This is a genomic window from Streptomyces sp. NPDC051940, assembly GCF_040680895.1.
GTDB lineage: Bacteria > Actinomycetota > Actinomycetes > Streptomycetales > Streptomycetaceae > Streptomyces.
In genome coordinates this window covers 1-57671 of the sequence record NZ_JBFAXR010000022.1, presented here as the reverse complement: position 1 = coordinate 57671, position 57671 = coordinate 1, and the positions used below count along the sequence as shown (strand labels likewise).

The following is a 57671-nucleotide window of genomic DNA, read 5'->3' as shown; positions in this document are numbered from 1 at the left end:
GGTACCGGCGGCGAAGGGGGCCTCCCTGCGTCCGGTGGTGCTGGCCTTCGCGCCCGACAACCGGTGGTCGACGGGGTGGTTCATGCGGGCGGGCCAGGCGGTGCCGCAGGCGCTGCCCTTCGCGGGGTGGATGCTCCTCGCCCGGCCCGACCGGCCGGAGCAGCAGGTCGAGGCGTCGTTCCTCTGCCACGGCCGGGCGTGTTCACTGAGCGAACTGCAGTCGCTCGGTTTCGCGTTCCGCGGCCACAGCTGAGGGCCGCCACGTCACAGCCGCCCAGCGGCTGTCCCTTACGCCGGCACAGCCTCCGCTTTCCCGTGGGATTCCCGCGAACCGGCTGCTTCGGGGTCGGAAGCCGGGAGGGCGTCCCGCGGCGCGTCGAATAAGGGAAGACATGACCGAGTATTCGTTACACCCATCACTGCCCGCGTATGCGCCGGTCATCGCGCCGCCGGCGGTCCCGGGAACGGCCCGGGGGCCGGTCGCGGGGCGGGCGGCCCGACGGCGGTCGCACAGCAGGATCCGCGTGGCGCCGTTCGCGGTGCTGCTGGTCGTCGCCTACACGTTCCTCTTCGCGATCCCGCGGGCCGGCGCGTGGCACGCGTGCGGCGCCAGCCCCTTCCAGGCGCTGGTTCTGGCGGGCGGCTTCGAGTCCCCGAGCCTCACGGAGTGCGCGGCGCTCAAGTGGGGCATAGAGCGCTGACGGGGGACCTCGACCAACGACGTACGGACCGTACGGGACGTACGAACCAGGGACCCGGACCCGTCCCGGAAGCGCCGGCAGCGCTGGCCGACCGGACAGAACCTGGGAGATCCTCCGCAGACCAGCGCCCCGACGGAGCCCCTAGGAGGCCCACGATCAACGTAGCGGGTGGCGGTATTGGAGTGAATGCCACCGGCCCGTTCGGATGAAATTGGCATACCCGCCTTGCAATCCCGGCCGGTGCTCGGCTATCGCCCACCGGCCGGGAAAGGGGGTCACGCGCGGTCACGCGGGGGTACGCGCGGTCACACGCGGTCACGCCTCGTCGTCGTCGCCCTTGTCGTCGTCGGAGCGGTCGACCTCGGCGGTCAGGCCCAGGGTCTCGACGAGCCAGTTGTCGAACTCGACCGAGGCCCGCACCCAGCTCACCGTCGACTGCACGAAGTGCTCCAGGCTGACGCCCGTGCCGATCAGCATCTGGGCCTCGCCGATCAGGCGGACGGTGCCGTCGTCGTGGGTGTGGGTGTAGACCTTCGGCCACAGAGTGCGGCGGTTCCAGTCGTCGATGGACTCCAGGAGCGCCGGCTTGTTCTCGATCGCGTGCTCGCGGTCGTAGAAGGTCCGGACCGAGAAGACCTGCTGCTCCTTCTCGCCGCGGAACATGAAGTACGTGCGGAACTGCTCCCACGGCGCGGCGAGGTCGCCTTCGTCGTCGACGACGTACTTCAGCTCCATCTGCTCGAGAAGCTGCTTGACCAGGTCCTGGTCCGGGACGACCGGCCCCTGCGGGGCGGCCGGCTGCTGCTGGGGCTGGCCCCCGAAATTCGGAATCGAGGACGGGTCGATACTCACCGTGGATTTCCCTTCATAGCTTGCCGCCATCCTCCCCCATCCCGCCCGGTCCGTGGCAACCGGTACCGCTGCGCCCGCAGCGGAATCCCTGGCAGATCCCCTTGCGGGAAGTGGTGCCGGTCGCGCCGACCGGGTGTTCACGTGGCTGGTCGGCGTCGGCCTGAGGGCCGTCGACTTCGATCCGTTCGGGGACACCAGTGCGCCCATCGGCTGCGCTGAGGCCCTGGAGTGGGCGGACGCCCGGCTGCCGGCGAGTGCGTACGACGAGGACTGCGCCGAGTCCGGCGTGCTGGACACCGACCGGAGCGGAAGCTTCCGGATGGACCGGGACGAGGTGGAGACCTGGCTCCACCGGGAGCTCGGCGAGCTGATCCCGTGGGACTCGTGCCCCGCCGTGCCGACCGGCCACGGGGCCGCCGAGCCCGACCTCTGCCGGGCCGTCGACCCCGATACGGAGGCACCGTACGGGACCGACGGACCGCATTACGTCGAGGTCGCGGTGGTGGACGAGGACGCCGACACCGCCCTCGTCCGGTTCACCGCCTTCACCGTCTGACCCGCCGCTAGGCCGCGCGGCCCACCAGCAGGCCCTCCCCCGCGAGGTCGACGCGGACCGTGTCGCCGTCGCGGACCTCCCCCGAGAGGATCTCGCGGGCGAGCTGGTCGCCGATCGACGTCTGGACCAGGCGGCGCAGGGGGCGGGCGCCGTAGGCGAGGTCCGGGGAGTCGCCGGACGGCCGGCCGAGACGGGCCAGCCAGTCGAGCGCCTCGTCGCTGACCTGGAGGGTGAGGCGGCGCTCCGCGAGGCGGCGCTGGAGGTGGTCGATCTGGATCTGCGCGATACGGCGCAGCTCCGGACCGCCCAGGGCGTGGAAGACGACCTGGTCGTCGAGCCGGTTCAGGAACTCCGGGCGGAAGGAGCCGCGGACCGTCTCCAGGACGCGCTGCCTGCGCTGCTCGTCCGTCAGCGCCGGATCCACGAGGAACGTCGAGCCGAGGTTCGACGTCAGGATCAGGATCGTGTTGCGGAAGTCCACCGTGCGGCCCTGGCCGTCCGTGAGCCGCCCGTCGTCCAGGACCTGCAGCAGGATGTCGAAGACCTCGTGATGGGCCTTCTCCACCTCGTCCAGCAGCACCACCGTGTACGGCCGGCGCCGCACCGCCTCGGTGAGCTGGCCGCCCTCCTCGTAGCCGACGTAACCGGGAGGCGCGCCCACCAGCCGCGCCACCGAGTGCTTCTCGCTGTACTCCGACATGTCGATGCGGACCATGGCCCGCTCGTCGTCGAACAGGAAGTCGGCGAGGGCCTTCGCGAGCTCGGTCTTGCCGACGCCCGTCGGGCCGAGGAAGAGGAAGGAGCCCGTGGGGCGGTCGGGGTCGGAGATGCCCGCCCGGGAGCGCCGCACCGCGTCGGAGACGGCCCGTACGGCCTCGGTCTGGCCGATGAGTCGCTTGCCGAGCTCCTCCTCCATCCGCAGCAGCTTCTGCGTCTCGCCCTCCAGCAGCCGCCCGGCGGGGATGCCGGTCCAGGCGGCGACGACGTCCGCGATGTCGTCGGGCCCGACCTCCTCCTTGACCATGGTGTCCTTCTGGGCCTCCTGCTCGGCCTCGGACGCCTCCGCCAGCTCGCGCTCGAGCGTGGGGATCTCCCCGTACAGCAGCTTCGACGCCGTACCGAAGTCGCCGTCGCGCTGGGCGCGCTCCGCCAGGCCGCGCAGGTCGTCGAGGCGCTCCTTGAGCTCGCCGACACGGTTCAGGCCCTGCTTCTCCTTCTCCCAGCGGGCGGTCAGGCCCCGCAGCTCCTCCTCGCGGTCGGCGAGGTCCTTGCGCAGCTTCGCGAGGCGATCCCTGGAGGCGGCGTCGCTCTCGTTGGCCAGCGCCAGCTCCTCCATCTTCAGCCGGTCGACGGAGCGCTGGAGCTCGTCGATCTCGGTCGGGGAGGAGTCGATCTCCATCCGCAGCCGGGAGGCCGCCTCGTCGACGAGGTCGATTGCCTTGTCGGGGAGGAAGCGGGAGGTGATGTACCGGTCCGAGAGCGTGGCCGCGGCCACCAGCGCGGAGTCGGCGATCTGGACCTTGTGGTGCGCCTCGTACCGGCCCTTCAGGCCGCGCAGGATCGCGATGGAGTCCTCCACGGACGGCTCGGCCACCAGCACCTGCTGGAACCGCCGCTCCAGCGCCGGGTCCTTCTCGATCCGCTCGCGGTACTCGTCGAGCGTCGTCGCGCCGACCATGCGCAGCTCGCCGCGGGCGAGCATGGGCTTGAGCATGTTGCCGGCGTCCATCGCCGAGTCGCCGCCGGCGCCCGCGCCGACGACGGTGTGCAGCTCGTCGATGAACGTGATGATCTGGCCGTCGCTGTCCTTGATCTCGGCCAGCACGGTCTTCAGCCGCTCCTCGAACTCACCGCGGTACTTGGCCCCGGCGACCATGGCGCCGAGGTCCAGCGAGACGAGCCGCTTGTTCCGCAGGCTCTCCGGTACGTCGCCCTTGACGATGCGCTGGGCGAGCCCCTCCACGACGGCGGTCTTGCCGACACCCGGCTCGCCGATCAGCACGGGGTTGTTCTTCGTACGCCGGGACAGCACCTGGACCACGCGCCGGATCTCCGCGTCGCGGCCGATGACCGGGTCGAGCCTGCCCTCGCGGGCGGCCTCGGTGAAGTCCGTGCCGAACTTCTCCAGCGCCTTGTACGTGCCCTCGGGGTCCTGGCTGGTGACGCGCCGCCCGCCGCGGGCCTTGTCGAACGCCTCCTGCAGCTGCTTCGCGCCCGCGCCCTGCTTCTGCAGCAGCTCGGCGGTCTGCCCGCCCTTCGCGGCGGTCGCGATCAGCAGGTGCTCGGTCGACACGTACTGGTCGCCGAGCTCCCTCGCCCGCTTGGCGGCGTCCGCGATCACGGCGAGCAGATCCCGGCTGGCCTGCGGCGGGGACACGGTGGAGCCCTGCACGCTGGGCAGCCCGCCGAGGATGCGCTCGGCGCCGGAGCGCAGCGCGGCCTGGTCGGCGTCGACGGCGGCCAGGAGGTCCTGGATGTTCTCGTTGTCCTGGCCCTCGAGCAGAGCGAGCAGCAGATGCGCGGGCGTGATGTCGGGATGCCCCCCGTCCACGGCGCGGGTATTCGCCCCGCTGATCGCTTCCTTGCTCTTGTTGGTCAGCTCCGCGTCCACCGCTCCTCGCTTTCGCTCGTCCTGCGCTGTGTGTGCTGCTGCGCTGTCGTGCCACTGCGCTGCTCAACCTTAACTAACTTGAGCGTATTCCACTCAACCTTAGCGGATGGCGGAGGGTGGGGGATTCGTGGCCGGTTCTCGGTGCGGATCGCAGTGATTCTGCGGCCCCAAGGGGCCTTGCCGGGCGGAGCGGGAGGGGACGGCGCCATGGCGCCGCCCAGCGGTCGGCTCCGCTGGCGCTGCGCCGGTGCGAAGCGGGGCGGCTCCGCTGCGCTCCGCCGGGGTGTGTCGTCCGGTGGGCCGGTGGGGCTGCACCGGCTCCGCTGCGCTGCGCCGGCTGATGCGTAGCGAGCGGCTCCGCTGGCGCTCCGCCGAGGGGTGCCTACGACGACCGGTTGTCAGTGGACCGGCTCCGCTGCGCTTCGCCGGCAAAAGCGCACCTGCCGGCGCGACCGGCACCGCTCCAGCCCGTCCGGCGTTTGAGGACGAGGCGCGCAGCGCCGACCGCGTCAGCCGACGCAAGGCGACCCCCAAGCCCGTCCGGCGTCTGAGGACGAGGCGCGCAGCGCCGACCGCGTCAGCCGACGCAAGGCGACCTTCAGCCCGTCCGGCGTTTGAGGACGAGCGCCGCCAGGCGCGATCGGGGGGCCGGGGGCGGAGCCCCCGCAGCGGGACGGGACACGGACGCGGACGGCGCGCGGAGCGCCGTACGCTACGCCCCGTGGCGATCGACGTACGCAACCCCGACCCGGCCTACCGAGCCTTCTGGCAGGAGTGGCACCTGAGCACCCTCACAACGCACCGCGAGGACCGCACACCCCACGTGGTCCCCGTAGGGGTGACATACGACCCGGAGGCCGGCCTCGCCCGGATCATCACGAACAAGACCAGCCGCAAGATCGCGAACATCCTGGCCGCAGGGCCAGAGGGCGCGAGGGTCGCCGTCTGCCAGGTCGACAGAGGCCGCTGGGCGACCCTGGAGGGCATCGCGAGGGTGACGGCCGACCCGGCCGCCGTGGCGGAGGCGGTGCGCCGCTACGAGGAGCGCTACGGCCGCCGACCGTCCCCCAACCCGAACCGGGTGGCCGTCGAGATCACCCTGACGAAGGCGATGGGCCGGGCATAGGCCCGAAACCCGGACCCCGGAAGCAGGGCCCCGGAAACGCCTCTTCCCCTGGCACCGGGGGAACGCCAGGGGAAGGGCAACGGCGGTGCCATCGCTGACTGCAGCAGCGATGGCACCGCCGGCGTAGCGCCCAGGGCGACGGTGTCCGGGGGGAATCGCCCGTCAGGCGCAGTGGGGGGTGGAGGTGTGGGTCGGCAGGTCGGCCTCGGCGGCTTCGACCGACTGGGGCACCTCCTCGGTGAGGTTCACGAAGATCACGCCACACCGGATGACGCATCGGGCGGATCGTCCGGACCCACGGTGGTGGGCTCGTACATCACCGTCCTCGTCTCTGGTGATGGTGACCAGCCATCCGGAGATGACGACAGTCATGGAGTCGCCGGGGGTGGGGATCGCGGTGTCCAGGTCGACCGAGTGCCATCCCGATCGATCAGTCATCGTCGCCTCGTCCCTCTCCGACAACCTTCACGTTCCGATCACGGTTTTGGCGGCGCCGGCCCCCAGCCTGTATCCGCAAGGAACTCGTGTGACGGCTGGGACACGACTCCGCTCCCGACCACCACAAACGCTCCGAGGGCGAAGGCCAATGCAGCGAGCAAGGCCCCAGCCCTACGTACCGTCCTACTCACGGCCGATCTCACCTCGCTTGCTATGTCCCGGTCCCGCATATGAAAGATGACTCACGACACCGTGCACGCGCCACCGCAGCAGGGCATCATGTTCTTGCATTTCATAAGCCTGAGGGGGTGCAAATGGCTGCCAGTGGGGACATATCCGGGCATCCTCATGCGGCCGTCGAGTTGTGCCGAGCGGGCAGAACCGCGTATGCCGAAGCGCTCAGCACGGGAAGGATCGCCAGGTCCGCCACCGTCGACGCCCCCTGCCTCGTCGATCTCGACCTGCTCCACCCCGATCCCGCCGACGAGCAGTGGCTCATCCCCATGCCGCCGTCCGCCGCACTCGCCCAACTCCTCATCCCCATAGAGCGGGAGATACAGGAGCGGCGACGGCTCACCGTGGACCTCGCCGACACGTTCGAGCCCTTTCTGGCCATCACCGCGCGCGAGCAGCCCACCACGCACGTCATCAACGTCCTCGAGGGGTACGAACGCATCAACGCCGTGCTCGACCGCACGGTCGCCGCCTGCACGGAGGAAGTGCTGACCGTACAGCCGGGAAGCGGCCGCCAGCCGAGCACGTTCGACGCGGCACTGCGCCGGGACCGGCCGCTGCTCGACCGGGGGGTGCGCATGCGGACGCTCTATCAGCACACGGCCCGGCACACCCCGTCGACACTCGCCTACCTCGAGCTGGTGGGAAGCGAACGCATGGAGGTCCGAACCCTCGAGGAGATCATCGACAGGCTCATCATCATCGATCGGAAGGTCGCCTTCGTCCCGGCTCGCAGCGACCGCCAGATCGCCCTCGAGCTGCACCACCCGGGGCTCGTCGCCTATCTCGTGGGCGTCTTCGAGCAGTTCTGGCGGATAGCCGTCCCCTTCGGCGAGGAGATCCACTACGAGGCCAAGCGCGAGGGCATCACCGGCGTTCAGGTGAGCATCGCCAAGCTTCTGGTGGACGGTCTCGTCGACGAGGCCATAGCCCGCCGGCTGGGGATGAACGTCCGGACCTGCCGCTCCCACATAGCCAAACTCTCCGCCGCGCTCGGCAGTACGAGCCGTGCGCAGCTCGGCTATCTGATCGCGCGTTCAGGCATTCTCGACGAAAGCGTGTAGACCGTGCGGCAAGTCCTCGTCCAGGATCCTCGATTGGGCGATGAGGAAGCCCAACTGCGCGCGGTTGGCGCTGCCGAGCGCTCGGGAGAGCCGGGCGATGTGCCCCCGCACCGTCCGTACGTTCACTCCGAGACGGTCGGCGATGGCCGCGTCGGCGAGGCCGCCGGCCAGCATTCTGGCGATGTACCGCTGGACCGGCGACACCTGCTCGCCTCGCGCCCCGTACTCGACCGGTTCCCACAGGGGAGTGCCCAGGCGCCACAACACCTCGAAGCAGGCGCGCAGGACCTGGATGAACGGCGGATACCGGATCTCCAGCGCCTCCGAACGGTCGGTGGTCGCCGGAATGAAGGCGACGGCGTCGTCCACCACGATCATCCGCTCGATCACCGCGGGCATCGTGCGCACCTGCACCGCATAGCCCCGGATGCGCTCCTGGTAGGCCATCACCGAGGGGTTGAACCGCACGGCGTGCACATACAGCGTGCGCATGGACACGCCGCGCTCGAGGAGCTCGGTGTCACGGCTGAAGGCGCGTTCGAGAGCCGCGGGCGAAGCGCCCTTCGCGGTCGGCTGCATCGTCAGCATCTCCCGTGTGCACTCCGCCGCCGCGGCGTCGAGCCTCGCGTTGATCGGGCCGCTTCCCACGATCCGGCCCATCGGGAAACCGTCCGGTTCGCGCGGTCCCGAGTCGGCGAGGTCCTGCAGCTGAGCCTGGAGCCGGCTCATGCGCTCACGTCTGGCCCTGCCCTCCCGGGTCAGCAGCGTCACCAGTCCCACGACCGGCGGCATGGGCCTGGCAAGCCCCGGGTCGACGGCGTCCGGCTGCAGCAGGCCCGACGACCGCAGGCACGAGACCGGTTCGGCGGTCTCCCGGGAGACCGCCCCCTCCGTCAGTGCGCGAACGTAGAGAAGCCAGCCTTCGGGGCAGACTTCCGTTCCCGGATGCGAGTGCGGGCGTTGGGGGACAGCCACGGTCTCACTCCTCGTTATCGCCGGGAGCATGACATAGTCGCACCTTCAACTGCCACCATTTCCGTGAACCGACCACCACGCACTGTAGGCCCGACGGCCTGGCCGAGCCCGAACTACCCGACAAGAGACCGGAGTTCCAAGCAGTTGCCGCATTGAGTGCGGGTTTTACGCCGACAGAAGAGAATGCGCATGACCGCTGACGGATCCCACGAACCGCATCCCTGGCAGGACCTCTGCCGGCCGGGCAGGAACCTGTACGCCCAGGCCCTCGCCAAGAACGGCGTACGTCGGGAGGCGGCCCTCGCCGCACCCTGCGCGCTGGAGGCGCATCTGCTCGTCCCCGACGACCAGGACGGCGAACTGCTCCGCCCCGTCCCGCCCGGAGAGGCCCTGGAGCTCCTGATGAGCCGCAGCGAACGCGCTTATCTGCAGTACGCCGCGGACCTCGTGGGAGAGTTCCAGGCACTTCTGGGCCGGACGACACGCGTCCCGTCCGGCCTGCCGATCTTCACCGTCGCCGGCGTCGACCAGATCAACGAGCGACTCGACCACCTGGTGACGGAGGCCACCCACGAGCTGCTCACCATGCAGCCGGGCAGCCGCCGCCCGGCGGCGGTGCTCAGCACCGCCGTCGACCGGACGGTTCCGGCGCTGGAGCGCGGCGTCGTCATGCGCACCCTCTACGTGCACGCCGTACGCAACTCGCCCACCGTGCTCGCGTACCGGCAGCGCCTGGCCTCCTACCCCGTGCAGATCCGCACCGTCTACGAGGTCTTCGGGCGGATGTTCGTGGTGGACGACGAGGTCGCGATGCTCAGCGCGGCCGAGGACGACTCCGCGGCCCTGGAGATCCGGCACCCGCCCATCGTCAAGTTCCTGCGCCGCACGTTCGACGTGCTCTGGGAGCACGGCAAGCCCCTGGGCGGCCCCTTGGAGCGCGCCGCCGCGCGGGACGGGATCTCCCCCGTACAACTGCACATCGCCCGGCTCATGGTCGCCGGCAACGACGACCAGGAGATCGCCGCCCGCCTCGGCATCAACATCCGCACGGTCCGCGGGCACGTCGCCAAGCTCTCGGCCGCCCTCGGCAGCAACGGCCGGACCCAACTCGGCTATCTGCTGGCCGGCGCGGGTCTTCTCGACGGCGACGATCAGCTCCCCTGAGCCGCCGTCACCGCTTCGGCTTCGGCTTCCACACCACCAGCGCGCTGGTGGCCTGCACCTGGCGGTACGGCACCAGGTCCCGCCGGTACTGCGCCCGGACCTGGTCCTCGCGCTGCTGCATGACGTCCGCGACGCCGTCCAGCGTGGCCTCCAGCTCCGCCACGCGGGACTGCAGGGCGGCGACCTGGTTCTCCAGTTCGATGATGCGCTTGATGCCGGCCAGGTTGATGCCCTCGTCCTGGGAGAGGGCCTGGACCTGGCGCAGCAGGTCGATGTCGCGGGCCGAGTAGCGGCGGCCCCGGCCGGCCGTGCGGTCCGGGGAGACCAGGCCGAGGCGGTCGTACTGGCGCAGGGTCTGCGGGTGCAGGCCGGAGAGCTGGGCCGCGATGGAGATGACGTAGACGGGGGTGTCGTCGTTCAGCTCGTAGGGGTTGCGGCCCCGGCCGCCGCCCCCTGGCCTTCCTGGCGTCGTCATCTCATGCTCCCTTCGCGGCCTTGAACAGCTCAGCGCGCGGATCCTCGTCCTCGGTGGCCTTCTGGTAGGCCTCCAAGGTCTGCTGGGCCTTGTCGCCCAGCTCGGTCGGGACCGTGACCTCGACGGTCACCAGCAGGTCGCCGCGGGTGCCGTCCTTGCGCACCGCGCCCTTGCCGCGGGCGCGCATGGTGCGCCCGTTGGGCGTGCCCGGCGGCAGCTTCAGCTTCACCGGGGGGCCGCCGAGGGTGGGTACGGAGATCTCGCCGCCGAGCGCCGCCTCGGGGAAGGTCACCGGGACCGTCACCGTGAGGTTGTCGCCCTTGCGGCCGAAGACGGGGTGCTTGTCGACGTTCACCACGACGTACAGGTCCCCCGCGGGACCGCCGCGCTCACCCGGGCCGCCCTTGCCGCGCAGCCGGATCCGCTGGCCGTCGGCGACGCCGGCGGGGATGCGGACCTGCATGGTGCGCGAGGACTTGGCCCGGCCGGAGCCCTTGCAGACGTCGCAGGGGGTCTCGGCGATCAGGCCGCGGCCCTTGCAGTCCACGCACGGGTCGGTGAGGGAGAACCCGCCGCCCCCGCCCCGGGACACCTGGCCGGTGCCCAGGCAGGTGGGGCAGACGCGCGGGGTGCCGTTCTTGTCGCCCGTGCCGGCGCACGCCTTGCACGCGGCGGAGGACGACATCCGCAGCGGGACCGTGGCCCCCTCGACGGCCTCGTTGAACGACAGGGTGACCTCGGACTCGATGTCCTGGCCGCGCCGCGGCTGGGTACGGGTGCCCGTGCCGCCCCGGTTGAACAGGCCGCCGAACACGTCGCCCAGCCCGCCGCCGAAGCCGCCGGTGCCCCCGGCGCCGCCCGGCTGCCCGCCGAACAGGTCGCCGAGGTCGAAGTTGAAGTTGCCCGTGCCCCCCGCGCCACCGGGGCGGAAGCCCCCGTTGCCGAAGAGGGCGCGCGCCTCGTCGTACTCCTTGCGCTTCTTCGGGTCGCCGAGGACGTCGTTCGCCTCGGAGATCTCCTTGAAGCGCTCCTCGGCCTTGGCGTCGCCCTTGTTGGCGTCGGGGTGGTACTCCCGGGCCAGCTTGCGGTACGCCTTCTTGATCTCGGCCTCGGTCGCGTCCTTGGGGACGCCGAGGACCTTGTAGTAGTCCTTCTCGATGAAGTCCTTGGTGCTCATCCCCGGCGTCCCTCCTCCCGTACGCGCCGTCTGTTCACGTCAGCCCTCGTCCGGGCCACCGCTCTCCTCGTCCTTCGACGCCGGCTCGTCCTTCTTGTCCTCGGCCGGCTGCTCGGCCTTGGCGGTCGACTGCGAGACGCCCGGCTGCGGTTCGGCGACCGCCACCCGCGCCGGACGGATCGTGCGCTCGCCGATCCGATACCCCGGCTGCAGGATCTGCACGCAGGTCGTCTCCTCGACGTCCGGGGAGTACGAGTGCATCAGCGCCTCGTGCACCAGCGGGTCGAAGGGCTCGCCCTCCTTGCCGAACTGCATCAGGCCCATCTTCGCGACGACCGTCTCCAGCGACTCGGCGACCGACTTGAAGCCGCCGACCAGCTCACCGTGGTCCCGGGCCCGGCCGACGTCGTCGAGCACGGGGAGGAGCTCGGTGAGGAGGTTCGCCACCGCGACCTCCTTGACCGCGATGCGGTCGCGCTCCACCCGGCGGCGGTAGTTCTGGTACTCCGCCTGGAGGCGCTGCAGGTCCCGGGTGCGCTCGTCGAGCGCCTTGGTCACCTGGTCCATCCGGGCCGTCGCGGCAGGCGTGGCGCCCGCGTCCCCGGCCGGGGCCGCCTCCTCGGAGGCAGCCCCGGCGGCAGCTGCCGCTTCCTGAGAGGCGGCATCGGCGTCGGTGGGGACGTCGGACTTCTCGCTCTCGCTGAAGCCCTGGGTCTCCTCCGTCACGCGGCACCGTCCCGCTTGTCGTCGTCGACGATCTCGGCGTCGACGACATCGTCGTCGGCGGAGGCCTGGGCACCCGCGGCACCGGCGTCGGCACCGCCGGCGGCCGCGCCGGACGCCTGGGCGTCGGCGTACAGGGCCTGGCCCAGCTTCTGGCTGACCGTGGCGACCTTCTCGGTGGCCTCGCGGATGAGCGCGACGTCCTCGCCCTTCAGCTTCTCCTTGAGGTCCTCCACTGCGGCCTCGACCTCGGTCTTCACGTCACCGGGAACCTTCTCCTCGTTGTCCTTGAGGAACTTCTCGGTGGTGTAGACGAGCTGCTCGGCCTGGTTGCGGGTCTCGGCGGCCTCGCGGCGCTTGTGGTCCTCCTCCGCGTACTGCTCGGCCTCGCGCATCATGCGGTCGATGTCGTCCTTCGGCAGCGCGGAGCCGCCGGTGACGGTCATCTTCTGCTCCTTGCCGGTGCCGAGGTCCTTGGCGCCGACGTGCATGATGCCGTTCGCGTCGATGTCGAAGGTGACCTCGATCTGCGGGACGCCGCGCGGCGCCGGGGGCAGACCGGTCAGCTCGAACATGCCCAGCTTCTTGTTGTACGCCGCGATCTCGCGCTCGCCCTGGTAGACCTGGATCTGCACGGACGGCTGGTTGTCCTCGGCGGTGGTGAAGATCTCGGACCGCTTGGTCGGGATCGTCGTGTTCCGCTCGATCAGCTTGGTCATGATGCCGCCCTTGGTCTCGATACCGAGGGACAGCGGGGTGACGTCGAGCAGCAGGACGTCCTTGACCTCGCCCTTCAGGACACCGGCCTGCAGGGCGGCGCCGATGGCGACGACCTCGTCCGGGTTGACGCCCTTGTTGGCCTCCTTGCCGCCGGTCAGCTCACGGACCAGGTCGGCGACGGCGGGCATACGGGTCGAGCCGCCGACGAGCACCACGTGGTCGATGTCGCCGAGCGCGATGCCGGCGTCCTTGATCACGTTGTGGAAGGGGGTCTTGCAGCGCTCCAGGAGGTCCTGGGTGAGCTGCTGGAACTGCGCCCGGGTCAGCTTCTCGTCGAGGTGCAGGGGGCCCTCGGCGGAGGCGGTGATGTAGGGCAGGTTGATCGTGGTCTCGGTGGAGCTCGAGAGCTCGATCTTGGCCTTCTCGGCGGCCTCACGCAGGCGCTGGAGCGCCATCTTGTCCTTGCCGAGGTCCACGCCGTGGCCGTTGGCGAACTGCTTCACCAGGTAGTCGACGACGCGCTGGTCCCAGTCGTCACCACCGAGGTGGTTGTCGCCGTTGGTGGCCTTGACCTCCACGACGCCGTCGCCGATCTCGAGCAGCGAGACGTCGAAGGTGCCGCCGCCGAGGTCGAAGACGAGAATGGTCTGGTCGTCCTTGTCGAGGCCGTAGGCGAGGGCGGCCGCCGTCGGCTCGTTGACGATACGCAGGACGTTCAGACCCGCGATCTCGCCGGCCTCCTTGGTGGCCTGACGCTCGGAGTCGTTGAAGTACGCCGGGACGGTGATGACCGCGTCGGCCACCTTCTCGCCCAGGTACGCCTCCGCGTCCCGCTTCAGCTTCTGCAGGATGAAGGCGCTGATCTGCTGGGGGGTGAAGTCCTTGCCGTCGATGGACTGCTTCCAGTCCGTGCCCATGTGACGCTTCACGGAGCGGATGGTCCGGTCCACGTTCGTCACAGCCTGGCGCTTGGCGACCTCGCCGACGAGCACCTCACCGTTCTTCGCGAAGGCGACGACGGACGGCGTGGTCCTGGCGCCCTCGGCGTTGGTGATGACGGTGGGCTCACCGCCTTCGAGAACACTGACGACAGAGTTTGTCGTACCCAGGTCGATGCCGACCGCACGTGCCATTTCGCTATCCTCCGGATGCATTGCCCTTGAGCCTTGGTGGCTCAAGGGTGCCATGCGGGTTCTGTGGGGTCAAATGATGTGAGTTGACTCGGCTCATGTTTGTTGCGTTTTTGCAGGTGGGTGGCGGTTTCGCCGGCTGGCGCGGTCGGCGCTTCGCGCCTCGTCCTCAAGCGCCGGACGGGCTGGGATCGGTGCCGGTCGCGCTGCGAGCGTTCGGTCGTGCTGGCGCCTGCGGCGCGGTTCGGCGCTTCGCGCCTCAGTCCTCAAACGCCGGACGGGCTGGAATCGTGCCGGTCCCCGTCGGCCGACAGGTGCGGGCGCCGGCGCCACCCGCCCACCCGCCGACCCGCCAACCCGCCAACCCGCCAACCCGCCAACCCGCCAACCCGCCAACCGCCGGAACGCAACCGCCCGCCCCGTTCCGTTCCTGCCTGTGGTCGCTGGGGGGCTTACCAGGCCCCCAGGCCCCCCGTGGCCGAAGGGACGCAGATCACCGGCCTCGATGCTTCAGGCGGTCCTGAAAGGCGGGTAATCTCAAGCGGAAAACGAGATAAGTTACCGCTTAGTAGTCAGCGCCACGCTCCGGACGCCCCTCGCAAGGAGCCCCACCATGCAACTAGCCGCCATCGTCGTCTCGCTGGTCATCACAGCGATCGGCGTCGCGCTGCTCGGCCGCGCCGCCGCGCAGATCTACCGCTTCGTCAGGCTCGGCCAGCCCGTCCCCGCGGGCAGCCGTACGGACGACCCCGTCGCCCGTACGGTCACTCTCGCGCGCGAGTTCCTGGGGCACACCCGGATGAACCGCTGGGGGATCGTCGGCTTCGCCCACTGGTTCGTGGCGATCGGCTTCCTCACCCTCGTACCGACGCTCGTGCAGGCGATCGGCCAGCTCTTCCAGGCCGACTGGCTGCTGCCGGTCATCGGCGACTGGACGCCGTTCGAGGTGTTCACGGAGTTCATCGGCGCGATGACGGTGGTCGGCATCCTCGTCCTGATCGTGATCCGGCTGCTCAGCCTGCCCTCGAAGGCCGGCCGCAAGTCCCGGTTCGCGGGCTCCACCTCGTGGCAGGCGTACTTCGTCGAGTACGTGATCCTCACCATCGGCATCGCCATCCTCGCGCTGCGCGGTCTCGAGGGCGCGCTGCACCACGTCGAGGGTTACGAGGCCGCGTACTTCGTCTCGTACCCGCTGGTGAAGGCGTTCGACGGGCTGAGCGTCGGCACGCTGCAGAACCTGGTCTACCTGGTCGCGATGATCAAGGTCAGCGTCTCCTTCATCTGGGCCACGGTCATCGGCCTGAACACCACGATGGGCGTCGCCTGGCACCGCTTCCTGGCGTTCCCGAACATCTGGTTCAAGCGCAACGCCGCGGGCGCGACCGCGCTGGGCGCGCTGCAGCCCATGACGAGCGCCGGCAAGGCGATCGACTTCGAGGACCCGGGCGAGGACGACCAGTTCGGCGTCTCCCAGGTCGAGCACTTCTCCTGGAAGGGGCTGCTCGACTTCTCCACCTGCACCGAGTGCGGCCGCTGCCAGTCGCAGTGCCCCGCCTGGAACACCGGCAAGCCGCTCTCCCCCAAGCTGCTGATCATGTCGCTGCGCGAGCACGCCGCCGCCAAGGCCCCGTACCTGCTCGCCGGCGGCGGCAAGACCATGGAGGGCGAGGAGAAGGCGACCGCGGAGCAGCTCAAGGACGTTCCGGCGGCCGCCCTCGCCGAGGCCGAGCGCCCCCTGATCGGCACCGCCGAGGAGGGCGGCGTCATCGACCCGGACGTGCTGTGGTCCTGCACCACCTGCGGTGCCTGCGTCGAGCAGTGCCCCGTCGACATCGAGCACATCGACCACATCGTCGACATGCGCCGCTACCAGGTGATGATCGAGAGCGCGTTCCCGTCCGAGGCGGGCACGATGCTCAAGAACCTGGAGAAGAAGGGCAACCCCTGGGGGCTGGCCAAGAAGCAGCGTCTCGCCTGGACGCAGGAGGTCGACTTCGAGGTCCCGGTCGTCGGCAAGGATGTCGAGGACCTGACCGAGGTCGACTACCTGTACTGGGTCGGCTGCGCCGGTGCCCTGGAGGACCGGGCCAAGAAGACCACCAAGGCGTTCGCCGAGCTGCTGCACATCGCGGGTGTCAACTTCGCGATCATGGGCGGCGAGGAGGCGTGCACCGGTGACAGCGCCCGCCGGCTCGGCAACGAGTTCCTCTTCCAGCAGCTCGGCCAGCAGAACGTCGAGATGCTGAACACGGCCTTCGGCGAGGACGCCGAGGAGGGCGTGGTCGTCGAGCAGGCCAAGAAGAAGATCGTCGCGACCTGCCCGCACTGCTTCAACACCCTCGCCAACGAGTACCCGCAGCTGGGCGGCCACTACGAGGTCATCCACCACACCCAGCTGCTGCAGCACCTCATCGACGAGGGCCGGCTGATCCCCGTCACCCCGGTCGAGGGTCTGATCACCTACCACGACCCCTGCTACCTGGGCCGCCACAACAAGGTCTACACGCCCCCGCGCGAGATCATGGACAAGGTCCCCGGCCTGCGCCAGCAGGAGATGCACCGCCACAAGGAGCGCGGTTTCTGCTGCGGCGCCGGCGGCGCCCGGATGTGGATGGAGGAGCGGATCGGCAAGCGCATCAACACCGAGCGCGTCGACGAGGCCCTCTCCCTGAACCCGGACATCGTCTCGACGGCCTGCCCGTTCTGCCTGGTGATGCTCTCCGACTCCTTGAACGGCAAGAAGAACGAGGGCAAGGCGAAGGAGTCCCTCCAGGTCGTGGACGTGGCGCAGCTGCTCCTCGACTCGGTGAAGACCCCGGCCGACCCGTCGGGCGCGGCGGAGGCGGCCGAGGAGCCGGAGCCCGAGCCGGCGAAGTAGCCCGGCGGCCCCACCGCCTCGCGAGACGGCCGCACCGCCCGGCGGGACCGAGCGGTCGCGCCACCGCCGTAACGCACCACCCGAGTCCCCCGCGCCTCCCCGGCACGGGGGACTCGCCGTTACGGGCCGAGCTGACCGCTATACGTCAGGTCGCAATGTCGCCACCCGTAACGCCTTGCCCGCCCAACCCCCCGTCGATCAAGCTCCGTTGGCACGCACCCGTCACCCCCGACCGACGGAGGCACTTCGCCCATGCCCGGATCCCGCCGCCTGCCCGTCCTGGGCATCGCGACCGTCCTCGCACTCGCCGCACTCCAGGCGCCCGGCGCCGCCGAATCGCCGCCCACCGGGCAGGAGCCGGACGCCGTACAGCAGCCGGACGGCGCGCCCACCGAGCACCGGATCACCCTGGTCACGGGTGACGTGGTGAGCCTGACCGAATGGCCCGACGGACGCCGCGGGGCGATGCTCGTCCCCGACGAGAGCGGTGGCGCGATACGTCACAACGCGTTCGTCCGGGAGACGGACGAGGGGCTGTTCGTCATCCCCGAGCAGGCGCAGGACCTGCTGGACTCCGGGGTGCTGGACGTGGGGCTCTTCAACGTCACGAGCCTCCTCGCGCAGGGTTACGACGACGCCCGCTCCGCCGAGCTGCCGCTGATCGTCGCGTACGACGACGCCACCCCGGCCGCCCGCGCCCAGGCTCCGGCCGGCGCGACCCGCACGCGCACCCTCACCAGCGTCAACGCCAACGCGCTGCGCACGCCGAAGAAGCAGGCGGGCCGGCTGTGGAAGGACCTGGTCCGGCCGGGCGCGGGCAACCGGCGCGCCCGCCTCGACGGCGGGGTGGAGCACGTCTGGCTCGACGCCCGGATGCGGGCGGACCTCGACCGCAGCACGGCGCAGATCGGCGCCCCGGCCGCCTGGCAGGCCGGTTACGACGGGAAGGGCGTCAAGGTCGCCGTACTGGACAGCGGCATCGATCTGACGCACCCGGACCTCGCGGGCAAGGTCGTCGACTCCCGCAACTTCACCACCGAGGCGTCCGTCACCGACCTCAACGGCCACGGCACCCATGTGGCGTCGACGATCGCCGGCTCCGGTGCCGCCTCCGACGGCCGCTACCGGGGCGTCGCCCCCGGCGCCGGCCTGATCGTCGGCAAGGTCCTCGACCGGACCGGCCAGGGCACCACCTCCGCGGTGATGGCCGCCATGGAGTGGGCCGCCCGTGACGGGGCCGACGTGATCAGCATGAGCCTGGGCAGCGGGCCGAGCAACGGCGACGACCCGGCGAGCCTCGCCGTGAACGCGCTGACCGAGGAGACGGGCGCGCTGTTCGTCATCGCCGCCGGCAACACCGGCCCGACCCCGGCGAGCGTGTCGAGCCCCTCGACGGCCGCCGCGGCGCTGTCCGTCGCCGCCGTCGACCGCAACGACGCCACCGCCTCGTTCTCCAGCCGCGGTCCCACCCCGAACGGCACCCTGAAGCCCGACATCTCCGCGCCCGGCGTCGGGATCGTCGCCGCCCGCGCCGCCGGCACCTCGCCGGGCACGACGGTGAACGACTACTACGCGGCGCTCAGCGGCACCTCGATGGCCACCCCGCACGTCTCCGGAGCGGCCGCCATCCTCGCCCAGGAGCACCCGGACTTCTCGCCGCGGCAGCTGAAGGACGCGCTGATGAGCACGTCGAAGCAGATCGCCGCGGCCTCCGGCTTCGACCAGGGCGCGGGCCGGACGGACCTCGCCCGGGCCACGTCGCAGGCGCTGACCGCGACCGGTTCGGTGAGCTACGGCTTCTTCAAGTACGGCGTGGCGACCGACCCCGTACAGCGGACCGTCGGCTACCGCAACGACGGCGACACCCCACTCACCCTCGACCTCACCGTCCGCGGCGCCACGAGCCTCGGCGAGGCGCTGCCCGCAGGCGTGGTCACCCCGTCGCAGGACTCCGTGACCGTGCCCGCGCACGGCACCGCGGAGGTCACGCTCACCGCGGATACCGGCCAGGGTCCGTCCGGGCGGATCACCGGCGAACTGACCGCCGTGGCCCGCGAGGACGCCGCCACGGCCGTGCACACGGAGTTCGGGCTGGTCAAGGAGGACCAGGTCGTCCAGGTGACCGTCAAGGGGATCAACCACGCCGGGAAGCCCGCGTACCGCAACAGCGACGCGAGCCTGTACAACCTGGAGACCGGCGCGACCTCGACCGTCCCGCTCAACTCCCTCGGCCAGGCGGTCTTCCGGGTCAAGCCCGGCACGTACAGCCTGATGGGCTATCTCGCGAGCCACGACGAGTCGGGGACCCAGGTCGTCGACTTCACCCTCGCCGGGGATCCCGAGGTCACCGTCAGCGGGGACATGACGCTCACCCTGGACGGCAGCAAGGCCCGGGAGATCGCGGTCCGTACGCCCAAGCCCGCCGAGCACCGCGGGGTGATCCTCGGCTACGAACGGACCAGCGGCTCGCGCATGCTGTCCCAGATCGCCCAGCTCGACCAGTACGTCGACCACATCTACGCGCTGCCCACCGACCGGACGGACCGCGAGCGGTTCACGGTCTTCTCGCAGTGGGTGATGACCTCCCCCGAACTCACCGTCACCACCGCGGGCGGTCAGCCGGTCCCGACGCCGGAGTACGTCGTGGGCTCCCCGAAGCTGGACGGCACCAGCGTGCTCAGGGCCGTGCCCGCCGGCACCGCGACCGGCGCGGAGCTGGCCGGCCGGGACCTCGCCGGCGGTCTGGCGCTGATCCGCGCGGACGCCGCCGTACCGCTCACCGAGCAGGTCGCGAACGCCGCGAAGGCCGGCGCCTCCGCCGCCCTGGTGTACGCCACCGCACCCGGCCGCTTCCTCGCCTCGGGCACCACGGCGATCCCCGCGATGACCCTGGACGCGGGCCCCGGCGCGGCGCTCGCGGAGCAGGCGGCGGGCGGCGACCTGAAGCTGAAGGTCGTCGCGGACGCCCGCAGCAGGTACGCGTACGACCTGCTCTTCCCGTGGAACCAGCAGATCCCCGAGGACACGTCGGTCACGGTCGACGACACCACCACGGCCCGCATCGAGGCCGACTACCACTCGCCGCTCGCGGGCGGCACCGGCCGCGATCTGCGCTGGGCGTTCCGCCCCGGCGCGATCCAGGCCACGGTGTGGACCACACCGCGTCCGCTGCCGTCGCCGATCCACCGCACCGAGTGGGTGTCGACGGCCGGCGTGGAGTGGGAGCACTTCGCGTACCTCAACGGCGAGTACGACAGCGTGGTCAAGGGGGACCGCACCGGCTACCGGCCCGGCCAGGTGGTGGAGGAGTCCTGGCACAAGGGCGTGCTGCGCCCGGCGATCCCGGAGGGCCGCGGGGAGTTCTACCCGCTGCGCGGGGCGACGCAGCTGAACCTGGGCGTCCAGCCCTGGACGGACGGCTCCAACGTCCACGAGGGCGTGTACGGGTTCAAGACCGACAAGTCCACCACCCAGCTCTTCGCCCACGGCCAGCTGATCGTCAAGCGCACCACGGCCGTCGGCTCGTTCCCGGCCCCGTACGCGGAGCCGACCGAGTACACGCTGACCATGGACACCGAGCGCACCGCCTCCTGGTGGCCGCTGTCCACGCGGACCCACTCGGAGTGGACGTTCACCTCCGCCAGGCCGACCTCGGGCACGGCTCCCGTACCGCTGCTGCAGCTGTACTACGACCTGCCGCTCGACCTGCAGAACCGGGCCCCGTCCGGGGCGCCGTACACCTTCCAGGTGCACACCGCCGAGCCCGGCGTCACGGACGCGGCGGCGGTCGGCGCGCTGACGGCGGAGGTGTCGTACGACGACGGCGCCACGTGGCAGCGGTCGGAGGCCGCCGGTCTCGGCGGGGGCCGCTTCTCGGTGACGGCCCGGCACCCGGCCGGACCCGGCTACGTGTCGCTGCGGTTCGCGGCGTCCGACGCGGACGGCAACTCGGTGACGCAGACGGTGATCAGGGCGTACGCCCTGCGCTGATCCGGCACGAAAGGACCGTTTCGTCCCCCACCCTCCGGCCGCTCCGGCCGGAGGGTGGTCGTGTGCCGGCCAACGGCGTCTTGATTGAGACAAACGCTGCAGTGACACCGACCGGACCATCGGTGAGACTTGAGCCCATGCAGTCCGATCTTGGAACACCCGCCCCACAAGGCCCGGAAGGGGAGGAGTCGGGCACCGGCCCGTCCGCCCCGATGCCGATGGCGGCGCTGCGCCCAGCGCTCGGGAGGCTTCAGGAGGATCTGCGGCAGGCCGAGTCCGCCGTGAGCGGTCTGCTCGCCGCCTGGCGGCTCGGGGAGCTGCCGGACACCGGCCTGGACTTCGTCGAGTTCGTGGACGGGCGCGAGGCGCAGGCGCGCCGGGTGCGCGAGCTGGAGACCGGGGCGCACACGTCGATGGCGGCGTTCCAGACCGGCGCGAACACCGTGGCGCCTGTGCCGTCGACCTTCTTCGAGGACGCGGCGCAGGCCGAGGAGCGGGCGGGCATCCACTACCGGGTGCTCGTCGACCGCGAGTTCCTCGCCGAGCCGGCGGCCATCGGCGCGCTCGACGAGCGGCTGGCGGCCGGGCACGAGGTACGGATCGTGGACCAGCCGCTGATCAAGCTGGCCATCGCCGACGACGAGGTGGCGATGGTCCAGGTCAGCCCGGAGCGTTCGCTGCTGCTGCGGCGGCCGCTGGTGATGCTGGCCACCGAGCTGTTCGAGGCGAACTGGCGGCGCTCCCGCCCGTACATGCGCGAGGGCGGCGATCTCAGCCCGACGGACCGCAGGATCCTGCAGCTGATGCTGTCCGGGCTGACCGACGCGGCGACCGCGCACCAGCTGGGCGCCTCCCCGCGTACGGTGCAGCGCCGGGTGCGGGCGCTGATGGACGCGGCGGCGGTCAGCTCGCGGGTGCAGCTGGGGTGGTACGCCATGCGCAACAACTGGGTGTGAGAGGTGTCGGCTGGGTGTGAGAGGCGCCGGCGTGCCTCTCACACCCAGGTCATGGGTGGCGCGGGGCGGTCACATGAGGGACTTGTAGTCCTCCAGCGTCCGCCCGTTCACCTTCGTCGCCGGCGCGGTGTAGTGGTCGGCGGTCGTGTTCTGCCGCAGGTAGTTGTTCGCCACCCAGGCCAGGTCCCGCTCGTCCACCGTCCCGTCGTGGTCGATGTCCGCCGCGCGCAGGTCCGTGCCCCGCGCCTCGTACACCGCGGCGGCGTCCCGCACGTCGATCACGTCGTCCCCGTTGACGTCGCCGGCGACCAGCGCCGGGGCGGAGGCGACGGACGTGCCGGCGCCCGCGTCCGACACGTCGATGTCCTCGTACCAGGTGAAGTGGCCCGGGACACGGACCTCCAGCCGGTACGGCTCGTCCGTGACCGGCACCGTGGCGGAGGTGCGCGCCTGCGCGTCGACGGTCAGCTGCCGGCGGGTGCCGTCCGGCGCGGTGAGGACCGCGTCGAAGCCGTCGGCGCTGTAGTCGCGCGTGGTGTCGTAGGCGTAACCCGGCGTCAGCAGCGCCTCGGCGGCCGGCCGGGCGCTGACGAACGAGGTGGCGTTGAGCTTGCGGACGCTGCCGTAGTACTGGGTGTTCAGCGAGACCTTCGTCCCGTCGGTCCGGTTCGCGTAGGTGGTGCCGGTGGAGAGTCCGGCGGCGGCCGTCCAGGCGCCGTCCAGCACCTCGTACGTCACCTTCAGCAGCGGCACGTCGCCGCTGACGCCCTCGGCGGCGGAGACGTCGAAGGACGCGCTGACGGACGACGAGGCCCCGGCCGGGGTGTCGGTGAGCCGGACCTCCGACGGGCCGTACGCCCGCAGCGCCTCGGTCGGCTCGACCGACACGATCCGCAGGTTGCGGTTGTCGTAGCGGATCTGGCTGGTGAAGGACTTCCACTGCTGCGCGTTGTGCGCGGTCAGCGTGTACGACACGGTGTCACCGGCCCGCGCGGAGGCGGCGGACGCTGCGCCGACGACGTACGGCAGCCCCTCCTTGATCAGGCTGACCAGGCGTACGCCGCCGAGGTTGCCCGCCGCGTCCATGGGCCACATCTTCACGAAGCCGGTCGGCGGGAGGGGCGAGATCGTCGCGCCGCCGTCGACGACCCCCTGGGCGTCGGCCTTGATGCTCCCGTCGGGGATGTTGAGGCTGTACGTGGAGTAGGCGACCCGGTTGGCGTCCTGCCCGATGTCGATGCCGGCCGCGCGGATCGCGTCCACCTGGCCGTCGGTCAGCGTGCCGCGGATGTCGAACCGGGTGGCGTCCGCGGCCCGTTCCACGACGGTGGGCCGGGACGGGTCCCAGGCGCCGTGGGTGTCGGAGTACTCCGGCGCCCTGGAGTCGAGGTAGATGTCGCGGACCTCGGGGTAGCGGGTGCCCTCGCCGTCCACGCCGACGATCCGCAGCTTGTAGTGGCCGTCGGGGGCGTACCGGCCGCGCGGGTCGACGGGCACGTCCTTGTCGCCGGTCAGCGGGTAGTACCAGCCGCGGATGTCCGCCGGGCCGTAGCGCACGCCCTCGGTGAGGCCGGTGGTGTTGATGGCGCCGATGTAGCCGAGGTCCTCGCCGTTCTCGTCGGCGAGGAACAGCTCGACGGAGCGCAGCTGCCCCGCCATCGCCAGGTCGAACTTCACCGCGCCGTCGACGGCCTGCCCGACGCCCGTGCCCTGGCTGGTGGAGCCGACGGGCTTGGTCATCCAGATCTGCTCGAAGCCGGTCTTCGCCAGCCGCGTACCGAACGGAACGCGCAGCACCTGCCCGCCGCCCTGCGGGGTGAAGGTGACGGTGCCCTCGTACGTCCCGGCCGGGGTGCCCTCCGGCACCGACAGCGCGGCCTGCGCGTACGCCTTGCCGTGCGCGCCGACGGTGACCCGGTCGGTCACGGTCAGCCGCACACCCGCCACACCCTCGACGCCCACCGTGTACGTCACGGGCCGGTCGGTGTCGTTGACCAGCTGCAGCCGGGTGGTGCGCTCGAGCGCGGAGCCCAGCGGCAGGGTGCCGAAGTCCAGCGCGCCCGTACGGTACGGCAGCTGGGACTCGGTCCCGTCCGCGGCCGGGTACGGCGTGGTGTCCAGCGCCGCCACCGTCGTACCGGTGTGCACGGCGGCGTACGGGTCGATCCGCCCGGCGCCCCGGTCGAAGACGGAGGTGGTGCCGGCCAGCGGGCGGGCGGTGTTCATCAGCGCGGTCTTCACGCCGTCCGGGGTGAGCCCGGCGTCGTGCTGCAGCAGCAGCGCCGCGGCGCCCGCCACGTACGGGGTGGCCATCGACGTGCCGCTGAGGCGGGCGTAGGCGTAGGTGTAGTCCCCGGTGACCGGGTCGGCGATGTACGACGGCACGGACGACAGGACGCTCACGCCCGGCGCGGTGACCTCCGGCTTGACGGCGCTGGTGCCGTACACCGGGCCGCGGGAGCTGAACGAGGCGATGCGGCCGCCGCCGAGCCGGAAGTCGCCGGCGCGGGTGAGGGCCACCTGGCCGGTGAGCGCGGCGCCGTCGGCGGCGGTGACGGAGAACGCGGGAACGAACCCGGAGCTTTCGCCGAGGTAGTTCGGGATGTGCCCCTCGGCGGCGTTGTCGTTGACGAGCAGCACGGCGGCGGCGCCCTTGGACTTCGCGCGCCGGACCTTCTCGTCGAGGCTGATCCCCCCGCGCCGCACCACGACCGCCTTGCCGGTGACGTCCTTGCCGGTGTAGCCGGCGTTGGTGCCGGTGCCCACGTCGACGAGGTCGTACGGGTGCTCCGTGAGCGGGGTGAGGGCGTCGCCGTACGGCTGGGCCAGCAGCCGCGCCTCGGCCTGGCCGGCGCTCGTGGCGGCGGTGAAGGACGGCAGGGTCAGCGTGGTGTCGTTGGCGCCGACGGTCAGCGGCAGCGCGGCGGCGCCGGGGGTGCCGAGGGTGCCGGCGCCGGGGCCGGAGTTGCCCGCCGCGATGACGGTGGTGACGCCGGCGAGCACCAGGTTGTCGGCGGCGATGGCCTGCGGCGACACCGGGTCGTTGACGGAGGCGCCCAGGGACATGTTGACGACGTCCATGCCGTCCTTCAGCGCCTTGTCCATCGCGGCCATGATCGCGCTGGTGCTGCCGCTGCCGTACGGGCCGAGCGCCCGGTACGCGTAGACGCTCGCGTCCGGCGCCACACCGTGCGCGGCGAGCGCGTCGGCGGCGGCGCCGCGGCCGGCGACGATGCCGGCGACGTGGGTGCCGTGCTCGGTGTAGTAGGCCGAGCCGCCGTTGGTCTCGGGGCTGCCGGACGCCTTCCAGTCGGCGTAGGTCGTCTCCATCGGGTCGGCGTCGTCGTCGACGAAGTCGTAGCCGCCGGCGAAGACGTCCTTCAGGTCCGGGTGGTTGTAGTCGATGCCGGTGTCGATGACGCCGACCTTGACGCCCTTGCCGGTGACGCCCTCGGCGTGCAGGCGGTCGAGGCCGGCGGATATCGCGTCGCCGTCGGAGTCGGTGTCGGCGGGGGCGTCCGTGGCGGTGGTGGCGGTGGCGGACAGGGCCTTGACGGTGGTGTCGGGCCACACGCCCGCCACGCCGTCGATCGCTAGGAGTTCCCGCACCCGGTCGCCGGGCAGAGTCAGGGCGGCGCCCGCGAAGCCCTCGCTGTAGCGGCGGTGCACGTTGTAGACGGCCTTGCCGTCGGCCTGGGCCGGGAGGGCCTTCCTGAGCGCGGCGGTGAACGCGTCCTGCGCGTCGGCGACCTCCCGGCGCGCCTCCGCGGCGGAGAGGGTGCGACCCTGCTTGGCGGCGAACAGCGGGGCGGTGCGGGCGGGCGCCTGCTCGAAGCGGACGATCACGTCGACCGGCTCGGCGGAGGCGAGCGCCTTACCGTCGCTGAAGTGCAGCCCGTCCACGTCGATCCGGGCGAGCCGGTCGAGCGCCTCCCGCTGCGCGGGGTCGAGGGACTCGAGCAGCTCCTCGGCACTCGGGGTCCCGGCCGGGGACCCGGCGGCGAGGGCGAGGGGCTGCGGCGCCAGCAGTGCGGTCGCGAGCAGCGCTGCCAGGGGGAGGCCCCGGCGGGGTGGGATTCGGTTCATGACGCGTCGTTTCGTTGCGGTACGAGCCGCACCCCCTGGCGGAGGGACGGGGTGTTCCGCCCGACCATGCGCCCGGCGCGCCGCGCCCGGGAAGGGGCGCCGGGTGGCGACCTTGCGACGTGTCGTCATCTCGCCAGGCTTGCCGCCGGCCGCCTCCTCGTACGGGAACCGCCCGTCAGCCGAGGATCAACGGGATCCGCGCCGCGAGTTCGCCCAGGTCCTCCGCCCCGGTCGGCGCGCGGCGCCCCGTGCCGACGAGGAGCGCGTCCGTGTCGGAGAGCGACCCGGGGAAGGGGGCGCCGGCGATCCGCTCCAGAAGCGCGCGTGCCGCCGCGAGGGTCTCCGCGGGCGGCGGTTCGGGGGCCGACGGCAGATGGGCGGTCAGGTCGAGGTGGTGCAGCGTCCATTCCAGGACGTACGCACCGAGATAGTCGCCGGCGGTCAGCACCTTGCCCTGGGTGCTGACACGGGCGCCCGGATCCGCGAGCCGCGCGGCGCGCCCGGCCGCGGAACCGACGTCGTCGAGGTGGAACTTCAGCCATCGCGGTTCGCCGTACGCCGCGGCGAGCCGGGGGATCAGCGCGTCCAGCGGGTCGTCGCCGGACGGCGGTTCGTCCAGGAGGCTCCAGTACCCGGCCGCGTCCACGGTGGGCGCGGTGTCGGCGGGCGTGACGAGCGTGATCAGCACGTCCTGCGCGTCGATCACCAGATGGCAGACGAGATCCCGCACGCTCCAGCCCGTACAGCCCGACGGCCGCTCGAAGTCCTCGTCCGCGAGCCCGGCGACCGCGTCGAGCAGGGCGTTCCAGGAGCGGGAGAAGTGATCCATCCGGTCACGCTACCGGGCGGAGAAGGGGGTGGGGGCGGGTGCCGCGGACCGGTGCGGGAGCCGGGCGGCCGCGCTCCGGCACCGGCTCAGCCGGCGGTGTCCGTCTCGTAGTAGCGCAGTCGCTCGTCCGACCGCACATGGCGCAGGCCCGCCTTCTCCAGCACCCGCTGCGAGCCCGCGTTCTCGTGCGTGGTGTCGGCGACCGCCCGGCGCACGCGCCCGCTGTCGAACGCGAACCGCAGCAGCGCGCGCACCGCCTCGGTGGCGTAGCCGCGGCCCTCGGTCTCCTTGGCCACGCCGTAGCCGAACTCGACGGTTCCGTCGTCGCCGGGCGGGCCGAAGAACCCGATCCCGCCGACGACCAGCCCGGTGGCGCGGTCCACGATCTGCAGCGGCCCGAACCAGGGCTCGCCACCCGGCCGGCCGAGGAACATCCGGGCGACGTCCTGGTCGTCCCCGCGCGGATAGCCCTCCGCCCACGGCTGCCCGTCCCGGTCGCCGGCGACGACCGCGTCGGCCTGCCCGGGGGTCAGCGGGCGCAGCGCGAGCCGTTCGGTCTCGATCACGGCCGACCCGCCCGCGGACGGCTCACCCACCACTGGCTCACCCATCCCACACCCCATCCCCGGCCGCCGTACCAGCCAATGAGCACAGCATCCCCACCTGCCTCCACCTCACAGTACGGGCCCACCCGCCCGGCCCACGGTCGCCCCCACGATCCCGTCCCCGCCCTGGCTGATCAACGCCCAATACGAGTACGGGCGATAACCAGCCGGTTATCGTCACCCGCCGGCCGAACGGGCCCGGCGGCGCGCACCCCGGCAGCATCCGCACGACGGGCTCCGCGGAGCCGGACGGTTCGGCAAGCCCCCCGGGTCGCTGGGTATGGTCTCCCGACAGCTCCTCGGACAGAGGCGTGCGGACGGACACGAGGACACGCGCATGAGCCACGACCACCACGAACCGCGCGGCTGCTGCGCGCCCGCCCGCGACGGCGGCCCGGCGCTGCTGCGGCTCACGGCGCCCGGACCGCGTACGGGCGGCGCCGCGCCGGCCGACGGGGCGGTGGCCCTGCCCGGCGGCGGGTTCCTGATGGGCACGGACGGCGCCGAGGGCTTCCCGGCGGACGGTGAGGGGCCGGTGCGGACGGTCACGGTACGGCCGTTCCGGGTCTCGCCGTACGCGGTGACGAACGGCGAGTTCGCCCGCTTCGTCGCGGAGACCGGGTACGTGACCGAGGCGGAACGTTTCGGCTGGTCGTACGTCTTCGCGTCCTTCCTGCCCGGCGCCCTGCGCAAGGTGAGCGAGCGCCCGGCGGAGACGCCGTGGTGGTGCGGGGTGCACGGGGCCCACTGGGCGGCGCCGGAGGGCCCCGGCAGCACGACGGAGGGCCGCGAGCGGCATCCGGTGGTGCACGTGTCGTGGCACGACGCGGACGCGTACTGCCGGTGGGCGGGCGGCCGGCTGCCGACGGAGGCGGAGTGGGAGTACGCCGCCCGCGGCGGCCTCGAGCAGGCCCGCTACCCGTGGGGCGACGACCTCACCCCGGACGGTGAGCACCGCTGCAACATCTGGCAGGGCCGCTTCCCCACGAAGAACCTCGCCGAGGACGGCTATCGCGGGACGGCGCCGGTCGACACGTACGAGCCGAACGGCTTCGGTCTGTACAACATGGCCGGCAACGTCTGGGAGTGGTGCGCGGACTGGTGGTCCACGGACCACGGCCCCGCGCCGCGGACGGACCCCGCCGGCCCGCCCTCGGGCACGGCGAAGGTGATCCGCGGCGGGTCGTACCTGTGCCACCTCTCGTACTGCAACCGCTACCGGGTGGCGGCCCGCACCTCCAACACCCCGGACAGTACGACGGGGCACATGGGCTTTCGCTGCGTGTACGACGCGTGAGGGGGGCGCGTTCGCCGCGCCCCCCTCACGGTGGAGGGCGGGTCCCCCGCGCCCCCGCCCGTTACTTCCGCTCGCTACTTGGCGAAGCCGTAGTCCAGCAGCTTCTTGGCGTCGTTCGCCCGGTCGGTCGCGCTGGCCGAGGCGAGCACGGCCCCGATGATCGTCTTGCCGTTCCGGGTGGCCGCGAAGACGAGGCAGTACTTGGCCGACGCGCCCGAGCCGGTCTTCACGCCGATCGCGCCGCTGTACGTGCTCAGCAGCTTGTTCGTGTTGGTCCAGTACATGTACCGGTAGCCACCGCTGCTCGTGGTCACCTTCTGCGTCGTGGACTTGAGCTTGACGATGTAGCGGAACGAGGAGTTGTTCATCGCGCTCCGCGCGATCAGCGTGAGGTCCTTCGCGCTCGAGAAGTTGTTGCCGTTGCTGATCCCGTCGAAGGAGTCGAACCAGGTGTTCTTCAGGCCCATGTTCTTGGCCTCGGAGTTCATCTTCCCGATGAACGACTTGACGCGGGCCGCCCGCGTGGTGCCCGTACCGAACTTGTCGGCCAGCGCGTAGGCCGCGTCGCACCCCGACGGCAGCATCATGGCGAAGAGCAGCTGGCGGACGGTCACCTTGTCCCCGACGACGAGCCGGGCCGACGAGCCGCCCTTGGCGACGACGTAGTCGCTGTACGCCTTCTGGATCGTGACCTTGGCGTCGAGGTTGAGGTTGGACTGCTTCAGCACCACCTTCGCCGTCATGATCTTCGTCGTGGACCCGGTCAGCCGGCGGGTGTCGGCGCCCTTCCAGTACAGCGTGGTGCCCGTGCCGCTGTTCTTGACGTAACCGCTGAGCGCGGTGATCGACGGGGTGGTCAGCGCCTGCGCCGGAGCGGCCACGAGGCCACCGGCCACCACGGCCGCGGCCGTGGCGGTGACGATCACAGCGCTGCGCAGGCCGCGTGTCCGAAATCTCAAAGTCTTCCCACCCTATTCAGAGGTCGCTACCGCAGGACCGACAAGGTCCCGGCGCAGAGAAGACGCACGAGAGGCCCCCATGGATGTACGGCCGGGAGTGTCGTCTTCCCCACACCGTGATGACGCCCCGGGACGTGCCCCGCGTTACATCCGCATCCGGAACCGCAGCCGGCACAGCACCGCGTCCGCGCCGCGGCGCGCCGCGTGCGCGACCACGGCGCCGCGCCGGTTGTGCAGCAGCCGCTGCCACACGTGCGGGGGGGCTCGGCCTCGGGGATCACGACCGTGATCCGGCTGTCGGGGTGGCCTACGGCCGGCTCGCGGACGTACGCGGCCAGCGGCCGGGCGTGCGACTCGAGCTCCGCCGGCTCCACCCCGGGGCGCCGCAACTCCCAGTCCCAGCGCAGCGCGTCCGCCGCGGGCTCTGCGGCACCCGCCCCAGCTGCAGCTGGTCGCCGATCCGCTCGTACGCCGTCCGCACCCGGGTGAACATCCACACCAGCAGCGGCAGCGCGACGAGCACCAGCCAGGCGCCGTCGGCCAGTTCGGTGGCCGTCACCACGACGGCGACCACGCCGGTGAGCGGCACGCCCGAGACGACGGCCAGGGCGAGGACGCCCTGGCGGTGCATGTGGCGGTCGGCCTTGAGCGCGAACACGTGCGGCAGATGGTTGTCCCGGGCGAGCAGGCCGAGCAGGACCGGCAGCCCGCCTAACGACGCGTTCGCGGCCGGCGCCAGCAGCCGAGTGGCCCCCCGGCGTGGATTGCCGGGCGCGGTCACGGGATGGCGAGCGCCGCCGCGGCGATGAAGACCAGCTGCAGCGCGGTGCGCGGGCCGATCGGGTCGCCCTGCGCCACGTTGCGCCGGGCCGCGGAGACATTCGCCGGGAACATCGCGATCATCAGCGCGATCAGGCAGGCCGCGGCCAGGGATGCGGTCGCCGGGATGAGGACGCCGACGGCTCCGGCGGCTTCCAGGACCCCGGTGAGCGTGACCAGGAGGTCCGGGCGCGGAAGCGCCGGCGGGACCATGGCGACAAGGTCCGCGCGCAACCTGGGAAAGAAGTGTGCGAACGCGGTGAGCAGGAACATCAGCGCGAGCCCGACCCGCAGCGCGGGCTGCCACCCGTCCACTGCGTCGACGCCGGCGAGTCCCGCCAGCCGGGCGCCACCGAAGCCGACTGTCAGAGCGATGAGCGGTTCCACGGGTCCCCCAGTTGGTCGTCCGGCATCTGCCCCTCCCGCAAGTTTCCATTGGCAACATACGCTTGCCCTCGTAATGTTGTCAATGGTAATATCCGGATCGTGAACCATCGGCCGTACCACCACGGAGACCTGCGCCGGACCGCACTCGAGGCGACCGCCGAGGCCATCAAGGAGGGCGGCGGGCTCGCCGCACTGAGCCTGCGGGACGTGGCACGCCGCGCGGGCGTCTCGCACGCGGCGTTCAAGAACCACTTCGGCACCAAACCCGGCCTGCTCACCGCGCTCGCGGCCGAGGGCTACGACCTGCTGGCCGACGCCGTCAACGCCGCAGGTGACGACCTGGTCGAGGCCGGGACGGCCTATGTGCGTTTCGCGGTCGCACACCCGGCGCACTTCGAGGTGATGTTCCGGCCCGGCCTGTACCACGCCGACGACCCGCAGCTGACCGCCGCACAGGAACGCGCCAACCAGGCGCTCACCTCAGCACTCTCGACATCGGCCGGCGAGACCAACGCACTGGCCGCCTGGTCGATCGTCCACGGCTTCGCCAACCTCTGGCTGAGCGACGCCCTGCCGCCCGGACTCGACGCCGACCCCGGCACCGCCGCGCGACCGGTCATCAGTCTGCTGTCCTTCATCCCCTGACCTGGTGAGCTCGACCTCGGGGCCGCCGCCGAGGCCGGTCAGAACGCGCGCACGGACGGGGGCAGCCCGGGGAAGTCCGCCGACTCGCTCACCGGCGCCCACTTCTCGACGTCGTCGAGCGCTCGCCGGTAGACCCGGGTCAAGTTGCGCACGGCCTCGGCGCCGAGCGGCAGCCGCAGCGGTGCGTCCGGGTGGTCGAGCATGTCGCGGATCGCGATCGCGGCCCGCTCCGGGTCGCCTTCCTGGACGCCGTCGGCCTCCGCCATGTTCGCGCGGACCGCGCCGATCACCGTGTCGTACGTCGCGTTCTGCTCCGCCCTGTTGAGCACGTCGGCGGTGTTGAACTCGGTACGGAACCGGCTCGGCTCCACGATCAGCACGCGGATCCCGAACGGCGCGACCTCACCCGCGAGGGCCTCGGACCAGCCCTCCAACGCGAACTTGCCCGCCGAATAGCTGCCGACGGCCGGGAACGACATCCGCCCGCCCTGGCTGCTCATCTGCACGATCGCACCGGACCCCTGCGCGCGCAGGTGAGGGAGCACCGCACGCACATAGGCGGCCGGCCCGAACAGATGCTGGTCCAGCATGTCGCGCAGCGCCGCATCCGTGACCTCCTCCGCGGCCCCGACCTGCCCGGCCCCGGCGTTGTTGACGAGCACGTCGATCCGCCCGAAGGCGTCCAGGGCACGCCGTACGACGCCGGCGGCCCCCGCCGTATCGCGTACGTCATGCTCGACGCCGAGCACCCGGCCCCCGTAGCGAGCGGCGAGCTCCTCGAACCGCTCGGCCCGCCGCGCCGTACCGACCACGCGCTCCCCGGCCTCAAGGGCCGCCTCAGCCAGCGCAAGCCCAAGGCCCGCGCTGGCACCGGTGATGATCCATACCTTGCTGTCGTTGCTGGTCGTCATGCCCTCGACGGTAGGGATTCGAGCGCGCTCGAAGGCAAATGCGCGGGCCGACGCGGGCCGGAAATCCGGCGCACTGGCCCCTGTTGTTACAGTGCGCGCCATGTCGAATCGCGCAAAGCGCACCCTGACGTCGGCCGTCAGAGGGGCCGTGGTGGTCTCCGCACTCGTCGTGCTGTGGACAAGCCGAGGTACCGCCCTGGTGGACGTAGTCCCATGGGCAGGCGGTTTTGCTGCGACCTTCGCCGCGCTCACTTGGTACACGTGGTGGTTCTACGGCGACTCCCCCAGGGCGCTCACCCTGCAGGCGAAGGCGGCGGCGCAGAAGGCCGAGCGCCTCGGCCACTGATCGACACCAGAGGCGTTCAGCGCCTCGCCCGGGTCGTGAAACTCGCCGACTCGCACGGCGCCACGCGGCCGTCGAAGTCCCGCTGTTGACCCACGTCCGCCGCTCCATCTGGCACGGCTGCAGTACGCGCCTCCAGCCGCGGTACAGGCGCAACTGCGGAGTGGGCAGACCGTCTGGATCCTCACGGTCCACGAGTCTTCTGGCTCTGTGTCAGGTTCCTCCGGAAGCGATCCGGGAAGTCTGCCACCCGAGTGAACACCCCGGTCCGCGGCGCTTGCCGAGCTGTTCCAACGCCCCCGCGCTGACCGCTGGCCCAGCCCGCGCGGCACTTTCGGCTCGCCGTACCGCGGCTTCGTACTCGCGGTCGTCGTCCCAGTCGCTGTCCCTCACGTCACCCGCCGCCTGGCCGCGCGATGGGCTGGATCCCGTCAGGGGACCTCGATGAGGGCTTGCGTGAGGGGCTTCTCGGTGCCGATCAGGCCGGCGTGGTCCTCTGAGCTGCCGGTCCAGGCCCGGATCGCTCGACACCTCCGCCCGCCACCCCCCGGCAAACCCGAGGGGGTCCGCGCAGAGGACGCCGCCGACGACCATCCCCCGCCTGCCGTGTGAGCCACCTCACCGCCCGTACGAGTCGGAGCGGAGCGCTCCGCTCCGTTAGAGTGGCTGACGCCGTCGGGTTCCGGCTCGTGTCGCGTCGATGTGATGTCACCTGGACCGCCCACCCCCGCCACCACGCCGGCATCCGGACGGGCGCCGCCCGTCCGTCCCGCGGATCGCCCCGCTCGCCGGCGGCCGTGATGCCGCCACGCCAACCCGATACGGAGGAGTCGTCGGTGGACGACATCAGAAGCCATCGCCGCGCCAAGGCCGTACACCGGCCGAACGCGGTGCTCGCCGCGCTGCTCACCGCGGTGGCCGCGTTCTCGATGATGCAGACCATGGTCATTCCGGCCCTGCCGGTGCTCGCGCACCGCCTGCAGACCGACACCGGCACGGTGGGCTGGCTGGTGACCGCCTTCCTGCTGGGCGCCGCCGTCCTCACCCCGGTGCTGAGCCTGCTCGGCGACCGGTACGGCCACAAGCGACTCCTCGTGATCGTCCTGGGCGTGTTCCTCGTGAGCACCGTGGGCGCCGCGCTCGCTCCCGGCATCGGCTGCCTCATCGCCATGCGCGCCGTACAGGGCGCGTCCATGGCCTCGCTCCCGCTGGCCCTGGCCATCGTCCGGGAGGCCATGCCCAAGGACCGTATCGCCGCCAGTTTCGGCATCACCACCGCCATGATCGGCGGTGGCGCCGGCGCCGGGCTCTTGCTGGGCGCGCTGATCATCCAGCACACCTCATGGCGCTGGATGTTCGGCGTCGAAGCCGCACTGACCGCGCTCGCCGTCGCCATGATCATCGCCTGGGTACCGGAGAGCCCCGAGCGCCACAGCAAGCGCATCGACCTGCCCGGGGCCTTCCTGCTGGCCGTCGCCGTCGTCGCGCTGCTGCTGGGCATCACCGAAGGCGCGAGGTGGGGCTGGCTCTCCGCCGGAGTGCAGCTGTTCTTCGTGACCGCGGTCCTGTTCTTCGCCGCGCTCGGCGTCTCGTCCGCACGCCGCGCCGACCCGATCCTCGACCTCCGGCACATCACGCACCCGCCCATGCTGCTCACCAACCTCGCGGCGCTGCTGATCGGCGCGGTGCCGTTCTTCTTCTACGTCCTGATCCCGCAGCTGCTGCAGCTGCCCGGCGGCCTGCCGCCCGCCCTGCGCCCGGCGGCCTCCTACGGCGCCGGCCTGTCCGTCATCCAGTCCGCGCTGCTGCTGCTCCCCGGCTCGGCCTGCGTCGTCCTCGCCGGGCGCAGCGCGCACTGGCTGCGCGGACGGCTCGGCGCCAAGGCCCCGCTGGCCGCGTGCATGATCCTGCTGACGGTCGGTGCCGTGCTCACCGCGCTCTTCCACGGCTCCGCGGCGCAGCTCGCCGTGTGGTTCTGCCTGGTCGGCCTCGGCGCGGGTTACGGGTACGCCGCGCTCGCCGACCTGGTCGCGGCCATCGTGCCGCGCCGCGAGATCGCGGCCGGAAACGGCCTGAACACCGTCGTACGAACGGTGGGCAGCGCGGTGGGCGGCCAGCTGTCCGTGGTGTTCCTGCAGACGTTCACCGTCCACGGCACGCCTGTCCCCAGCCAGCAGGCGTTCACGACGGGTTTCTGGGTCGCCGCCGCGCTCGGCGCCGTCGGCGTACTGCTCGCTGTGGCGCTGCGTATCCGCCCGTACCACCAGGACTCCGCGCCCGCACCGCGCGTGATACCACTGGCTTCGAGCCGCGTCGGGTCGTAACGACCCGAGTGGACGCCGCCTCGCGTGGCAGGGCGGCGTCCACTGCCGTACCGAAGGAGCACCACACATGCGCGCCGACCGCACCGGACCGCCCCGCGGACGCCAGAAGGAAGCCGACCGCAACGACGAGCGGGTCCTGCGCGCGGCTCGCGAGGTCTTCGCCGAACTCGGCTGGAACGCCCCCGTCTCGGAGATCGCCCGCCGCGCCGGCGTGGGCATGGGCAGCCTCTACCGGCGCTACCCCGCCAAGGAGGACCTGGCCCAGGCACTGCGAGTCGAGAGCATGAACGAGCTGACCGACCTGGCCCGCACCGCCATGGCCGACCACGCCGATCCCTGGACCGCCCTCACCGCCTTCCTCCGGGCAGCGATGTCGACGCCCATCACCAGCTCCCTCCTCGCCCTCATCGGCGGCCGCCTGCCCGCCACCGACGAGGTCGACGCCGCCGACGACCGCCTCCGACGCGCCCTCGACGACCTGGTGCAGGCCGCCCACCGCAGCGGCAAGCTGCGCCCCGACTTCAGCTCCGCGGACATCCCGTTGCTGCTCAACCACCTGAACGTCCGCCTGCCCACGAGCAGCGAACGCGCGATCGAACTCAAGCTGCGCTACCTCGATCTCCTCGTCGCGGGCCTCCACACCCCCGCCCAACCGGACGAGCAGCCCACCCGAGCCCCGGACTGGACCGAACTCCGGACCATGTGGAACGCCCCCTGACGCGAGCTGGGAGGGGTCCGGGCAACACACCAGCCCCGGGGCCGCCCTTCGACGAGTGGCCGGGGCCGGCGCCTGCCTCCACCATCGGCGCGGAGCCGGGCCTTCACGCCGGGATGACCAACCACACGGGCTCTCGGTTGCTTTCGGCCGTCCAGCGCTCGCGGGAGGATCGTTTCGGGGCGCGTGTGGTCGGTATGGGCAGAATCCCCATCTGGTGCTTGCCAGTTATACCGAACGGCTCGTCGGTAGTCGGTATGAAGCTTCTGGCGAGCCGGACCAGGATCCGAGCCCATCGGGCGCGCGGTGCTGCGATGCGGTCCGGGCAGCAAAAGAGCCCCGGGCCGGTGGCCTGGGGCTTCTTCGTGGAGCGGGTGACGAGAATCGAACTCGCGCTCTGAGCTTGGGAAGCTCATGTTCTACCATTAAACTACACCCGCGCTGGGAGGCCCTGAGGCCTCTCGTTGCTTCCACACTGTACCCCATGCGTCCGTGAGGCCGAAGTCTCGTTACGGCGGATGGGGTTTTTGTCTGTCCTGGTGGAGGGCGACGGCGCGCCGGGATGTCCGTGCGGTGGGCGGGAGTTGGCGCGTAGGGTGTGTGCGGTGCGGCGGATGGGGAGAGTCGCGATCATCCCGTAATGTGGCTTTTGTCGAAGCTACGTGGGGAAGGAACGCGGAGTCCATGGAGTCCACTGTCGTCCGTTGCGCCGAGGGGCATGTCTTCAGCACCAGCTCGCTGCCGATGCAGAATCTCGGCGCCGGGCGGATCGGGCCCGGGCGGCTCGTGCGGTGTCCCAGGTGCGGGCGGCTGCGGCAGGTCGTTCCCGTCGCCCGGCGGGAGGGGTAGCTACCCCTGGCGGGACGGGTGGCGACCCCCCGGCGGCAAAGGCACCACCCCCCACCAGGAACCGCGGCAGGGCGCGCCGCCCGCAAGACCTCGCCGTAAGCCCGCGGTGGCGCTGCCGGGAGGCCGACCGCCACCACGTATCCTCGTGGGGTGCTGCTCTCAGACAAGGACATCCGGACCGAGATCGACGCCGGGCGCGTGCGGATCGACCCCTACGACGCGGGGATGATCCAGCCGTCCAGCATCGATGTGCGGCTCGACCGTTTCTTCCGGGTGTTCGAGAACCACCGCTATCCGCACATCGACCCGGCCGTCGAACAGCCGGATCTGACGCGGCTGGTGGAGCCCGAGGGCGACGAGGCGTTCATCCTGCACCCGGGCGAGTTCGTGCTGGCCTCGACGTACGAGGTCATCAGCCTCCCCGAGGACATCGCCTCGCGGCTCGAGGGCAAGTCGAGCCTGGGGCGGCTCGGCCTGCTCACGCACTCCACGGCCGGCTTCATCGACCCCGGCTTCAGCGGGCACGTGACGCTGGAGCTGTCGAACGTCGCGACGCTGCCGATCAAGCTCTGGCCGGGGATGAAGATCGGCCAGCTGTGCCTGTTCCGGCTCAGCTCCCCCGCCGAGCACCCCTACGGCTCCGCCAAGTACGGCTCCCGCTACCAGGGCCAGCGCGGACCGACCCCGTCGCGGTCCTTCATGAACTTCCACCGCACCCAGGTCTGACCCCCCAGGACCTCGGCGGCCCGCAGTGGCCACAGGCGTTTTCGGCCGTTCCTCGGTCGGCATGTCCATGGCCATTCACATCTGCGCTACGTGTGAGTACAACTCCCCGGTAACCGTTGAGCCGCTGAGGGGAGTCCTCGAATGGTGCGCAGGAAACGGATGGCCGTCGCCGCGGCTGGGGCGCTGCTGGTGATCACGAGCGGGGCCGGGATCGCCCGGGCCGAGGGGGAGGCGGGCGCTCCGCTCCGGCCGGGGCTGGAGGCCGTGCGGGCCTCGCAGGCCGTCGAGCTGTACGGCGAGCAGGGCGTCCTGCCGCTGGACGAGCGGCCCACCTCCCTCATCTCCCTCGGCGACAGCGAGATCAGCGGCGAGGGCGTCGGCACGTACGAACCCGGCACCGACGGGCCCGACAACTGGTGCCACCGCTCCCCCGACGCCGCGATCCACCGCACCGGGATCCCCGCCGACGTGACGTACAACGTCGCCTGCTCCGGCGCCTCCACCGCCAACATCCGGATCGGCGGCACCAAGCAGTACGCCGACGAGCTGGTGCAGAGCGACAGCCTCGCGATCGTCGCCCGCAACACCCGGGTCAAGCTGGTCCTGCTCGTGGCCGGCGCCAACGACGATCTGCAGTTCGGGCCCGTGATCACCGACTGCGTCACCCGGTGGTTCCTGCTGCAGGGGCCCTGTGAGCCCAAGTACGGCCCCGGGTGGCAGGCGCGCGTCGACGCGCTGGTGCCCAAGGTCGAGTCCACCGTCAACGATCTGCGGACCGTGATGCGCGGCGCCGGATACGCCGACACCGACTACAAGCTCGTCGTCATGGGCTACCCCGGGCCGCTCGGCCCCGACGTCGAGGACAACCCGGCCTACCCCGGCAAGCTCGCCGGCGGCTGCACCGGCTACACCTCCGACGCCGCCTTCGCCCGCAACGCCGCCGTGCCGCCGTTCGCCACCGGCCTGCGCGAGGCGGCCCGCCGGACGGGTGCGTACTTCCTCGACAACTCCCGGCTCTTCCACGGACACGAGGTCTGCATGGAGGCGCCCTGGGCGCGCGGGCTGACCGTGGACCTGTCCAACCCCTTCCCGCCCGACTCCAACTCCGTACGCCAGTCCTTCCACCCCAACCGCGGCGGCCACGGCGTCTTCGCCTCCTGCCTCACCGCGCTGTACGACAGCGGCTGGCGCGAGGCCGGCTGCGTCGACCCGCTCGGCGCCGGCTCCGCCGTGCTGCGGGAGGGGGCGTGGGACGACGCCTTCAAGCCCGTACGGAACGCCGGTACGGGCAGCTGCCTCGACGTCTTCGATCTCAACACCCGTAACGGCGCCGCCGTGGGCGGCTGGACCTGCAACAACGGGCGCAACCAGCTGTGGTGGCACGACGACCAGCGCCGCACCCTCTACACCGGGCTGACCCACGACCGGTGCCTGGACGTCCCCGCCGCGCGCTACACCGCGGGCACGGCCGTCACCCTGTGGAACTGCCACGGCGGCGCGAACCAGCAGTTCGTACGGCAGGGCGGCACCCTGCGGCCGGCCGCCGCGACGGGGCTGTGCCTCGCCCTGGCCTCCGCGACGGACAGGGTGCGGCTCCAGACCTGCGACGGGTCGGCGGCCCAGCAGTTCACGTAGGACGCACGAGCCCCCTCCGTTCCGTGAACGGAGGGGGCCTCGGTGCGTACGGGCTACAGCGTCCCCAGCTTGATCAGGAACAGCAGCGCCACCAGCTGGATCGAGCTCGCCGCCAGCGCCTTCGGCCAGGGGATCTCGTGCACCTTGCCGATCATCGACGTCAGCAGCGCGCCCGCCGCGGCCAGCGTCGCCCAGCCCACCGCCTGCACGAACGTCGCGTCGCCGCCCATGAACATCGCCAGCACCAGCCGCGGCGCGTCCGTCAGCGACACGATGAGCATCGACAGGCCGACGGTGGGCCCCCAGGTGCCGTTGCCGCCGAGCTGGCGGGCCAGGGTGTGGGTGACGACGCCCATCAGCATGAAGCCGATCACCACGAAGACGCCGGTGGCCACGGCGTACGGGACGGAGGTCCCGAGCGTCGAGTCCAGGACGTCGTCGCGGGCGTCCTCCGTGCCGAAGATCGCCAGCAGGCCGTAGAGGAAGGTGACGATCAGCGCGGTGGGCCACATGGTGTGGTCGCGCATCTGCCAGAACGTCCTGTTCGGGCGGAAGACGATCCCGCTCAGCAGGTCCTTCCAGTGCAGCCGCGGACCGGCCGGCACCGGGGCGGGCGCGCCCGCCTGGTACGTGGTGCCGTCGTCGTACCGGCCGTAGGGGTCCTGCCCGTACGCGTCCGGGGCCTCGCCGACGCCGTACGGGTGGGTGTAGCCGGGATTGTCCGGTTGGTACGGGCGAGGGCGGCCGCCGTCGAAGTACTCCGGGCCGTCCTGACCGCCGCCGCGCTGCTGCCACTGGCCGCGCTGCCCGCCCGGCGGCGGGCCCGCGGGCGCGCCGTAGCGGGGGTCGTACGACGGACGTCCCGGTCCCTGCTGCCTTGCGCCGTGGGGGTCTGGTCCACGGCGGTTCCTGAATCCAGCCACGCATTCGAACGTACCTGGTCCGACGGGGCCCGCGGACCCGGACGGGTCATTGTGACCGGGCCGGTACAACCCGTAGGGGACATTCCGTACGGGGTGTACCGGCCCGGCGGTCGTGCGTGTGCAGGTGAGCGGGGTCAGTATTTGCCCCGCCGAGCGCGCCATCGGGCGCCCGGTACGACTTCTCGAACGCCTGGCCGGTGACGATGTCGTCGTCAGTTGGCCGCGTTGCCGCCGAAGACCGGGGAGCCTGCCGTGCTCACGCCGACGTTGCTGGGGCCGAAGATCGCCGCGCCGGTGGTGGTGAGCTTGGTGCCGGTGGACTTCAGGACGGTCAGGGCGCCGTTGTAGCCGTTCTCGCCGAAGGAGCCGATGGTGAGGTCGGCGGCGCCGTCGCCGGTCACGTCGGCGAGCTTGACCTCGCTGCCGAACTCGTCGTCCTTCTCGCCGACGCTCGGCACACCGGAGGTGTTCTGCTCGAAGTACTGGATGCCGGAGGCGGTGTTCAGCCCGCTGGGCCCGCCGTAGACGACGGTGACGGAGCCGCTGTTGACGATGGACGTCCCGGCGCTGTTCGTCAGGTTCTCCCAGGGGGTGCCGATCGCGAGGTCGGCGTAGCCGTCCTTGTTGATGTCGCCGAGGGTGACCTCGGTGCCGAAACCGTCGCCGGTCTCGGAGACGCCGGGGACGCCGGCGGTGTCCTGGGTGAGGACCTGCTTGCCGGCCGGGCCGCTCGGCGAGCCGAAGCGTACGACGACCTTCCCGCCGAGGCCGGAGTACGGCACGGTCTTGTCCCACTGGATCCCGGTGACGATGTCGCCGTAGCCGTCGTTGTTGACGTCGTCGATGCCGGTCATGATCCCGGAGGTGAGCTGGGTCCAGCTCCCGCCCAGCCCGGAGGCCGTGCCCGCGAAGTAGAAGTTCGCGTTCCAGCCCTGGTCGGTGTGGGAGTCGTAGCCGTCGACGACGAGGTCGTCGCGCCCGTCGCCGGTCACGTCGCCCGCGTGCATCGAGAGCGTGCCGAGCACCTGGCCCTCCGAGGTCTTACCGGAGTCGATCGGCGGCTGGATGGTGTACCTGCTGGTGAGGTTCGCGGCGAAGACGTACGTCCGGGCGTTGTCGCTGCCGACCGCCAGATCGTCCCGGCCGTCGCCGTCGAAGTCGCCGGCCGCGAGCGAGCGGCCCCAGTTGTCGTGGCCGGACGGCGCCGGGTCGGTCAGCGTGCCGCCGCCGGTGAGCCCGGTCGGGGAGCCGCGGAAGATGTTCACCATCCCGGCCGACACGTCGGTGCCGAGCTTCTCGCGCTCGGCGGCGACGGCGAGGTCGTCGTAGCCGTCGTTGTCGAAGTCGCCGATGGCGCTGGACCAGCCGAAGCCGTCGTTCGTCTCGGCGGCGCCGGAGACGCCGGGGGTGTCCTGGCTGATCGTCTGGCGCTTGGTGGACGTCAGGCCACTGGCCGTTCCGTACATCACGACGATCTGTCCGGCGCCCGCGTGCCCGTTGACCGTCGCGTAACCCGCGGAGTAAGCGACGTCGGCGTATCCGTCGTTGTTGAAGTCGGCGAACGCGCCCTTGGCCAGGGCGGACGCCTCACCCGCGGTGACACTGAGGAGACCGCCGGTCAGCGCCGCGGCAGCGGCAGTGGCCAGGGCGACGCGATAGCGAAGAGTCATGTGCAGCGCTCCTGATGTCTGATGCGCGGCGCTGCACCCGGGTTGGTCCGGGTGCAGCGCCGCGTTCGGCGATCAGGAGACCGCTGATGTGACGGGATGGTTGTACGGGACAGGGGGATCAGGTGAAATCCGAGTGACCCGTGTTACTCGTCGATCTACTCGTCGATCGCCGACCCGAACTTGGCGTTCGCGGTCGGCCCGCCGAGCGTGGCGCCGTTGTACGTCCAGGTGCCCTTGGCGACCAGGCCGGTACCCCTGACCGCCGGGATCACCCAGACGAACCCGTCGCCTGTGTTCTCGCCCGGTGCCGCCGCCAGCAGCCCGAAGAGCTTGTCGCCGTTGGCGTCGGTCAGCCGGACCTCGCCGCCGAAGCGGTCGCCCGCCTCCGCGCCGCCGGGGATCCGGTAGGTGTTCTGGTTGAAGGAGACCGCACCCGTCGTGGTGAGTCCGGCAGGTCCGGGCGCGCCGCGCAGCACGGTGACCGCGCCGGCGTCCTTGACCGAGCCGATGTCCTCACCGGGTGCGCCGATGGCGAGGTCGGGGAGGTTGTCGCCGTTGGTGTCGCCGGCCGACAGGTCGGCGCCCCACTCGTCGCCGTTCTCGTTGCCGCCGGGAATCCCGGGGGTGTTCTGGGTCCAGGTCAGCGCCGGGGTGTTGCTGAGCCCGGAGAGATCGCCCTGGCCCAGGTAGACGGAGACCGAGCCGCCGGCCGGCGCCGAGTTCTCGGTGGTGTCGCCGATGGCGAGGTCGTCCTGGCCGTCGGAGTTGAAGTCGCTGGAGACGATGGACGGCCCCTGGTAGAAGGTGCCGCCGTCGGACATGTCCTCGAAGTTCTGCGCCCCGTGGGCGACGAAGGTGATGCCGACCGGACCGCCGTCGGCGTTGATCACGCCGGAGAAGGCCAGGTCCGCGTACGGGTCCTCGTTGTAGTTGCCGTGGCTGAGGTTCATCAGCGTGATGGTGGCCTCGTCGGCGAGCGCCCCGAGCCCCCTGGCGCCCGCGGCCGTGGCCTTCAGGGACTCCGCGGCGGTCTGGGCCGTGGAGTCGTAGGTGAAGAACATCAGCTCGTCGTTCTCCAGGGCGGCGATGCTGTCGTGCCGGACCAGCTCGGGGTCCGTCGGGTCGGGGGCGAAGTACATCGCGGCCTCCAGCGCCTTGCCGAAGTTCGCGCCCGCCCTCGGCTCGATGCTCTGCAGCCAGGTGCTGTCGGAGCCGTGAAGGCCGGTCGACGAGCCCCAGAACACCGTGGCGCCGCCCGCGTTGGAGAGCGTCCCCAGGTCCTCGCCCGGGACGCCGACGACCAGGTCGTCGTACTTGTCCCCGTTCAGATCGCCGCTGGCCACGGCCTTGCCGAAGCCGTCGGCGGCCTCGGCGGCGCCGGGTACGCCGGAGGTGTTCTGGCTGAGGAGCGTCTTCTTCGTCGTACTGACGCCGCTCGACGAGCTGTACTGCACGGCGACGTATCCGGCCCACTGCACGCCGCTGATCGTGGCGCTCGGGGCGGCGACCACGACGTCGTCGTAGCCGTTGCCGTCGAAGTCGGTGTTGCGGTGCTGCCAGCCGATGGACTCCGCCTGGGCGGCCGGTGCCGTCAGGACGGCGGCGCCGCCCACGACCAGAAACGTCGCGGCTCCTAAGGCCGCGATTCGAACATGACGCACGGAGTGCCTCCTTGATCCCCTCGCTGGGGTCCGCTGCCGGCCCGCCCGGCCGCGGGGTTGGTGCATGGGGGGATGGGTTGTGCTGTCGTGGGGGAGCCGGGGCTTTTGAGTGCTTTAAGCGGTTAATGACCGTGTTGCCCTCAGCTACTTAGACATTCGAGGTTCACCCGTGGTTGTACGGCCCCGCGGCGGATTTTCACGCGGCGGGCGGCAGCGGGCCGGCGGGCGGGCCCGGGTCAGCCGATGGGGGTCAGCCGATGGGCAGTCCGCGCGGCTCCTTCACGCGCTTCATGATGATCTGCGAGTTGACCTCGGTCACGCCCTCCAGCGCGGTGAGCCGCTCGATCCACAGCTGCTCGTACGCGGCGAGGTCCGCGACCGCGATGCGCAGCAGGCAGCCGGGGCTGCCGAAGAGGCGGTACGCCTCGATCACGTCGGGGATGTCCTGCAGGGCCTCCTCGAACGCCTCGACCGAGCGCCGGTCGCGCCGCACCTCGATGGAGACCAGGACCTCGAAGCTGCGCCCGACGGCCTCGGGGTCGATGACCGCCCGGTAGCCGCGGATCACGCCGTCGGCCTCCAGCTGGCGGACCCGGCGCATACAGGCGGAGGCGCTGAGGCCGACGCGTTCGGCGAGCTCGAGATTGGTCAGCCGGCCGTCGGCCTGGAGCTCACGCAAGATATGACGGTCGATCTTGTCCATGACGCAATTATCTACGAGCAGAACCGTTCCCGCGCGCGAGAATCGCAATCGGATACGAGGTGCTTTGCCCTATTCTTCCGCACATGGAAGACCTCAAGCGCATCGTCCTGATCAGCACCGGCGGCACCATAGCGAGCCGCTGGCAGGGCACCGGTTACGCCGCCGAGGCCGACGGCGCGGACGTGCTGGCCGGCGCCGCGGTACCCGAGGACGTGCGGGTCGAGGTCGTCGACCTGTTCAACGTGAACAGCTCCCGGATGACCACCCGGCGCCAGCTCACCCTGCTGCGCACCGTCCACGAGATCCTGGCCGACCCGGAGGTCGCCGGGATCGTCGTCACGCACGGCACGGACACCCTGGAGGAGACGGCGTTCCTGCTGGACCTCCACCACACCGACCCCCGCCCGGTGGTGTTCACCGGCGCCCAGCAGCCGCTGGGCACCCCCGACGGCGACGGGCCCGGCAACCTCTGCGACGCCCTGCGCGTCGCCTCGACGGTGCGCGGGCTCGGCGTGCTCGTCGCGTTCAACGGCCTGGTGCACGCGGCGCGCGGCACCGTGAAGACCCAGACGCTGGCCGCCGAGGCGTTCGCGGACCCCTCCGGGGAGCCGCTCGGCCGGATCGGCTTCAGCCGCGTCACCCTGGACCGCACCCTGCCGCGGCCGGCCGCCCTCCCCCTGCCGGCCGCCGCCTACGCCCCCGGGTACGCCGATGAGCTGCTGCCGCGGGTCGACGTCGTGACGCACCACACCGACGGCGATCCGCTGCTGCTGCGCGCCGCGGTCGCGGCCGGCGCCCGGGGGCTGGTGCTGGTGGCCACCGGCGCGGGCAACGCGACGCCGGAGTTCGCCGACGCCGTCGCCGAGGCGGTGGGCCAGGGGGTGCTCGTGGTGCTCAGCACGCGGGTGCCGGCCGGCCCGGTCGCCGAGATGTACACCGGCGGCGGCGCCGTGGACCTGGTGAAGGCGGGCGCCGTGCTCGGCGGCACGCTGCGGGCCGGGCAGCTGCGGATCGCGCTGGTGGCGGCGCTGCTGGCGGAGACGGCGGACCGCGAGGGGCTGCTTCGTACGCTGATCGGGGCGCCGGAAGCGGTGGCCGAGGTGCCCGCGCAGGAAGTACCCGCGCCGGAAGCGCCCGCGACCCGACGCGAGCACGACCTGCTCGGCGACCGCGAGGTCCCCGCCGGCGTCTACTGGGGCGTCCACACCCTGCGCGCGCTGGAGAACTTCCCCGTCACCGGCACCCCCATCTCCGCCCACCCCCAGCTGGTCGCCGCGCTGGCCGCGGTGAAGGAGGCCTCCGCCCGCGCCAACCAGGAGCTGGGCCTCCTCGGCGAGGCGAAGGCGGACGCGATCGCCGCCGCCTGCGCCGAGATCCGCTCGGGCGCGCTGCACGACCAGTTCGTCGTGGACGTCATCCAGGGCGGCGCCGGCACCTCCACCAACATGAACGCCAACGAGGTCGTCGCCAACCGCGCCCTGGAGCTGCTCGGTCACGACCGCGGCGACTACCGCCACCTCCACCCCAACGAGGACGTCAACCTCAGCCAGTCCACCAACGACGTCTACCCGACGGCCGTCCGCATCGCGGCGATCACCGCGGCCCGCGAGCTGCTGGACGCCGCGGGGGTGCTGCAGGACGCGTTCGCGGCGAAGGCGGCGGAGTTCGCGGACGTGCTGAAGATGGGCCGGACGCAGCTGCAGGACGCCGTGCCGATGACGCTGGGCCAGGAGTTCTCCGCGTACGCCGTGATGCTCGGCGAGGACCGGCAGCGGCTGGCGGAGGCCGTCGAGCTGATCCACGAGATCAACCTCGGCGCGACCGCCATCGGCACCGGCCTCAACGCCCCGCCCGGGTACGCCGAGACCGCCCGCCGCCATCTCGCGGGGATCACCGGGCTGCCGCTGGTCACCTCGGTGAACCTGGTCGAGGCCACGCAGGACTGCGGCGCGTTCGTCCAGCTCTCCGGCGTACTGAAGCGCTTCGCGGTGAAGCTGTCGAAGACGTGCAACGATCTGCGGCTGCTGTCCTCCGGGCCGCGCGCGGGGTTCGGCGAGATCAACCTGCCGCCGGTGCAGGCCGGTTCGAGCATCATGCCGGGCAAGGTCAACCCGGTGATCCCGGAGATGGTGAACCAGGTCGCCTTCGAGGTCATCGGCAACGACCTGACCGTCACCATGGCCGCCGAGGCCGGTCAGCTGCAGCTCAACGCCTTCGAGCCGGTGATGCTGCACGCCCTCGCGCAGAGCATGTCGATGCTGCGGGCCGCCTGCCTCACCCTGGCGGAGCGCTGCGTCACGGGCATCACGGCCAACACCGACCGGATGCGCGAGGCGGTCGAGACGTCGATCGGCCTGGCCACGGCACTCAACCCGCACATCGGCTACACGGAGGCCACGGCGATCGCGCAGGAGGCGCTGCGCACTGGGCGCGGGGTGGCGGAACTGGCCCTGGAGCGCGAACTGCTGCCCGCGGACCGGCTGGCGGCGATCCTCACGCCGGAACGGCTGACGGGGACGGTGGGCTGAGGCTCTTCGGGGTTACGCCGTGTGGTGCCGGGTCACTCCGGATCGGGCACCCGGTAGCCCGGCACCGAGGGCCAGCGCACGGTCAGCACGACGGACTCCTCCTCGGCCTGCCAGGAGTGGTCGACGCCCTTGCCCCACACGACGTAGTCGCCCTGTTCGGCGAGGACGACGCTGCGGTCCGGGAAGTCCAGCCGGAAGCGGCCGCTGATCAGCACCAGCAGCGCGGTGCGCACCTCGGCGGTCGCCCACCGGGCGCGCTCGTCGCCCTTCGGGTGGACGCCCCACTTGATCTCCACGTCCTCGCTGTGCCTCGGATCCCCGGCGTCCTTGAAGTGGCCGAGCAGCCAGCCCCGGTCCAGTGCGGCGTCGCGGCCGGCGTGGCCCACGTAGAGCGTGTCGTCCATGGGGGCGATGGTGTCAGAGATCCCCGGCGGTGCCGAACCAGGACGCGGCGAGGGCGTCCAGGGCGGGTTCGGCGGGGGCGCCCAGCTCCTGGAGGTACCAGGGCAGGTCGCTGTAGACGTGCAGCAGCGTGTACGCCATGATCTCGCGCGGGTCGACACAGCGTCCGTACGCCGCCTGTACGCGGCCCATCAGACGCGCGTCGCCGCGGGTGACGAACACGCCGACGGCCGCGAAGTCGTACGCCGGGGCGCCGATCATGGCGGGCTCGAAGTCGAAGACGCCGGTGAGGCGGCCTGCCCCGCCGGCCGTCATCAGGTGCTGGCTCATCAGCTCGGTGTGCAGGAGCGACGGCTCGGCCGGGGGCGGGAGTTCGACACCGGCCAGGAATCCGGGGAGCTGCTCCAGCCACGGCTCCGACAGCCCCTTTCCGCGCTGCCGGGCGACGGCGCCCGCCCGCTGCTTCGCGGTGAACGCCGTCCAGTCGCCGGGCCCGAGGACGTCCGCGAGCGGCCGCGGGTCGACCGCGTGCAGGGCGGCGAGGAGTTCGCCGGTCTCGGTGGCGGCGCGGTCGCGGGCGGCGGGGGTGAGGCCGGGCCACTCGGTCTCCAGACTGGCGCCCGGCAGACGGGACATGAGCACGTAGTGCCAGCCGTCGGGGTACTCGCCGTGGGCGTGCACGCGCGGGGTCGGTACGGGGAGCCGGCCGTGGAGGTGCATGAGGGCGCGGGTCTCACTGGCGGCGTCCTGGGCGGAGGCTGCGGGGAACAGCTTGAGGACGAGGTCGTCGCCGACGGCGTAGACGGGCTGGGAGCCGGTGCTGAAACGGGTCAACGGCGGGTCTTTGAGGCCCAGTTCGCGGAGCAGGGCGGTGGCGCCGGGGCGCATGATCCGCTCGTCGGGGATGACGGCGGATCGGTCGGCATCGGTCTCTACGCGGGGGAGCATGAAGGGAGGGTAGACGGGAGGGTCGGGGGGAGCAAAGGGATTATTGGGACAGGGGGTTGGGCAACTCGGGTGCGGGTGCGGGGGATTGCCCATCGGGGGTGAGTAGGTGGGGTGTTGGCCATCTCTCGTTTTAGGGAGGGGAGTTGGTCATGCGTGTCGTCGCCGGTGTGCCGCGACGCGTTCGCGTGTTCCACAGGCTGTGGAGCAGTAGCGGCGCGGTGAGCCCGGGCCGGTGAGCAGGAAGAACCGGCCGCAGGAGGCCGCCGCGCAGGCGGACCACGCGACGCGGCCGCGGTCGCCGAGAAGCTGCGCGAGGGCGTGGGCCGAGGAGGCGAGCAGCCAGTCGGACCACGAGGCGTCGTCACTGCGGTCCACGTGGAGATGCCAGGCGTGGCCGTCGTGGCGGGAGAGACGGGGGCGGGCGCCGCACTCCTCGAGGATCGCGTTCAGGGCGAGGGCCGCGCGGTCGGTGTCCGTGGCGGTCAGCACGTCGTCGATGAGGCGGCGTACGGCCAGGCGCAGGATGGCGGCGTCCGTGTCCGTGAAGGCGGCGGCGCCGCTGTCGCCGTCGTCGTTCAGGCCGGTCTCGCCGTGGCGTTCCAGCAGGTCCGCCAGGGCGTCGCGGGGCAGCGCGGGGTCCTCGCGGACGGCGTTGGCGAGGTCGATGAGCCGCTCTGCGGGGCGGAATCCGTGCTTGTGCACGGGGTCAGGGTATCGGTAACGTCTTTTTGCGTGAAGCCGTTACTTCCTTATCTGACCGCCGCGACGCTCGCCCGGACCGCCGACGAGGGGATGGGCATCGCCGTCGTGCTGCTGGCGCGGGAGCGCACGGGCAGTGCGGGGGCCGCCGCGGCGGTGCTCGTCGCGTGGATGGCGCCGCACGTCGTCGCCGCTCCCGTCGCGGGGGCGCTCGCGGGGCGGGCACGGCGGGTGGGGCTGTTCTACGGCGCGGTGCTCCTGGGCTTCGCGGTGGCCGTCGGGGGGCTGACGGTGCTGCTCGGGCGGGCGCCGCTCGGGGTGACGCTGTGCGTGGCGATGGTGGGGGGTGCGTGCGGGCCCGCCGTTTCCGGCGGGTTGTCCAGCGTGCTTGCCGGGCTAGCGCCCGGGGGTGGGCGGCGGGCGTTCGCGCTGGACGCGGTCACGTACAACGTGGCGTCTGTGGGTGGGCCCGGGGTTGTCGCGGGGGTCGCGGGCCTTGTGGGGGCGTCGGGGGCGGGATGGCTTCTGGCTGCGTTCGCCGCTGGGGCGGCGGGGGTGATGGTGTCGCTCGATCGCGTGCTCGTACCTGCGGTGGCGTCGGCGCGTGCGGTTGCGTCGGCGCGTGCGGTTGCGTCGGCGCCTGCGGCGCGATTCGGCGCTTCGCGCCTCAGCCCTCAAACGCCGGGCGGGCTGTTCCGGGGGCTCCGCCCCCGGACCCCCGCTCGGCCTGCGGCCGCATCGCGCCTGCGGCGCTCGTCCTCAAACGCCGGACAGGCTGGGATCGGGCCCACCGCCCCACACGCCTCACGGGCCGGTCGCCCACAGAACCCACAGGCTGTGGACCGGGGGCGCGCCCCCGAGGCGGGAGGACCGCAGTCCGCACGGGACGAGGTGGTCGATCAGGGCCCTGGCTTGCAGTCTCCGCGCGCCACCCAGGCCGGGGCCCCCGCCCCGCGCCCCGGCACCGCCGCCCTTCGGGCCCTCTGGCGTATCCGGCCGCTGCGGGGTATCACCGCCGGGACCACCCTCGCGTTTCTCGGGGTTGGAGGGCTCACGCTCACCGCTGTGCAGGTGGAGGATGCGCGGGGGTATCCGGGGGGCGGGGGTGTGCTGATGGTCGTGTTCGCCGTTGGGGCGCTTGTCGGGGCGTTGGGGGCCGCGCGGTTGCCGGAGAGGGTCACGCCGCGGGGGGTCGCGGGCGGCAGCCTGGCCGGTACTGGGGTCGCCCTCGCCGGGGCGGCGGTGTGTGAGCCCTTTGCGGGGTGTGCGCTGCTGTTCGCCGTCGCCGGTGCCTTCGACGGGCCCCTCCTCGCCGCCACGCTGCGCATCCGCGCGGACCACGCCCCGCCTCAGGTGCGCCCGCAGGTCTTCACGCTGGGCGCGGGCCTGAAGGTCACGGCCGCCGCGGCGGGCGCGGGCGCCACGGGCCTCCTGGCCCCCGCGGTCACACCCGCGGCGCTCCTGCTGGGCATAGCGGCCCTGCAGGCCGGCGCGGCGGAGGTGGTCCGCCGGACGTGAGGACGGGGCTGTTCACCATTCCCTGACTCGCGAAGAGCACCCGGGCCGGCCGGAGCGACGTCAGGCACACGAGGAGCCGACCCCGCAGAACTCCCGGGCCCGGACCGCGAGCGCCCGGGCCGCGTACGCGACGGCTCCGCCGTACAGCGACGACAGCAGTGTGCCGAGCCATGTGTGCGTTGCGATCCGCAGCCGTTTCACGGGAGGACAGGCCGCCGGGGCGGTGGTTGCGGTTGCGTGGGGTGGGCCGGAGGACCATCGGCAGAGGGGGTGCATGACTTTCGTCAGGTTCGGAGTCGTCGGTGGAACTCATAGGCTGTGCCCCCGTACCTACCACCGCGAGGAGAGCTGGGGCACGTGAGCGCGATCGGAGTCGGGGAAGCGGTCATCCTGGGGGTCGTGGAAGGGGTGACGGAGTTCCTGCCCGTGTCGTCCACCGGTCATCTGAAGATCACCGAGGGGCTGATGGGGATCGACGTCGACGACAAGTCGGTCGTCGCGTTCACCGCGGTGATCCAGGTCGGGGCGATCGCGGCCGTGCTGGTGTACTTCTGGAAGGACATCGTGCGGTTCACCACCGCCTGGGGGCGCGGCATCCGGGACAAGGAGCAACGGACCGGCCACGACTACAAGTTCGCCTGGTGGGTCATCTACGCGACCATCCCCATCGTCGTGGTGGGGCTCGCGGCGAAGCCGCTGATCGAGGGGCCGCTCGCCTCGCTGTGGGTGGTCGCCGGCTCGCTCATCGTCGGCAGCGGCATCATGTACGCCGCCGACCGGTACGCCTCGCTCAAGCGCGGCGAGGACGACACCACGCTCAAGGACGCGATGCTCGTGGGCGGTTCGCAGATCCTCGCGCTGCTCTTCCCGGGCTTCTCCCGCTCCGGCGCGACGATGTCGACCGGTCTGCTGCTGGGCCTGGACCGCGTCGCGGCGACCCGGCTGTCGTTCTTCCTCGGCCTGCCCGCGCTGACCGGCGCGGGGATCTACGAGCTGAAGGACGCCGTCGGCGGCAACGTCGGCGCCGCCCCGCTGATCGTCGGCACGGTGGTGTCGTTCCTGGTCGCGTACGCCTCGATCGCCTGGCTGCTGCGCTACGTCGCCAAGAACAACTTCAACCTCTTCGTCGTGTACCGCATCGTGGTCGGCGTGCTGCTCTTCACGCTGCTGGGCACGGGCGTCCTGGAGTCCTGAGCTACCCCACCAGGCGCGCCGCCCGCGCCAGCAGATAGCGCCGCTCCGGGGTGCTCGGCGTACGGGCGGCCGCCGCGCGGTAGCTGCGGACCGCGGCGGCCGTGTCGCCCGCGCGCTCGTACAGATGGCCCCGGACCGCCTCCACCCGGTGGCTGTCCGCCAGCCGGCCGTCGAGGTCCTCCAGCAGCTTCAGCCCCGCCTCGGGGCCGTCCGCCATCGCCACCGCGACGGCCCGGTTGAGCGCGACGACCGGGCTGCCGGTCATCCGCTCCAGCAGGTCGTACAGGGCCGCGATCTGCCGCCAGTCCGTGTCCGCGGGCCCCGCCGCCCGCGCGTGCACCGCCGCGATCGCCGCCTGCAGCTGGTATTCGCCGACCGCGCCGCGGCCCAGCGTGTCGTCGATCAGCGCGACGCCCTCCGCGAGCAGCGCGCGGTCCCAGAGCGAGCGGTCCTGCTCGTCCAGCGGCACCAGCTCGCCGTCGGCGGTCGTACGGGCCGGGCGCCGGGCGTCGGTGAGCAGCATCAGCGCCAGCAGGCCCGCCGTCTCGGCGTCCGCGGGACCGTCCGCGCCGACCAGGGCCCGCACCGTCCGGGTCAGCCGGATCGCCTCCTGCGACAGCTCGACGCGCTGCAGGGTGTCTCCGGACGTGCCGACGTACCCCTCGTTGAAGACGAGGTACAGCACGTGCAGCACCGACCGCAGCCGATCGGGCAGCTCGGCCGGCTCCGGCAGCCGGAACTCCGCGTCCCGCAACCGCTGTTTCGCCCGGCTGATGCGCTGCGCCATCGTCGCCTCGGGGACGAGGAACGCCCGCGCGATCTCCGCCGTCGTCAGACCGCCGACCGCGCGCAGCGTCAGCGCGATCTGCGAGGCGGGCGTCAGCGAGGGATGGCAGCACAGGAACAGCACGGTGAGCGTGTCGTCGCGGTCGTACGCCTCGGCGCCCGGCACCTCGAGCGCCGCGACCTCCGCCTCGCGCCGCCGCCGCGCCTGCTCGCTGCGCAGCTGGTCGAGCAGCCGGCGCGCCCCGGTCTGGATCAGCCAGCCGCGCGGGTTGCCGGGCACGCCCTCGTCGGGCCAGTGCCGCGCGGCGGCCAGCAGCGCCTCCTGTACGGCGTCCTCGGCCGCGGCGAAGTCCCCGTACCGCCGCGCCAGCACACCGAGGACCTGCGGCGCCAGCTCGCGCAGCAGGTCCTCCAGGGCCCGGTCACCGATGGGCACGGGTCACATCTCCGGCAGCATCGCGGCGACGTCCGCGTCGTCCATCACCCGCCGGACCCCGATGGGCTGCTCGGTGGGTACGCCGCCGGGGCCGGGGACGCGGGAGACCATGGCCGCGATCTCCAGGGCGCGCTCCTCGGACTCGACGTCGATGATCTGGTAGCCGGCCAGCCACTCCTTGAACTCGGCGTACGGGCCGTCCGTGACCACCGGCGTCCGCCCGGCCTCGCCCGCGGTGACGATCTTCGCCACCTCGGGGCTGGTGAGGGCGATACCGCCGACCAGTTCACCGCTCTCGGTGAGCTGTTCGTTCAGGACGCGGTAGTAGTCCATGTGCGCCATCGCGTCTTCGGGCGCCCACTGGTCCATGGGGATGTCGAAGATGCCGCCGTCGTAGTTCACGGTGAGCAGATACCGGGTCATGGGGCGCTCCCATCGATTGATCGTGATGCCGTGCCTATCACTGCCGTACGCCATCAGTCGACCGCCGACCCGCAGCTGAGGTTCACGACCGTCCCGGTCATCGCCCCGGCCCGGTCCGACGCCACGAACGCGGCCGTGTCGCCGACCTGCGCCAGCGTCGGCATCCGGCGCAGCGCGGTGCCCTCCTCCATGTACGCGCGGATGCCGGCCGGCGGCTCGCCCGGCCAGGTCTCCGGGAGCGCGTCGGGGCGCAGGCAGACCACGCGCACGCCCTGCGGGCCCAGCTCGGCGGCCAGCTGCCGGGTCAGCGTCTCGACCGCGCCGCAGGCCACGCTGAACCCGCCGGTGGTGTGGCGGCCCTGGTCGCGGCCGGAGAGGCGGGCCGCGGTGGTGGAGAGGGTGAGGATGGTGCCGCCGCCCTGGGCGGTCATGTGCCGGGCGGCCTCGGTGGCGGTGAGGAAGTGGGTGGCGGCCGCCGTGCGGACGGGCGCGAGGAAGTCGTCCAGGGCCAGCTCGGTCAGCCCGGTCGTCTGCATGACGGTCATGTACTGGATGGCGTTGGCGGAGATGTCGATCCGCCCCGCGGCGTCGACGACCTCGGCCGCGTGCGCGGCGATCTGCTCCTTGTCCAGGGCGTCGACCCGCGCCGCGTGCGCCCGGCCGCCCTCGGCCTCGATCTCCTTGGCGAGCGCCTCCACCTTCGCCGGGGTGCGGCCGGCGAGGAAGACGCGGGCGCCCTCGCGGGCGAAGGCCCGGGCGATGTGCGAGCCGACGTTCCCGGCGGCCCCGTACACGATGGCGGTCTTGTCCTGCAGCAGCTTCGTCATGGCGGTTCTCCCCGGCTCGTGTGGACCCCTCACGGGGCCTTTCAACGCAAGGACGGAGCGGGAGTCGCGTTCTCTACATCGCCGGGAGGGATCTCCAGGAGATTCTTCGGCGGCCGTCCCGGGCCGGGTTTCCAGGACCGGCCGGCTCAGGCCGCCGTGCTCAGGTCGATCTTCCGGAGGAACTCCGCGTTGCTCGCCGTCTGGCGGACCCGGTCGCGCAGCAGCTCCAGGGCCTGGACGGTGTCCCGGTCGTGCAGGACGCGGCGCAGCTTCCGTACGACCGCCAGCTCGGCCTCGTGCAGCAGCAGCTCCTCGCGGCGGGTGCCGGAGGGGGCGACGTCCACGGCCGGGAAGACGCGCTTCTCGGCGAGCAGGCGGTCGAGCCGCAGCTCCATGTTGCCGGTGGACTTCAGTTCCTCGAAGTAGTACTCGTCGGCGCGGGAGCCCGTCTCCACCAGGGCCGTCGCCAGGATGGTCAGGGAGCCGCCCTCCTCGGTGTTGCGCGCGGCGCCGAAGATGCGCTTCGGGTGGCGTACGGCGGCCGCGTCGACGCCGCCGCTCAGGGTGCGGCCGCCGGGGGCGGCGCTGTTGTTGTACGCCCGGCAGAGCCGGGTCAGGGAGTCGAGCAGGATCACCACGTCGTGGCCGAGCTCCACCAGGCGCTTCGCGCGCTCCACGGCGAGGTCGGCGAGGGCGGTGTGCTCCTTGGGCGAGCGGTCGAAGGTCGAGGAGAGCACCTCCGCGCCCGGTCCGACGGAGCGGCGCATGTCGGTGACCTCCTCCGGGCGCTCGTCGAGGAGGACGACCATGAGGAGTGCCTCCGGGTGGTTCAGCCGGACCGCCTGGGCGAGTTCCTTCAGAACCATGGTCTTGCCCGTCTTCGGCGGGGCGACGATCAGGCCGCGCTGTCCCTTGCCGACGGGCGACACGAGGTCGATGATGCGGCCGGTGATCCGGTCGGGGGTGGTCTCCAGCCGCAGCCGCTGCTCGGGGTACAGCGGCGTGAGGTCGTCGAACCTGGGCCGCTTCCCGCCCGGGGGGAGTCCGTTGACGGTGTCGACGTGCGCCAGGGCGGGCTGCTTGCCCCGGCCGCCCTTGCGGGCTGCGGTGCCCTGGACCGTGTCGCCGCGGCGGAGTCCGTACGTGCGCACCGTGTTCGGCGGGACGTGGACGTCGCCGGGTGCGGGCTGGTACCCGTCGGTCCGGATGACGCCGGCGCCGCCGGTGGTGGTGTCGAAGATGCCGGAGACGGCTGTCAGTTGGTCGGTGTGCTGGGGTTCGGTGAGTGTGCTGGTCATGGTGACCGCTTCCTTTCGGAGATGAGGGATGGGGGCAGCGCACGGCTGCCGGAGCTCCGTCCGCGGGCGCCGGGCGCATCAGCTGCTGCCGGCGGGTGCGGGCGGGCGGTGAACCGCGTCGGGGCGGGGCGACCGGCGCCGGGCCTGAGCGGTGCAGAGGGTGAAGAGAGGGGGCGAAGCCCGCTACGACGACGGGGCGTCGAGGGAATCCGCGCGGGAGCCGGAGGAGACCTCCGCGTTCGACCGCGCTGTCGGCAGCGTAACACGGGGCGGCTCGTACGGCGGGGCCGAGAGCCACAGCCGGCGGCCGGCCGCCAGCCACAGCAGCCAGCACGACACCAGCAGCCCCGTGGCCCCGAGCAGCGTGGTCTGCGCGAGTTCGAGCGGCGCGGGGTGGTCGACGGTCGCCTTGTCCACCCAGTACGGCCCGCCCCAGGACCAGTCCATGGGTGCGTCCTCGGAGGTCTGCGCCCAGATCGTCCAGGCGAAGATCCGGCACGCCCCGTACAGGAAGTACGCGTGGTACAGCGCCATGAGGAAGCGGTCGGAGAGCCGCGCCCGGTGGCGCAGCCAACTCCACGCCGGATCGGTCGGGTAGACCGACTTGAAGAAGTACCGGGGGGTCAGCGCCCGCCAGTTGTACGCCAGCGCCGCCAGCCAGCCGAGGTCCCAGACGAGCCCCAGGCTGCCGTAGTACGCCGCGGCGTCGCCGTAGCGGCCCTCCTGGGCCGCGTACGCCCACATCCCCGTCGAGTAGTGCTGCGTGGTGAAGGGGAAGAAGAGCATCACGCCCACGCTGTCGAAGCAGTCCGTGAGCACGTGGGCCCAGGTGCCGATCAGCAGGCCGAGGGACCACTCCCGGCTGCGGAAGATCCACAGGACGAGCAGGGCCACGACGACGCCCCAGGCCAGGGTGTGGGTGAAGCCGACACCCGGCCAGCCGCGGTGGTACTCCCAGGCGTGCTCGGGCCTGAAGCTGTAGCTGCCGACGGAGAAGCCGTAGACCGTGCCCTTCGTGCCCATGTCGGGCAGGAAGCAGCCGAGGAGGACCGCGAGGTACGAGACGCGGGTCCGCGTGTGCCGGTGGAGGATGTAACTCTCCAGCTCGTGCGCTGCCCAGCTCAACGCTCATCCCCCGTGCCGTATTCCCGCCCGGCGGGAACGTCTCCGGACCGGGTCCCGGCGTCGGCGTCGTCCTCCGCTTGGGCGGCGCGGCCCCGCCGCCCCAGCAGCCGGTCCACACCCCACCCGACCAGCACGATCGCCGCCACCGCGAGCGCCGGGCCGCGGTTGAACGTCAGGATCGCCCGGGTGAAGACCGCCCCGCCGCCGACCAGGAGCGCGACGGCCACCGCGTAGCCGGCGACGTCCCCCGCCCGGGTCCGCGGCGCCCTCACGAGCGCTCCGCGCTCTTCGCCTCCAGCGGCTCCCGGGGCGCGGGCACCGCCACGGGCTCCGGTTCGGCGGGGGCGTACGGCGGGGTCCGCAGCCACAGCCTGCGGCCGGCGGCCAGCCACAGCAGCCAGCAGGTGACGACGAGCCCCGTGAAGCCGGTGACGCTGGTCCCCAGCAGCTCCAGTCCGCCGGTCTGCTCGACGGTGGCCTTGTCCACCCAGTACGGGCCGTTCCAGCCCCAGTCCATCGGGGCGCCCTGGCGGCCGTGCGCCCAGAGCGTCCAGCCGAAGATCCGGCAGGCACCGTAGACGAAGTAGCAGCGGTACAGGGCGAGCAGCACCCGGTCGGGGGCGTGCGCGCGCTCGCGCAGCCAGGCCCACGCGGGGTCGCCCGGCGCGACCTTCTCGAAGAAGTACGAGGAGCGCAGCGAGCGCCAGTTGAGCAGCAGCACGGCCAGCCAGAACAGGTCCCAGACCAGGCCCAGGCTGCCGTAGTACGCGGCGGCGTCGCCGTATCTCCCGGCCTGGGCGGCGTACGCCCACATCCCGGTCGTGTAGTGCTGCTCGGTGAACGGGAAGAAGAGCATCACGCCGACGCTGTCGAAGCAGTCGGTGAGGACGTGCGCGGCGGTGCCGATGAACAGGCCGAGGGCCCATTCCCGGCTCTTGAACAGCCACAGCACCAGCAGGCCGAGGAGTACGGCGTACATCAGGGAGTGCGTGGGGCCGACGCCCGGCCAGCCGCGGTGGTACTCCCAGGGGTGCTCGGGTCTGATGACCAGGCTGCCGATCTCCAGGCCGTAGACCGGGAGTTTGGTGAGCATGTCGGGGCTGAGGCAGCCGACGAGTATCGCCAGGTACGAGACCTGGGTCCTGGTGTGCCGGTGCAGGATGTAGCTCTCGAGCTCGTGGGCCGCCCAGCTCACTCGGCGTCCTCCCCGGCCTCGCCGCGGCGCCTCCGGCGGCGCTCTGCGGCGCCGCCGATGAGACCGACGCACACGACGGTCAGGGCGGGGCCGACGATCCAGTTCAGGATGGGCGTCGGCTTGGCCAGCAGGGCGCCGCCGCCCACGATGATCAGCGCGGCGGCGAGGTACCCCGCCGTCTCGGCGACCCCCGCCCCGCGTACGCGCGTACGCGCACCTCTGCCCATCAGCCCACCCCGTTTGACGCGCATGTGGCCTGGAGCCTACGGCCGGCGGCCCCCAGCCGGAATCCTTCCTGCGAGGGACCTTGGCGCGTCCCTCCCGGGAGGGACGTGGCGGACGGCTTCCGCCGCACCCCCGTGACGGCGGAACACCGACCCCGGTCCCGGCCCCGGCGACGCGCGCCTGATCGCCGGGGTGGACGTGGCGTACGAC

At 71.9% G+C, this 57671-nt stretch carries 47 protein-coding genes, 1 tRNA gene and 2 pseudogenes (1 of these 50 running past the window's edge); 20 read left to right on the top strand and 30 right to left on the bottom strand.

What is annotated here, in order from left to right:
- Both AB0M28_RS12025 and AB0M28_RS12020 read left to right on the top strand, forming a co-directional pair.
- Positions 1–253, top strand: the 3' portion of a protein-coding gene (locus AB0M28_RS12025; RefSeq protein ID WP_365401810.1) for a hypothetical protein. The gene continues 194 nt to the left of window position 1, outside the view; 253 of the gene's 447 nt are visible here — the last part of the coding sequence; its start codon lies beyond the left edge, outside the window; it ends in the stop codon at positions 251–253.
- A gap of 271 nt (positions 254–524) precedes the next feature.
- Complete coding sequence (locus tag AB0M28_RS12020; protein ID WP_365401807.1) at positions 525–701, top strand: hypothetical protein; 177 nt, start codon at positions 525–527, stop codon at positions 699–701.
- 315 nt (positions 702–1016) lie between these two features.
- Here AB0M28_RS12020 and AB0M28_RS12015 read toward each other — a convergent pair whose 3' ends face one another.
- A complete protein-coding gene (locus AB0M28_RS12015; RefSeq protein WP_365401804.1) occupies positions 1017–1553 on the bottom strand; it encodes a YbjN domain-containing protein in 537 nt (178 codons plus the stop codon).
- Between the two features lie 133 nt (positions 1554–1686).
- Here AB0M28_RS12015 and AB0M28_RS12010 point away from each other — a divergent pair, with 133 nt between their 5' ends.
- Positions 1687–2109 carry a hypothetical protein gene (locus AB0M28_RS12010; RefSeq protein WP_365401801.1) on the top strand — a complete coding sequence of 141 codons (423 nt, stop codon included), beginning with the start codon at positions 1687–1689 and terminating at the stop codon, positions 2107–2109.
- A 7-nt stretch (positions 2110–2116) separates the two neighbouring features.
- Here the strand turns inward: AB0M28_RS12010 and clpB are convergent, their stop codons facing one another.
- Positions 2117–4720: an ATP-dependent chaperone ClpB gene (clpB, locus tag AB0M28_RS12005; protein ID WP_365401798.1), complete on the bottom strand. Its 2604-nt coding sequence runs from the start codon at positions 4718–4720 to the stop codon at positions 2117–2119.
- 721 nt (positions 4721–5441) lie between these two features.
- Here clpB and AB0M28_RS12000 point away from each other — a divergent pair.
- Both AB0M28_RS12000 and AB0M28_RS11995 read left to right on the top strand, forming a co-directional pair.
- Positions 5442–5846 carry a pyridoxamine 5'-phosphate oxidase family protein gene (locus tag AB0M28_RS12000; RefSeq protein WP_365401795.1) on the top strand — a complete coding sequence of 135 codons (405 nt, stop codon included), beginning with the start codon at positions 5442–5444 and terminating at the stop codon, positions 5844–5846.
- Positions 5847–6598: 752 nt separating this feature from the next.
- Complete coding sequence (locus tag AB0M28_RS11995) at positions 6599–7582, top strand: helix-turn-helix transcriptional regulator (protein ID WP_365401792.1); 984 nt, start codon at positions 6599–6601, stop codon at positions 7580–7582.
- Here the strand turns inward: AB0M28_RS11995 and AB0M28_RS11990 are convergent.
- Complete coding sequence (locus AB0M28_RS11990) at positions 7556–8557, bottom strand: helix-turn-helix transcriptional regulator (RefSeq protein ID WP_365401789.1); 1002 nt, start codon at positions 8555–8557, stop codon at positions 7556–7558. The two genes, AB0M28_RS11995 and AB0M28_RS11990, sit on opposite strands and share 27 nt — an antisense overlap.
- A 189-nt stretch (positions 8558–8746) precedes the next feature.
- Between AB0M28_RS11990 and AB0M28_RS11985 the strand changes: the two genes are divergently transcribed.
- Positions 8747–9721, top strand: a complete 975-nt coding sequence (locus tag AB0M28_RS11985; RefSeq protein ID WP_365401786.1) for a LuxR C-terminal-related transcriptional regulator — start codon at positions 8747–8749, stop codon at positions 9719–9721.
- A gap of 7 nt (positions 9722–9728) precedes the next feature.
- Here the strand turns inward: AB0M28_RS11985 and AB0M28_RS11980 are convergent, their stop codons facing one another.
- From AB0M28_RS11980 to dnaK, 4 genes are read right to left on the bottom strand one after another with little or no spacing between them, the layout of a single operon-like run.
- On the bottom strand, positions 9729–10196 hold the full coding sequence (locus AB0M28_RS11980; RefSeq protein WP_365401783.1) for a helix-turn-helix domain-containing protein: 468 nt from the start codon (positions 10194–10196) through the stop codon (positions 9729–9731).
- 1 nt (position 10197) lies between these two features.
- Positions 10198–11373: a molecular chaperone DnaJ gene (gene dnaJ / locus AB0M28_RS11975; RefSeq protein WP_365401780.1), complete on the bottom strand. Its 1176-nt coding sequence runs from the start codon at positions 11371–11373 to the stop codon at positions 10198–10200.
- Positions 11374–11412: 39 nt separating this feature from the next.
- A complete protein-coding gene (gene grpE, locus AB0M28_RS11970; RefSeq protein ID WP_365401777.1) occupies positions 11413–12099 on the bottom strand; it encodes a nucleotide exchange factor GrpE in 687 nt (228 codons plus the stop codon).
- Positions 12096–13949: a molecular chaperone DnaK gene (dnaK, locus tag AB0M28_RS11965; protein ID WP_365401774.1), complete on the bottom strand. Its 1854-nt coding sequence runs from the start codon at positions 13947–13949 to the stop codon at positions 12096–12098. Before dnaK ends, grpE begins: the two co-directional genes overlap by 4 nt.
- Positions 13950–14559: 610 nt before the next feature.
- On the opposite strand from dnaK, the gene AB0M28_RS11960 reads away from it, so the two are divergent.
- From AB0M28_RS11960 to AB0M28_RS11950, 3 genes are all read left to right on the top strand, one after another.
- Positions 14560–16824, top strand: coding sequence for a heterodisulfide reductase-related iron-sulfur binding cluster (locus tag AB0M28_RS11960; RefSeq protein WP_365401771.1), 2265 nt, complete (start codon positions 14560–14562; stop codon positions 16822–16824).
- A gap of 252 nt (positions 16825–17076) precedes the next feature.
- Positions 17077–20814 carry a S8 family peptidase gene (locus tag AB0M28_RS11955; protein ID WP_365401768.1) on the top strand — a complete coding sequence of 1246 codons (3738 nt, stop codon included), beginning with the start codon at positions 17077–17079 and terminating at the stop codon, positions 20812–20814.
- Positions 20815–20951: 137 nt separating this feature from the next.
- Complete coding sequence (locus AB0M28_RS11950) at positions 20952–21770, top strand: helix-turn-helix transcriptional regulator (RefSeq protein ID WP_365401765.1); 819 nt, start codon at positions 20952–20954, stop codon at positions 21768–21770.
- Positions 21771–21839: 69 nt separating this feature from the next.
- Here AB0M28_RS11950 and AB0M28_RS11945 read toward each other — a convergent pair whose 3' ends face one another.
- The 3 genes from AB0M28_RS11945 to AB0M28_RS11935 all read right to left on the bottom strand — a co-directional run bounded on the left by AB0M28_RS11945 (position 21840) and on the right by AB0M28_RS11935 (position 27296).
- Positions 21840–25856 carry a S8 family serine peptidase gene (locus tag AB0M28_RS11945; RefSeq protein WP_365401762.1) on the bottom strand — a complete coding sequence of 1339 codons (4017 nt, stop codon included), beginning with the start codon at positions 25854–25856 and terminating at the stop codon, positions 21840–21842.
- Positions 25857–26031: 175 nt separating this feature from the next.
- Positions 26032–26685 carry a maleylpyruvate isomerase N-terminal domain-containing protein gene (locus AB0M28_RS11940; RefSeq protein WP_365401759.1) on the bottom strand — a complete coding sequence of 218 codons (654 nt, stop codon included), beginning with the start codon at positions 26683–26685 and terminating at the stop codon, positions 26032–26034.
- Positions 26686–26771: 86 nt separating this feature from the next.
- A complete protein-coding gene (locus AB0M28_RS11935) occupies positions 26772–27296 on the bottom strand; it encodes a GNAT family N-acetyltransferase (RefSeq protein WP_365401756.1) in 525 nt (174 codons plus the stop codon).
- 331 nt (positions 27297–27627) lie between these two features.
- Here AB0M28_RS11935 and AB0M28_RS11930 point away from each other — a divergent pair, with 331 nt between their 5' ends.
- Complete coding sequence (locus tag AB0M28_RS11930; RefSeq protein WP_365401753.1) at positions 27628–28587, top strand: formylglycine-generating enzyme family protein; 960 nt, start codon at positions 27628–27630, stop codon at positions 28585–28587.
- A 74-nt stretch (positions 28588–28661) separates the two neighbouring features.
- Here AB0M28_RS11930 and AB0M28_RS11925 read toward each other — a convergent pair whose 3' ends face one another.
- The 3 genes and pseudogenes from AB0M28_RS11925 to AB0M28_RS11915 all read right to left on the bottom strand — a co-directional run bounded on the left by AB0M28_RS11925 (position 28662) and on the right by AB0M28_RS11915 (position 30752).
- Positions 28662–29525 carry a serine hydrolase gene (locus tag AB0M28_RS11925; protein ID WP_365401893.1) on the bottom strand — a complete coding sequence of 288 codons (864 nt, stop codon included), beginning with the start codon at positions 29523–29525 and terminating at the stop codon, positions 28662–28664.
- 165 nt (positions 29526–29690) lie between these two features.
- Positions 29691–30288, bottom strand: a pseudogene (locus AB0M28_RS11920) (amino acid permease); the annotation flags it as partial.
- Between the two features lie 35 nt (positions 30289–30323).
- Positions 30324–30752 carry a DoxX family protein gene (locus AB0M28_RS11915; protein ID WP_365401750.1) on the bottom strand — a complete coding sequence of 143 codons (429 nt, stop codon included), beginning with the start codon at positions 30750–30752 and terminating at the stop codon, positions 30324–30326.
- A gap of 99 nt (positions 30753–30851) precedes the next feature.
- Here AB0M28_RS11915 and AB0M28_RS11910 point away from each other — a divergent pair, with 99 nt between their 5' ends.
- Entirely contained in the window at positions 30852–31397 is a 546-nt protein-coding gene (locus AB0M28_RS11910) for a TetR/AcrR family transcriptional regulator (protein WP_365401747.1), read from the top strand.
- Positions 31398–31435: 38 nt separating this feature from the next.
- Here AB0M28_RS11910 and AB0M28_RS11905 read toward each other — a convergent pair whose 3' ends face one another.
- Positions 31436–32308, bottom strand: coding sequence for an SDR family NAD(P)-dependent oxidoreductase (locus AB0M28_RS11905; RefSeq protein WP_365401744.1), 873 nt, complete (start codon positions 32306–32308; stop codon positions 31436–31438).
- Between the two features lie 100 nt (positions 32309–32408).
- Between AB0M28_RS11905 and AB0M28_RS11900 the strand changes: the two genes are divergently transcribed.
- The 3 genes from AB0M28_RS11900 to AB0M28_RS11890 all read left to right on the top strand — a co-directional run bounded on the left by AB0M28_RS11900 (position 32409) and on the right by AB0M28_RS11890 (position 35693).
- Positions 32409–32654, top strand: coding sequence for a hypothetical protein (locus AB0M28_RS11900; protein ID WP_365401740.1), 246 nt, complete (start codon positions 32409–32411; stop codon positions 32652–32654).
- Between the two features lie 833 nt (positions 32655–33487).
- On the top strand, positions 33488–34975 hold the full coding sequence (locus AB0M28_RS11895) for an MFS transporter (RefSeq protein WP_365401737.1): 1488 nt from the start codon (positions 33488–33490) through the stop codon (positions 34973–34975).
- A 67-nt stretch (positions 34976–35042) separates the two neighbouring features.
- Positions 35043–35693: a helix-turn-helix domain-containing protein gene (locus tag AB0M28_RS11890; protein WP_365401734.1), complete on the top strand. Its 651-nt coding sequence runs from the start codon at positions 35043–35045 to the stop codon at positions 35691–35693.
- Between the two features lie 363 nt (positions 35694–36056).
- Here the strand turns inward: AB0M28_RS11890 and AB0M28_RS11885 are convergent.
- Positions 36057–36130, bottom strand: a tRNA-Gly gene (locus tag AB0M28_RS11885).
- Between the two features lie 559 nt (positions 36131–36689).
- On the opposite strand from AB0M28_RS11885, the gene dcd reads away from it, so the two are divergent.
- Positions 36690–37265 carry a dCTP deaminase gene (gene dcd / locus AB0M28_RS11880; protein ID WP_365401731.1) on the top strand — a complete coding sequence of 192 codons (576 nt, stop codon included), beginning with the start codon at positions 36690–36692 and terminating at the stop codon, positions 37263–37265.
- Positions 37266–37406: 141 nt separating this feature from the next.
- The gene (locus tag AB0M28_RS11875) at positions 37407–38900 is read left to right on the top strand and encodes a ricin-type beta-trefoil lectin domain protein (protein ID WP_365401728.1); all 1494 of its coding nucleotides are present in this window, start codon (positions 37407–37409) and stop codon (positions 38898–38900) included.
- 53 nt (positions 38901–38953) lie between these two features.
- Here the strand turns inward: AB0M28_RS11875 and AB0M28_RS11870 are convergent, their stop codons facing one another.
- From AB0M28_RS11870 to AB0M28_RS11855, 4 genes are all read right to left on the bottom strand, one after another.
- Positions 38954–39823 (bottom strand): Yip1 family protein, encoded by an 870-nt coding sequence (locus AB0M28_RS11870; RefSeq protein ID WP_365401725.1) that lies wholly within the window; start codon positions 39821–39823, stop codon positions 38954–38956.
- Positions 39824–40035: 212 nt separating this feature from the next.
- A complete protein-coding gene (locus AB0M28_RS11865; protein WP_365401722.1) occupies positions 40036–41493 on the bottom strand; it encodes an FG-GAP repeat protein in 1458 nt (485 codons plus the stop codon).
- A gap of 155 nt (positions 41494–41648) precedes the next feature.
- The gene (locus AB0M28_RS11860; protein ID WP_365401719.1) at positions 41649–43154 is read right to left on the bottom strand and encodes an FG-GAP repeat protein; all 1506 of its coding nucleotides are present in this window, start codon (positions 43152–43154) and stop codon (positions 41649–41651) included.
- A gap of 250 nt (positions 43155–43404) precedes the next feature.
- On the bottom strand, positions 43405–43857 hold the full coding sequence (locus AB0M28_RS11855) for an Lrp/AsnC family transcriptional regulator (RefSeq protein ID WP_365401716.1): 453 nt from the start codon (positions 43855–43857) through the stop codon (positions 43405–43407).
- 83 nt (positions 43858–43940) lie between these two features.
- On the opposite strand from AB0M28_RS11855, the pseudogene AB0M28_RS11850 reads away from it, so the two are divergent.
- Both AB0M28_RS11850 and AB0M28_RS11845 read left to right on the top strand, forming a co-directional pair.
- A pseudogene (locus tag AB0M28_RS11850) lies at positions 43941–44942 on the top strand (asparaginase); the annotation flags it as partial.
- 15 nt (positions 44943–44957) lie between these two features.
- Positions 44958–46385 (top strand): aspartate ammonia-lyase, encoded by a 1428-nt coding sequence (locus tag AB0M28_RS11845; protein ID WP_365401890.1) that lies wholly within the window; start codon positions 44958–44960, stop codon positions 46383–46385.
- Positions 46386–46417: 32 nt separating this feature from the next.
- Here the strand turns inward: AB0M28_RS11845 and AB0M28_RS11840 are convergent, their stop codons facing one another.
- From AB0M28_RS11840 to AB0M28_RS11830, 3 genes are all read right to left on the bottom strand, one after another.
- Complete coding sequence (locus AB0M28_RS11840) at positions 46418–46789, bottom strand: signal peptidase I (RefSeq protein ID WP_365401713.1); 372 nt, start codon at positions 46787–46789, stop codon at positions 46418–46420.
- A gap of 13 nt (positions 46790–46802) precedes the next feature.
- On the bottom strand, positions 46803–47735 hold the full coding sequence (locus tag AB0M28_RS11835) for an aminoglycoside 3'-phosphotransferase/choline kinase family protein (protein ID WP_365401710.1): 933 nt from the start codon (positions 47733–47735) through the stop codon (positions 46803–46805).
- A 147-nt stretch (positions 47736–47882) separates the two neighbouring features.
- On the bottom strand, positions 47883–48437 hold the full coding sequence (locus tag AB0M28_RS11830) for a CGNR zinc finger domain-containing protein (protein WP_365401707.1): 555 nt from the start codon (positions 48435–48437) through the stop codon (positions 47883–47885).
- 1239 nt (positions 48438–49676) lie between these two features.
- Here AB0M28_RS11830 and AB0M28_RS11825 point away from each other — a divergent pair.
- Together AB0M28_RS11825 and AB0M28_RS11820 are read left to right on the top strand one after the other, a co-directional pair.
- A complete protein-coding gene (locus AB0M28_RS11825) occupies positions 49677–49952 on the top strand; it encodes a hypothetical protein (RefSeq protein ID WP_365401704.1) in 276 nt (91 codons plus the stop codon).
- 357 nt (positions 49953–50309) lie between these two features.
- Positions 50310–51146, top strand: a complete 837-nt coding sequence (locus AB0M28_RS11820) for an undecaprenyl-diphosphate phosphatase (RefSeq protein WP_365401701.1) — start codon at positions 50310–50312, stop codon at positions 51144–51146.
- Between the two features lies 1 nt (position 51147).
- Here the strand turns inward: AB0M28_RS11820 and AB0M28_RS11815 are convergent, their stop codons facing one another.
- The 8 genes from AB0M28_RS11815 to AB0M28_RS11780 form a co-directional block, all read right to left on the bottom strand.
- Entirely contained in the window at positions 51148–52368 is a 1221-nt protein-coding gene (locus AB0M28_RS11815) for a sigma-70 family RNA polymerase sigma factor (RefSeq protein ID WP_365401698.1), read from the bottom strand.
- A gap of 3 nt (positions 52369–52371) precedes the next feature.
- On the bottom strand, positions 52372–52791 hold the full coding sequence (locus tag AB0M28_RS11810; RefSeq protein WP_365401695.1) for a YciI family protein: 420 nt from the start codon (positions 52789–52791) through the stop codon (positions 52372–52374).
- A gap of 53 nt (positions 52792–52844) precedes the next feature.
- A complete protein-coding gene (locus AB0M28_RS11805) occupies positions 52845–53618 on the bottom strand; it encodes an SDR family oxidoreductase (protein WP_365401692.1) in 774 nt (257 codons plus the stop codon).
- A 146-nt stretch (positions 53619–53764) separates the two neighbouring features.
- Positions 53765–54916 carry a transcription termination factor Rho gene (gene rho / locus AB0M28_RS11800; protein WP_365401689.1) on the bottom strand — a complete coding sequence of 384 codons (1152 nt, stop codon included), beginning with the start codon at positions 54914–54916 and terminating at the stop codon, positions 53765–53767.
- A gap of 183 nt (positions 54917–55099) precedes the next feature.
- Positions 55100–56041: a metal-dependent hydrolase gene (locus AB0M28_RS11795; RefSeq protein ID WP_365401686.1), complete on the bottom strand. Its 942-nt coding sequence runs from the start codon at positions 56039–56041 to the stop codon at positions 55100–55102.
- The gene (locus tag AB0M28_RS11790; protein WP_365401683.1) at positions 56038–56313 is read right to left on the bottom strand and encodes a hypothetical protein; all 276 of its coding nucleotides are present in this window, start codon (positions 56311–56313) and stop codon (positions 56038–56040) included. The genes AB0M28_RS11795 and AB0M28_RS11790 overlap by 4 nt, the downstream gene beginning before the upstream one ends.
- Positions 56310–57236, bottom strand: a complete 927-nt coding sequence (locus tag AB0M28_RS11785; protein ID WP_365401680.1) for a metal-dependent hydrolase — start codon at positions 57234–57236, stop codon at positions 56310–56312. The genes AB0M28_RS11790 and AB0M28_RS11785 overlap by 4 nt, the downstream gene beginning before the upstream one ends.
- Positions 57233–57463, bottom strand: a complete 231-nt coding sequence (locus AB0M28_RS11780) for a hypothetical protein (RefSeq protein ID WP_365401677.1) — start codon at positions 57461–57463, stop codon at positions 57233–57235. The genes AB0M28_RS11785 and AB0M28_RS11780 overlap by 4 nt, the downstream gene beginning before the upstream one ends.
- Between the last annotated feature and the right edge of the window lie 208 nt (positions 57464–57671).

What these genes read in the sequence shown, in the direction of transcription:
- AB0M28_RS11805 (WP_365401692.1), bottom strand. Translation starts at nt 53,618, where the DNA reads ATGACGAAGCTGCTGCAGGACAAGACCGCCATCGTGTACGGGGCCGCC.
- AB0M28_RS11995 (WP_365401792.1), top strand. Translation starts at nt 6,599, where the DNA reads ATGGCTGCCAGTGGGGACATATCCGGGCATCCTCATGCGGCCGTCGAG.
- AB0M28_RS11945 (WP_365401762.1), bottom strand. Translation starts at nt 25,856, where the DNA reads ATGAACCGAATCCCACCCCGCCGGGGCCTCCCCCTGGCAGCGCTGCTC.
- AB0M28_RS11810 (WP_365401695.1), bottom strand. Translation starts at nt 52,791, where the DNA reads ATGACCCGGTATCTGCTCACCGTGAACTACGACGGCGGCATCTTCGAC.
- dnaJ (WP_365401780.1), bottom strand. Translation starts at nt 11,373, where the DNA reads ATGAGCACCAAGGACTTCATCGAGAAGGACTACTACAAGGTCCTCGGC.
- AB0M28_RS11940 (WP_365401759.1), bottom strand. Translation starts at nt 26,685, where the DNA reads ATGGATCACTTCTCCCGCTCCTGGAACGCCCTGCTCGACGCGGTCGCC.
- AB0M28_RS11960 (WP_365401771.1), top strand. Translation starts at nt 14,560, where the DNA reads ATGCAACTAGCCGCCATCGTCGTCTCGCTGGTCATCACAGCGATCGGC.
- AB0M28_RS11930 (WP_365401753.1), top strand. Translation starts at nt 27,628, where the DNA reads ATGAGCCACGACCACCACGAACCGCGCGGCTGCTGCGCGCCCGCCCGC.
- AB0M28_RS11855 (WP_365401716.1), bottom strand. Translation starts at nt 43,857, where the DNA reads ATGGACAAGATCGACCGTCATATCTTGCGTGAGCTCCAGGCCGACGGC.
- AB0M28_RS11980 (WP_365401783.1), bottom strand. Translation starts at nt 10,196, where the DNA reads ATGACGACGCCAGGAAGGCCAGGGGGCGGCGGCCGGGGCCGCAACCCC.
- rho (WP_365401689.1), bottom strand. Translation starts at nt 54,916, where the DNA reads ATGACCAGCACACTCACCGAACCCCAGCACACCGACCAACTGACAGCC.
- AB0M28_RS11780 (WP_365401677.1), bottom strand. Translation starts at nt 57,463, where the DNA reads ATGGGCAGAGGTGCGCGTACGCGCGTACGCGGGGCGGGGGTCGCCGAG.
- AB0M28_RS11950 (WP_365401765.1), top strand. Translation starts at nt 20,952, where the DNA reads ATGCAGTCCGATCTTGGAACACCCGCCCCACAAGGCCCGGAAGGGGAG.
- AB0M28_RS11840 (WP_365401713.1), bottom strand. Translation starts at nt 46,789, where the DNA reads ATGGACGACACGCTCTACGTGGGCCACGCCGGCCGCGACGCCGCACTG.
- AB0M28_RS11905 (WP_365401744.1), bottom strand. Translation starts at nt 32,308, where the DNA reads ATGACGACCAGCAACGACAGCAAGGTATGGATCATCACCGGTGCCAGC.
- AB0M28_RS11955 (WP_365401768.1), top strand. Translation starts at nt 17,077, where the DNA reads ATGCCCGGATCCCGCCGCCTGCCCGTCCTGGGCATCGCGACCGTCCTC.
- AB0M28_RS11935 (WP_365401756.1), bottom strand. Translation starts at nt 27,296, where the DNA reads ATGGGTGAGCCAGTGGTGGGTGAGCCGTCCGCGGGCGGGTCGGCCGTG.
- AB0M28_RS11890 (WP_365401734.1), top strand. Translation starts at nt 35,043, where the DNA reads ATGCGCGCCGACCGCACCGGACCGCCCCGCGGACGCCAGAAGGAAGCC.
- dnaK (WP_365401774.1), bottom strand. Translation starts at nt 13,949, where the DNA reads ATGGCACGTGCGGTCGGCATCGACCTGGGTACGACAAACTCTGTCGTC.
- AB0M28_RS11985 (WP_365401786.1), top strand. Translation starts at nt 8,747, where the DNA reads ATGACCGCTGACGGATCCCACGAACCGCATCCCTGGCAGGACCTCTGC.
- AB0M28_RS11900 (WP_365401740.1), top strand. Translation starts at nt 32,409, where the DNA reads ATGTCGAATCGCGCAAAGCGCACCCTGACGTCGGCCGTCAGAGGGGCC.
- AB0M28_RS11835 (WP_365401710.1), bottom strand. Translation starts at nt 47,735, where the DNA reads ATGCTCCCCCGCGTAGAGACCGATGCCGACCGATCCGCCGTCATCCCC.
- AB0M28_RS11865 (WP_365401722.1), bottom strand. Translation starts at nt 41,493, where the DNA reads ATGACTCTTCGCTATCGCGTCGCCCTGGCCACTGCCGCTGCCGCGGCG.
- AB0M28_RS11875 (WP_365401728.1), top strand. Translation starts at nt 37,407, where the DNA reads ATGGTGCGCAGGAAACGGATGGCCGTCGCCGCGGCTGGGGCGCTGCTG.